48 protein-coding genes and 1 tRNA gene (1 of these 49 cut by a window edge) are annotated in these 57,671 nt (G+C 70.7%); 32 read left to right on the forward strand and 17 right to left on the reverse strand.

Annotated elements, in window-relative coordinates:
* Positions 1–302, forward strand: partial view of an ROK family protein gene (locus tag ACFKCF_RS03815; RefSeq protein ID WP_394490612.1) — the final stretch only. 709 nt of this gene lie to the left of the window's left edge; 302 of the gene's 1,011 nt are visible here — the last part of the coding sequence; its start codon lies off the left edge, out of view; the stop codon is at positions 300–302.
* Between the two features lie 17 nt (positions 303–319).
* Positions 320–391, forward strand: a tRNA-Val gene (locus ACFKCF_RS03820).
* Between the two features lie 47 nt (positions 392–438).
* Here ACFKCF_RS03820 and xerC read toward each other — a convergent pair.
* Complete coding sequence (gene xerC / locus ACFKCF_RS03825; RefSeq protein ID WP_394490614.1) at positions 439–1,635, reverse strand: tyrosine recombinase XerC; 1,197 nt, start codon at positions 1,633–1,635, stop codon at positions 439–441.
* Positions 1,636–1,683: 48 nt separating this feature from the next.
* Here xerC and ACFKCF_RS03830 point away from each other — a divergent pair, with 48 nt between their 5' ends.
* From ACFKCF_RS03830 to ACFKCF_RS03850, 5 genes are all read left to right on the forward strand, one after another.
* Positions 1,684–1,839, forward strand: a complete 156-nt coding sequence (locus tag ACFKCF_RS03830) for a hypothetical protein (RefSeq protein WP_394490616.1) — start codon at positions 1,684–1,686, stop codon at positions 1,837–1,839.
* 179 nt (positions 1,840–2,018) lie between these two features.
* Positions 2,019–2,369 carry a hypothetical protein gene (locus tag ACFKCF_RS03835; protein WP_394490618.1) on the forward strand — a complete coding sequence of 117 codons (351 nt, stop codon included), beginning with the start codon at positions 2,019–2,021 and terminating at the stop codon, positions 2,367–2,369.
* A 1,387-nt stretch (positions 2,370–3,756) separates the two neighbouring features.
* On the forward strand, positions 3,757–4,533 hold the full coding sequence (locus ACFKCF_RS03840) for a hypothetical protein (RefSeq protein WP_394490620.1): 777 nt from the start codon (positions 3,757–3,759) through the stop codon (positions 4,531–4,533).
* Between the two features lie 528 nt (positions 4,534–5,061).
* Positions 5,062–5,724 carry a tol-pal system YbgF family protein gene (locus ACFKCF_RS03845; RefSeq protein WP_394490622.1) on the forward strand — a complete coding sequence of 221 codons (663 nt, stop codon included), beginning with the start codon at positions 5,062–5,064 and terminating at the stop codon, positions 5,722–5,724.
* An 18-nt stretch (positions 5,725–5,742) separates the two neighbouring features.
* A complete protein-coding gene (locus ACFKCF_RS03850; protein WP_394490624.1) occupies positions 5,743–5,991 on the forward strand; it encodes a hypothetical protein in 249 nt (82 codons plus the stop codon).
* A gap of 146 nt (positions 5,992–6,137) precedes the next feature.
* On the opposite strand, the gene ACFKCF_RS03855 is transcribed toward ACFKCF_RS03850, so the two are convergent.
* The gene (locus ACFKCF_RS03855; RefSeq protein ID WP_394490626.1) at positions 6,138–6,851 is read right to left on the reverse strand and encodes a LysR family substrate-binding domain-containing protein; all 714 of its coding nucleotides are present in this window, start codon (positions 6,849–6,851) and stop codon (positions 6,138–6,140) included.
* A 55-nt stretch (positions 6,852–6,906) separates the two neighbouring features.
* Here ACFKCF_RS03855 and ACFKCF_RS03860 point away from each other — a divergent pair, with 55 nt between their 5' ends.
* Together ACFKCF_RS03860 and ACFKCF_RS03865 are read left to right on the forward strand one after the other, a co-directional pair.
* Positions 6,907–7,287, forward strand: coding sequence for a DUF5997 family protein (locus ACFKCF_RS03860; RefSeq protein WP_394490628.1), 381 nt, complete (start codon positions 6,907–6,909; stop codon positions 7,285–7,287).
* A gap of 329 nt (positions 7,288–7,616) precedes the next feature.
* On the forward strand, positions 7,617–7,925 hold the full coding sequence (locus ACFKCF_RS03865) for a hypothetical protein (protein WP_394490630.1): 309 nt from the start codon (positions 7,617–7,619) through the stop codon (positions 7,923–7,925).
* On the opposite strand, the gene ACFKCF_RS03870 is transcribed toward ACFKCF_RS03865, so the two are convergent.
* From ACFKCF_RS03870 to ACFKCF_RS03885, 4 genes are all read right to left on the reverse strand, one after another.
* Positions 7,897–10,950 (reverse strand): hypothetical protein, encoded by a 3,054-nt coding sequence (locus ACFKCF_RS03870; RefSeq protein ID WP_394490632.1) that lies wholly within the window; start codon positions 10,948–10,950, stop codon positions 7,897–7,899. The genes ACFKCF_RS03865 and ACFKCF_RS03870 overlap by 29 nt on opposite strands.
* Positions 10,951–11,040: 90 nt before the next feature.
* Positions 11,041–12,129 carry a LacI family DNA-binding transcriptional regulator gene (locus ACFKCF_RS03875; protein WP_394490634.1) on the reverse strand — a complete coding sequence of 363 codons (1,089 nt, stop codon included), beginning with the start codon at positions 12,127–12,129 and terminating at the stop codon, positions 11,041–11,043.
* Positions 12,130–12,159: 30 nt separating this feature from the next.
* Positions 12,160–13,020, reverse strand: coding sequence for a PfkB family carbohydrate kinase (locus ACFKCF_RS03880; RefSeq protein WP_394490636.1), 861 nt, complete (start codon positions 13,018–13,020; stop codon positions 12,160–12,162).
* Positions 13,021–13,027: 7 nt separating this feature from the next.
* On the reverse strand, positions 13,028–14,029 hold the full coding sequence (locus ACFKCF_RS03885) for an SIS domain-containing protein (protein WP_394490638.1): 1,002 nt from the start codon (positions 14,027–14,029) through the stop codon (positions 13,028–13,030).
* A 211-nt stretch (positions 14,030–14,240) separates the two neighbouring features.
* On the opposite strand from ACFKCF_RS03885, the gene ACFKCF_RS03890 reads away from it, so the two are divergent.
* Genes ACFKCF_RS03890 through ACFKCF_RS03900 form a run of 3 tightly spaced genes read left to right on the forward strand, consistent with a single transcriptional unit; the run spans position 14,241 to position 17,280 of the window.
* A complete protein-coding gene (locus tag ACFKCF_RS03890; RefSeq protein WP_394490640.1) occupies positions 14,241–15,563 on the forward strand; it encodes an ABC transporter substrate-binding protein in 1,323 nt (440 codons plus the stop codon).
* 11 nt (positions 15,564–15,574) lie between these two features.
* Positions 15,575–16,450 carry a carbohydrate ABC transporter permease gene (locus ACFKCF_RS03895; RefSeq protein ID WP_394490642.1) on the forward strand — a complete coding sequence of 292 codons (876 nt, stop codon included), beginning with the start codon at positions 15,575–15,577 and terminating at the stop codon, positions 16,448–16,450.
* Positions 16,444–17,280, forward strand: coding sequence for a carbohydrate ABC transporter permease (locus ACFKCF_RS03900; protein ID WP_394490644.1), 837 nt, complete (start codon positions 16,444–16,446; stop codon positions 17,278–17,280). The genes ACFKCF_RS03895 and ACFKCF_RS03900 overlap by 7 nt, the downstream gene beginning before the upstream one ends.
* Before the next feature lie 11 nt (positions 17,281–17,291).
* Here the strand turns inward: ACFKCF_RS03900 and ACFKCF_RS03905 are convergent, their stop codons facing one another.
* A complete protein-coding gene (locus tag ACFKCF_RS03905) occupies positions 17,292–18,314 on the reverse strand; it encodes a PHP domain-containing protein (protein WP_394490646.1) in 1,023 nt (340 codons plus the stop codon).
* A 91-nt stretch (positions 18,315–18,405) separates the two neighbouring features.
* Here ACFKCF_RS03905 and ACFKCF_RS03910 point away from each other — a divergent pair, with 91 nt between their 5' ends.
* The 9 genes from ACFKCF_RS03910 (at position 18,406) to ACFKCF_RS03950 (ending at position 26,637) form a co-directional block, all read left to right on the forward strand.
* Positions 18,406–18,807 carry a hypothetical protein gene (locus ACFKCF_RS03910; protein ID WP_394490648.1) on the forward strand — a complete coding sequence of 134 codons (402 nt, stop codon included), beginning with the start codon at positions 18,406–18,408 and terminating at the stop codon, positions 18,805–18,807.
* A gap of 3 nt (positions 18,808–18,810) precedes the next feature.
* The gene (locus tag ACFKCF_RS03915) at positions 18,811–19,953 is read left to right on the forward strand and encodes a glutathionylspermidine synthase family protein (RefSeq protein ID WP_394490650.1); all 1,143 of its coding nucleotides are present in this window, start codon (positions 18,811–18,813) and stop codon (positions 19,951–19,953) included.
* Positions 19,954–19,984: 31 nt separating this feature from the next.
* Positions 19,985–20,416, forward strand: coding sequence for a DUF350 domain-containing protein (locus ACFKCF_RS03920; protein ID WP_394490652.1), 432 nt, complete (start codon positions 19,985–19,987; stop codon positions 20,414–20,416).
* A gap of 125 nt (positions 20,417–20,541) precedes the next feature.
* Positions 20,542–21,666, forward strand: a complete 1,125-nt coding sequence (locus ACFKCF_RS03925) for a PucR family transcriptional regulator (RefSeq protein ID WP_394490761.1) — start codon at positions 20,542–20,544, stop codon at positions 21,664–21,666.
* Positions 21,667–21,769: 103 nt separating this feature from the next.
* Positions 21,770–22,666, forward strand: coding sequence for an ACP S-malonyltransferase (locus ACFKCF_RS03930; protein WP_394490654.1), 897 nt, complete (start codon positions 21,770–21,772; stop codon positions 22,664–22,666).
* On the forward strand, positions 22,663–23,619 hold the full coding sequence (locus ACFKCF_RS03935; RefSeq protein WP_394490656.1) for a beta-ketoacyl-ACP synthase III: 957 nt from the start codon (positions 22,663–22,665) through the stop codon (positions 23,617–23,619). Before ACFKCF_RS03930 ends, ACFKCF_RS03935 begins: the two co-directional genes overlap by 4 nt.
* Positions 23,620–23,695: 76 nt before the next feature.
* On the forward strand, positions 23,696–23,935 hold the full coding sequence (locus ACFKCF_RS03940; RefSeq protein ID WP_350723184.1) for an acyl carrier protein: 240 nt from the start codon (positions 23,696–23,698) through the stop codon (positions 23,933–23,935).
* 44 nt (positions 23,936–23,979) lie between these two features.
* Positions 23,980–25,212: a beta-ketoacyl-ACP synthase II gene (fabF, locus tag ACFKCF_RS03945; RefSeq protein WP_394490658.1), complete on the forward strand. Its 1,233-nt coding sequence runs from the start codon at positions 23,980–23,982 to the stop codon at positions 25,210–25,212.
* Positions 25,213–26,637 (forward strand): acyl-CoA carboxylase subunit beta, encoded by a 1,425-nt coding sequence (locus ACFKCF_RS03950; RefSeq protein ID WP_394490660.1) that lies wholly within the window; start codon positions 25,213–25,215, stop codon positions 26,635–26,637.
* 126 nt (positions 26,638–26,763) lie between these two features.
* On the opposite strand, the gene ACFKCF_RS03955 is transcribed toward ACFKCF_RS03950, so the two are convergent.
* Positions 26,764–27,258: a DUF3145 domain-containing protein gene (locus tag ACFKCF_RS03955; protein ID WP_346111797.1), complete on the reverse strand. Its 495-nt coding sequence runs from the start codon at positions 27,256–27,258 to the stop codon at positions 26,764–26,766.
* A 175-nt stretch (positions 27,259–27,433) separates the two neighbouring features.
* Between ACFKCF_RS03955 and ACFKCF_RS03960 the strand changes: the two genes are divergently transcribed.
* From ACFKCF_RS03960 to ACFKCF_RS03975, 4 genes are all read left to right on the forward strand, one after another.
* Entirely contained in the window at positions 27,434–28,447 is a 1,014-nt protein-coding gene (locus ACFKCF_RS03960) for a S8 family peptidase (protein WP_394490662.1), read from the forward strand.
* A gap of 73 nt (positions 28,448–28,520) precedes the next feature.
* Complete coding sequence (locus tag ACFKCF_RS03965) at positions 28,521–29,048, forward strand: RNA polymerase sigma factor (RefSeq protein WP_394490664.1); 528 nt, start codon at positions 28,521–28,523, stop codon at positions 29,046–29,048.
* Positions 29,045–29,491, forward strand: coding sequence for a hypothetical protein (locus ACFKCF_RS03970; RefSeq protein WP_394490666.1), 447 nt, complete (start codon positions 29,045–29,047; stop codon positions 29,489–29,491). Before ACFKCF_RS03965 ends, ACFKCF_RS03970 begins: the two co-directional genes overlap by 4 nt.
* 115 nt (positions 29,492–29,606) lie before the next feature.
* The gene (locus ACFKCF_RS03975; protein ID WP_394490668.1) at positions 29,607–32,132 is read left to right on the forward strand and encodes a CHAT domain-containing protein; all 2,526 of its coding nucleotides are present in this window, start codon (positions 29,607–29,609) and stop codon (positions 32,130–32,132) included.
* Between the two features lie 256 nt (positions 32,133–32,388).
* Here ACFKCF_RS03975 and ACFKCF_RS03980 read toward each other — a convergent pair whose 3' ends face one another.
* The 4 genes from ACFKCF_RS03980 to ACFKCF_RS03995 form a co-directional block, all read right to left on the reverse strand.
* Positions 32,389–33,207, reverse strand: coding sequence for a sulfurtransferase (locus tag ACFKCF_RS03980; protein WP_394490670.1), 819 nt, complete (start codon positions 33,205–33,207; stop codon positions 32,389–32,391).
* 54 nt (positions 33,208–33,261) lie between these two features.
* Positions 33,262–34,410 carry an alkaline phosphatase family protein gene (locus ACFKCF_RS03985; protein WP_394490672.1) on the reverse strand — a complete coding sequence of 383 codons (1,149 nt, stop codon included), beginning with the start codon at positions 34,408–34,410 and terminating at the stop codon, positions 33,262–33,264.
* 32 nt (positions 34,411–34,442) lie between these two features.
* Positions 34,443–35,030: a DUF5998 family protein gene (locus ACFKCF_RS03990; RefSeq protein ID WP_350723202.1), complete on the reverse strand. Its 588-nt coding sequence runs from the start codon at positions 35,028–35,030 to the stop codon at positions 34,443–34,445.
* 135 nt (positions 35,031–35,165) lie between these two features.
* Positions 35,166–37,901: a GNAT family N-acetyltransferase gene (locus ACFKCF_RS03995; RefSeq protein ID WP_394490673.1), complete on the reverse strand. Its 2,736-nt coding sequence runs from the start codon at positions 37,899–37,901 to the stop codon at positions 35,166–35,168.
* A gap of 141 nt (positions 37,902–38,042) precedes the next feature.
* On the opposite strand from ACFKCF_RS03995, the gene ACFKCF_RS04000 reads away from it, so the two are divergent.
* Positions 38,043–38,936, forward strand: coding sequence for a carbohydrate kinase family protein (locus ACFKCF_RS04000; protein ID WP_394490675.1), 894 nt, complete (start codon positions 38,043–38,045; stop codon positions 38,934–38,936).
* Between the two features lie 79 nt (positions 38,937–39,015).
* Positions 39,016–41,844, forward strand: a complete 2,829-nt coding sequence (locus ACFKCF_RS04005; RefSeq protein WP_394490677.1) for an ABC transporter substrate-binding protein — start codon at positions 39,016–39,018, stop codon at positions 41,842–41,844.
* A gap of 5 nt (positions 41,845–41,849) precedes the next feature.
* On the opposite strand, the gene ACFKCF_RS04010 is transcribed toward ACFKCF_RS04005, so the two are convergent.
* Both ACFKCF_RS04010 and ACFKCF_RS04015 read right to left on the reverse strand, forming a co-directional pair.
* Complete coding sequence (locus ACFKCF_RS04010) at positions 41,850–43,955, reverse strand: RecQ family ATP-dependent DNA helicase (RefSeq protein WP_394490679.1); 2,106 nt, start codon at positions 43,953–43,955, stop codon at positions 41,850–41,852.
* A 59-nt stretch (positions 43,956–44,014) separates the two neighbouring features.
* Positions 44,015–44,836 (reverse strand): TauD/TfdA dioxygenase family protein, encoded by an 822-nt coding sequence (locus ACFKCF_RS04015; RefSeq protein WP_394490681.1) that lies wholly within the window; start codon positions 44,834–44,836, stop codon positions 44,015–44,017.
* Between the two features lie 158 nt (positions 44,837–44,994).
* Between ACFKCF_RS04015 and ACFKCF_RS04020 the strand changes: the two genes are divergently transcribed.
* Entirely contained in the window at positions 44,995–47,499 is a 2,505-nt protein-coding gene (locus ACFKCF_RS04020) for a DNA topoisomerase (ATP-hydrolyzing) subunit A (RefSeq protein ID WP_394490683.1), read from the forward strand.
* 130 nt (positions 47,500–47,629) lie between these two features.
* Complete coding sequence (locus ACFKCF_RS04025) at positions 47,630–50,650, forward strand: glycoside hydrolase family 3 N-terminal domain-containing protein (protein ID WP_394490685.1); 3,021 nt, start codon at positions 47,630–47,632, stop codon at positions 50,648–50,650.
* 45 nt (positions 50,651–50,695) lie between these two features.
* On the opposite strand, the gene ACFKCF_RS04030 is transcribed toward ACFKCF_RS04025, so the two are convergent.
* Entirely contained in the window at positions 50,696–51,067 is a 372-nt protein-coding gene (locus ACFKCF_RS04030) for a VOC family protein (RefSeq protein ID WP_394490687.1), read from the reverse strand.
* Positions 51,068–51,123: 56 nt separating this feature from the next.
* On the opposite strand from ACFKCF_RS04030, the gene ACFKCF_RS04035 reads away from it, so the two are divergent.
* Positions 51,124–51,687: a thioredoxin family protein gene (locus tag ACFKCF_RS04035; protein WP_394490689.1), complete on the forward strand. Its 564-nt coding sequence runs from the start codon at positions 51,124–51,126 to the stop codon at positions 51,685–51,687.
* A gap of 468 nt (positions 51,688–52,155) precedes the next feature.
* Here the strand turns inward: ACFKCF_RS04035 and ACFKCF_RS04040 are convergent, their stop codons facing one another.
* On the reverse strand, positions 52,156–52,473 hold the full coding sequence (locus ACFKCF_RS04040; RefSeq protein ID WP_394490691.1) for a hypothetical protein: 318 nt from the start codon (positions 52,471–52,473) through the stop codon (positions 52,156–52,158).
* A gap of 139 nt (positions 52,474–52,612) precedes the next feature.
* On the opposite strand from ACFKCF_RS04040, the gene ACFKCF_RS04045 reads away from it, so the two are divergent.
* Entirely contained in the window at positions 52,613–53,107 is a 495-nt protein-coding gene (locus ACFKCF_RS04045) for a beta-class carbonic anhydrase (RefSeq protein ID WP_394490693.1), read from the forward strand.
* A gap of 1,460 nt (positions 53,108–54,567) precedes the next feature.
* On the opposite strand, the gene ACFKCF_RS04050 is transcribed toward ACFKCF_RS04045, so the two are convergent.
* Positions 54,568–56,634 carry a type IIA DNA topoisomerase subunit B gene (locus ACFKCF_RS04050; RefSeq protein WP_394490695.1) on the reverse strand — a complete coding sequence of 689 codons (2,067 nt, stop codon included), beginning with the start codon at positions 56,632–56,634 and terminating at the stop codon, positions 54,568–54,570.
* A 247-nt stretch (positions 56,635–56,881) separates the two neighbouring features.
* On the opposite strand from ACFKCF_RS04050, the gene ACFKCF_RS04055 reads away from it, so the two are divergent.
* The gene (locus ACFKCF_RS04055; RefSeq protein WP_043614520.1) at positions 56,882–57,112 is read left to right on the forward strand and encodes a hypothetical protein; all 231 of its coding nucleotides are present in this window, start codon (positions 56,882–56,884) and stop codon (positions 57,110–57,112) included.
* Positions 57,113–57,671: the final 559 nt, after the last annotated feature.

The raw sequence follows: 57,671 nt of genomic DNA on the forward strand, positions 1-57,671 counted from the left end.
TCTGGGACGAGGCCGTGGAGGCCCTGTCGCTGGCCCTGGCCACGTACACGCTCCTGCTGGACCCCACGGTGATCGTCCTCGGCGGCGGCCTCGCCGAAGCGGGCCCCGCCCTCTTCGACCCGGTCCGCACCCGCCTCGTCAAACGCCTGGCCTTCCGCGAGGCACCCCCGCTGGTCCCGGCCGCGCTCGGTGTGGACGCCGGCATGCTCGGCGCCGCCCTCCTGGGCTGGCGCGCCGCCGGCCGCCCCGAACTGGGCCCCGGCTGGACAGTGGATGTGCGATCGGGCCCCGTGGTGTCGTAAGGTGTAGTGCCGATCAGGGGCGGTTAGCTCAGCGGTAGAGCACTCGCCTTACAAGCGAGGGGTCACTGGTTCGAACCCAGTACCGCCCACCTGCGTGAACATTTGATCTCTGATCTTGCAAACGGCGTCTGAGTGACTAAGTGAGTGACCAACTCCCGAAGATCTCGTCCATCGCCGCGGCTCCCTGCATGATCACGGGCCGGATCTGGTGCCGGTAGACCGTCTCGGTGACCACCGTGTTGGAGTGCCCGACCAGGCGTGAGATGTCTTCGACGGGGACGCCCGAGTCTGACAAATCGGACACGAAGCTGTGTCGCAGCTCGCGAGGCGACCACTCCCGCCCGGTGAGCCCTGCCGCCTCCACGACCTTCCGAAAGTCGCGTCGTACGTTGTGAGCCGTGACGGGCGTGCCGGTCCCGGTGCAGAACACGAGATCCGCGCCCTTCCACCGGTCCCCCGCCTTCTCCTGAGCGATCTCTTGGGCTTCCTTGAGCAGGCGCAGCGCATCCACGCAGCGCCGGGGCAGCTTGAGCGACCGGCGGGACTTCACCGTCTTGGTGTCGCCCTTCTGCCGGACGGACCGCCAGACGTAGATCGCGAACTCCTCGTGCTCCCAGCCCGTCTCCCCCACCGGCAGCCACGCGGCCCGAGCTTCGTCGTAGGCCACGACGTGCGACCAGAGCAGCGCCCTCAGCTCCTCCGTACGAGCGCCGATCAGCAGCGAGAGGACGATGTAGGCCCGCATGCGCTCGCCGCTCTTCTCTGCCTGCGTGAGGACGGCGAGAGCTTGAGCCAGCGTCAGGGCCTTCGACGGACGACCCGCGCGCCCCTCCGGGATGTCGCAGAGGTCCACGACGTTCCGCTTGACCTTGTCGCGGCGCATCGCGCTCTTGACCGCCCGGTTGAGGATGCCGTGGATCAGCTTGAGTGACCGGGTGCCCAGTTCACTTGTCTTGCTGGCCAGCCACTTGTCGACGTCTTCCACGGACAGATCTCGCAGCTTGCGGGCACCGAGGGCAGGGATCACGTGCGTGTCGGCGTAGGTGTTGTACATCTTGACGGTTGCGGAGGAATGCCCGCCGAGGCCGTGCTGAAGCCAGTAGCGGACGGCGTCGGCCACCGTGTAGTTGGTAGGCGCGATGGCCAGGTCGTCCCCGTGGTCGCGAACGATCTCTTTGAGCTTGGCCTTGGCTTCGGTCTTGGTCTTGCCGCTGGCCTTCTTGACGATGCGCTTGCCGGCCGGTGTGTAGCCGACCGTCACCGAGGCGATCCAGCGTTGCCGCTGCTCGTCCCAATGCAGGCCGCCGTCTCCTCGACTGCGTCGTTCGGTCATGAAGCCTCCTGTTCGAGTGCCGAAGCCGTCCTCATCATCCGCCGCACCATGGCCCACCCCAACGGTCACCCCATCGAAGTCACCGAGGTCAAAGCCCCCGCCAACCGCTACGAGATCGGCCACCACCGCGAACTGGCCGATGATCCCCAGGCCGACCTCACCTCACAGGAACTGATCGACAACGGTATTGACCTCGTTATCTAGGCACCATTTCCAACCCGGAAGTCGGCCTCTCATCTTGCGGCGGCAGTGCCGCTACCGATCCAGGCTGTCACCGAGACGTTCAAGTACCTTCTTGTCTCCCTCAGACATCGGTGCGGTTCTCGTCATGCCGGAATGAAGGCGCATGGCAAACTTGATCACGCCGCATGAAAGGGGGCTCCATGATCAATTCCTTATCCGAGGACAGCCTTCCCAGGCCAAGAGTCAAGTTGCTGACCGCATTGGCCATTGCGCACGTCCTCGCCGGGGCGCTGGTTGCTTTCGCGACATACGACCCTTACGACAGGCGTGATCTCTCATTCATCCTTCAAGAGATACGTGAAGGCAGAGTGCACGAAGCAACTCTTATCGCCGACGATCAACAAATTTCCGTGACCACGAACGATGGCCAGCAATGGTACGCGCCCTATGGGCCGCCCGGTCTCTCCGAAACGGCACTCATGGAGGAGCTGAGCAGGGCTGACCCACTCGGACAGCTCAAGGTCACCGTTGAAGGATCTTCGTGGTCATGAGGCGCGACAGTACAGTTCGCTGAGCTGGCTCAGAGTTTCTTTACTGGTTCAAGGCGACGGCGCTCCGCGCCGTGCGCACGGCCCCGCGCCCGCCTGCCGTCCCGGGCATGCGGCCTGGGGGCCGGTCCCGGGCAGCAGCGGCTCGGGCCGTACCACCGCACGGCCGCCGCGCCGCCGTACACCCTCCGTGGCCGACCTCCGCACCGTCGCCGCCGTTCCGCCGCCGGCCCCCACCGCTTCGCGGCCCTTCGGGTGCTTCGCATGGGCGCCGGCCGCTCCACTCACATAGGACGGGCAACTCTTCAAGCCTTGTGCCTCCGGCGGGAGCGCTCCGGCACCGAGGTGGTCACCTCGCACACCATCGACTCAGGCAAGCCCAGCAACCCGACTCCTCCGCATCAAGCCCGGCCATGACCGTAGGACAACGCATGACCGAGGAACGGCGACCGGCGAACGTACACGCGAAGCCGGGCTTGACACTCCGTCCCCGGCCTGCTGCCGCTACGCGGTGAGTCGACGGCGTACGAGGTGAGTACGAAACTGCCCCGGCAGGAACACGGTTGAGCGGCTATCGCGACGAGGGGAGAGGGGACGCGGAACGCACCGCCCCCTCTTCCGCGGGCTGTTCGGCCAGATGGACGCAGGCCGGGCAGGCGCGCGTAGCTGTGGGGAGGAAAGGCAAGCACCAACCGAGGGTCGGCAGCGGGCGCACTGCCTCGCCGCACAAGCTGACCTTCTGCTTGGCCCGTACGGCATGCTGTACGGCGTTCCTCTCGTGGTTGGACAGGCCGAGCCGGTAGTCGCATGCTGGCTTCTCCGGTCCTGCCGGATCTTCGTGTATAAGCAGGTCATCCCAGTGGAATGGCCAGCGCTGCACCCCTCCGGGCAGCTCGTGCGTCTGTCCGTCGAGTTTGAGCAAGCCCAAGGTGCCGTTACGCAGCACAGCTACCACGGTCCCGCGACGACCGAGCAGCACCGAGGCCCACGCCCGTGTCTGTGCTGGGCTGTGGAGCAGGTCCACGATCTCGGCATGACAGCCGATTCGGGACGAAGGGACGCTCACAGCGCCTGCTCCGCTGCTTCCTGCTCCTTCAACCGCTCAGCCAGTTGAGCGACGTCATCCGCGTCGATCGTCTGGCAGAGACCGTGGTCTACCTCGTGCTGGGATAGGCGTCGGCCGTTTCGAGTTGCCCAGAGACGCCCCACAGAACTACGCCAAATACACCAACCGGGAAAAGCCGCTTGGAGATCTCCGAGAATTACCGGGGTTGACATGGAATCAGCGTGCTTACCTTTGCGTGACGAACCCACCGCGTTATAGAGACGTCCAGGACGTTATGGCGTTACGCTCAAAACGTCCCTGACGTCCTCCGTCCCGAGGTGTACCGTGGCCAACGTCGCCCTACGCAGCGCCATGCTGAACGCCAAGGTCACGAACCAGAGCCTGGCCGACCGGTGTGGCGTGGACGTCAAGACGGTGGAGCGCTGGTTGCAGGACGAGGCTCGCGTCCCGCACCTGCGGCACCAGTGGGCCGCCGCAGAGGCACTAGGAGTTGAGACAGCCGTGCTATGGCCAGACGCAATTCGCAATACGGTGAAAACGGGGCCGGACAAGGAGGTCTTGACCGTTTATCCGTATCGCTCCGCGTGCCCGAAATCAATCTGGCGAAATCTCATCAACGCGGCGCGCAACGAGATCGTGTTCGCCGGTTACACGAACTACTTCCTGTGGCTGGAACACCCGAACCTGGCGAAGGTCCTCAAGCGGAAAGCGCAGCAGGGCTGCAAGATCCGGTTTCTCGTCGGCGACCCGGACAGCGAGGTCACCCAACGCCGCGAGGAGGTGGAGAACGTCCCGCTGACCGTGTCCACCCGCATTCGGATCACGCTGTCGGAGATCGAGCAGCTACGCGACGTCCCTGGAGTCGAGGCCCGGTACGGTGACGAGCACATCGCCATGAGCGTGTTCCGGTTCGACTCGGAGATGCTCGTCACCCCTCACCTGGCCAAGCTGGTGGGACACGACTCCCCGATGCTGCACCTGCGGCGGTACCAGGACGACTGCTTGTTCGACCGCTTCGCGTACCACGCCTCCGAACTGTGGAGCAACGGCCGTGACGTATGGCAGCAACCGCAGCCCACGGGCCAGATGCTGGGTGACTAACTGAGTGACAATCGCCCCGGACTCCAGAGGACCGTACGGGACCGCAACCCCAGGTAGGGGCGGGCATCAGCCAAGATCTCGCCCCCTTCTGATGTGCCTTACAGCGAGGGGTCACTGGTTCGAACCCAGTACCGCCCACCTGCAGAAAGAGCCCTGTCTCCGATCATGGAAACGGGGCTTCGTGCCCTTCACGTGCCATTAGCCGGAGCGAGAGAGCCCTGACGAAGATCTATTGGGCTGGTTCGCGATCTTCGCGCGTGATCCTCGTCGTAGGCCACGACGTGTGACCAGAGCAGCGCCCTCAGCTCCTCCGTACGAGCGCCGATCACAGCGAGAGGACCTTCTTGACGATGCGTTTGCCGGCCAGGGTGCACCCGACCGTCACCGGCGGCGATCCAGCGTTGCCGCTGCTCGTCCCCGTGCAGGGCGCCGTCTCCTCGACTGCGTCGTTCGGTCATGGAGCCTCCTGGGCCGGAGTAATCTACTGCTGATCCAGCACGTAGTGGCGACGTCAGGGCGGGGGCGGCTATGCGCGCCGAAGACCGGATCGAACGGGCCAAGACGCTCTATGAACGGGCAGTGTTCAGCGGCGACGCCGGCGTGCTGACCGACGCCGAACGAGGCCTGGACGCGGTGGAGGCCGATGCCGCGTTGGCTCGTGGGCGGATCCTGCATGCGCGGTTTCTCAACGAGCGCGCCAGCGCCGGCTCGTCACCCGTCGAGGACCCGGCTGAACTGCGGTTGTTCGAGCGCGCGATCGAGCTGTACCGGGCGCTGGGCGACACGCGCGGCGAGGCCGAGGCGTTGTTCTGGATCGGCTGCTTACATCAGGTCATCCGGCGTGACAACGAGACTGCGGTTCCGCAACTGGAGCAGTCCTGCCGACTGGCGGCGCAGGCCGGCGACAAGCCGACCCAGGCCGAGGCCCTGCGGCACTTGGGCATCGCGGCACACATGGCCGGTCGGCTGGATGAAGCGCGCGAGCGACTGGAGGAGTCGTCGAGGCTGTGGCGGGAGGTCGGGGCCCTGCCGGGCGTGGCCGCCAACATGGTCGGGCTGGCCTACATCGCCGCCGCCCAGGACCGCCGGGCGGACGCGCTCGCGACACTCGACGAGGCCCACACCATCGCACAGGCGCATGGCGCCCATGCCATCGTGCGGCAGATCGAGCAGGCGAGAACGGAGATCTAGACGGCAGCCGCCAACTCCTTGATCTGGAACGTGCTGGTCCTGCGGGCGCAGTGGGACGACGGCCGCTGGCAGCGGGCCACCGTCAAGTACGGCATCTTCGCTCTGGTGCTGCCCCTCGTGCTCACGATGGCGGGCGGGCTGAGCGGAGTGCCGCGGGAGGTCTACGACGACGTCGTGGCGGTCGCCGGTGTCCTGGCCGTGGTCTGGCTGGCTCTTTCCGCCCACGACCTCGACGCGCCTCCGGCCGTGTCGATCAGCTCCGCGTGACGCGGCACCTGAACAGGCCAGGCCGTGATGGGCTGAAGGGAGCCGGCATCACGTTCCCGGCATCGGGCGCATGGTCAGGGCAACCTCGCGTAGCTGTCCCGCTGCCACTTCGGGCGGCCAAGCCTCGGTAGGTTCGGGGCTCGGGGTCACCGGGGCCGGTGGCCCTTCTTTCTGCGGCCGGCCGGTACGGCCCGGCGGCCGGAGCCGTTCTTTGCGGGTTTTGGTGCTGGTTTCTTCGCAGGGGCGGCGGGGGTACGGCCCCGCGAGCTGTTCGCTGTCCGGCCGCGGACGATGCCGATGAAATCTTCCACCAGGTCAGTGGTCGCCTCCGTGGGCCAGGCCAGCGCGACCTGGGACTGCGCCGCGTCCAGCACCGGCCGGTAGGTGAGATCCTTGCGGTGGTGGAGGCGTGCCAGCGACTGCGGAACCAGGAGAAGCCCGGCGCCGGCCGCTACCAGCTCGATCGCCTCCGCAGTGGTGGCCGGGCGGGTGAACGCGGGCAGCCCGGGCCGGGCCGTCCACTCGAGGGTGTCGTCCAGAGGATGGAGCACCTCGTCGTCGGCCAGGTCGGCGGTGGTCACCTCTTCGACGGCGGCCACCGCGTGGTCCTTGGGCACCACGACCACCGTGGTCTCCACGTAGAGCGGAATCACGCTGAGCCCGTCGCGGTCGACCGGCAGCCTGACGAATCCGGCGTCGGCGCCGCCGTCCCGAAGGAGATCCACCACTTCGGCGGCGGCGACCATGACCGGGGTGATCGGCACGTCCGGCAGCCTCTCGGACCAGATGTTGACCCATTTCGCGGGCGTCACCCCAGGCACGTACGCCAGCCGGAACACCTTGGTCTCCCCATCAGTCACTTCCTCAGGGTACCGATGTCATGGAAACCCGTTCCGACTGACTACTCTTGATGTCATGACCTCGCCCAAGCCCAAGACCACCCAGACGATGAAGCCCGAGACCGCGGCCAAGAAGCTGGGTGTCCTCCTCTCGGCCACTCCCGCCGAGTTCCAGGCGGGCGTCGTCTCCAGGGACGAGCTGAACGAGTTGCAGTCGAGGCCACCCGCCTGGCTGGCCGACCTGCGCCGCAACGGCCCGCACCCCAGGCAGGTCGTCGCCGCCAAGCTCGGGGTCTCCAATTCCGGCCTGATCAGAGCCGGGATCACCGAACCGCTCACCACCGCCGAGATCGATGCGCTGAAGGCGGAGAACCCGGCGTGGCTGGAGCACGAGCGGTCCATCCAGGCCGAGACCCGCAAGGAAGCACTCCGCCTGAAGCAACGCCAAGACGGCTGAAATGCCAGGTGCGGGCCCCCTGTGGAAACGGGCTCATGCCGGCAAGGGTCATGAAGCGCAGAGTCGGAACACCCCTGCCCGCCAGCACCACGCTCCTCAGGTAACGGCCGGCCTATGGATTGGCAGGGCGTTCGGTCGATGCCGTCGTCTACCGGGCGATGTACGACGCGAAGGCCCGCTCGCCTGAGCCGTTCGGCGCGACCTACAGACCTTTTGCCGTGCTTTTCGCGGAGAGGGCGCTGCCGGCCTGCTCGCGGGCGAGAAGGCCGCCCAGGGCGGCGCCGAGGACGGGCAACCCCACGGCCACAGCCGAGTGTCAGAGTATTGCTGTGGCTGAGCAACCCGATGACACGCGCAGACTCCGCCCCACGGAGCGGCTTCGCCCGACATGGCCGATCTGGGTAAATCTCCTCTTCATCGTCTTCGGCCTGTTCGTCCTCGTGACCCAGACCCTGGGGCTGCTCGCGGGCAAGCCCTGGGACATGTTCGGCTGGGGCCTGGGCTCATGGTCGTGGCTGGGGCGGGTCGTTGTGATCGTCGGCTGGGTCCTGCTCGTTCACCTGCATGTTCGAGATCTGCTGCGGAAGCGCGAGAAGAGCGAGGCGGACGTCACGGGCGGATCTTCACCTGGCCGGTGAAGGTGCGGCCGTCGGTCAGGTGACCGGTGATGGTCACGGCGACGGCACCGGTGTAGCCGGTCAGCGCCTTGGCGATGGCGGCCCCGTCCACCCGGAGTTCGCCGTGCGGGAGCGCCGTGGCGGCGAGTTCCACCAGCTTGCCGTCGGCGACCGCGCGGACCGTACTCGGGAGGATCCCGGACGAGTCGCGCCGGGGCAGATCCACGTCGAGCCGGTCCTTCCGGAGCGAAAGCCGGGCCTCGACCGGGGAGCCGGTGGTCAGGTACGGCGCCGGCGGCGGGGTCATCCCGGTGCCCAGGAAGAAACCGGTGTGCGGGGGCTGGTTGTAGCCGACGTTCTGCCAGACGATCCCGGACTCGTAGACCGGGTCGTGCATGAGCGTCCGGAAGCGCTGTTCGGTCGGGTACGGCGTGGCGTAGAGCCGCAGCGCGGTGGAGTCCTCGGTCCGGACGATCAGTTCCTCGCGCCAGTCGCCCAGGAGGTCGGCCTGGAGCGAGGGGTTGCCCTTGGTGGTGTTGTTGGAGTAGGCGCCGGTCGCGGTGAGCAGGTTGGCCGTGGTCTGCGTGGCCGGGTCCCACTTGCCGATGGTCGGCACGCCGGCCAGCTTGTCGGCGGAGTAGTCGTGGTCCAGGATCTCCCTGGACAGGTCGCCGTCCCACCAGATGGTGTTGCTGATCGCCGGGGTCTTCGTGGAGATGAGCTCGCCGGTGGCGGTGTGGAGTCCGGCCCCGGTGGAGGCCCAGGCCTCCTCGCCCGGGTGTGAGGGGTCGATGTCGCCGGTGAGGCCGCGCCCGGTGTCCTGGCCGGTCCTGACGCACCAGAGGATCTCGCCGCTGTCGGCGTCGTGCATCTCCAGGCCGCACGGCATGTCCGTGTGCTCGTGCACTCCGACGATCTCCAGGCCGGGGTGTGCCGGGTCGAGGTCGCCCAGGTGCATGGCGTCGCCGTGCTCGAGCTTGGTGGTGTAGAGCCCGGTGCCGTCGTCGTCCAGGGTCATGGCGCCGTAGGCGATCTCATCCCTGCCGTCGCCGTCCACGTCGGCCACGGACAGGTTGTGGTTGCCCTGGCCGCCGTACCCGGGGTTGTCGGAGCTGGAGAAGGTCCAGCGCCTGGCCAGCTTGCCGCCCCGCCAGTCGTAGGCCACCAGCATGGTCTTGGCGTAGTAGCCGCGGGTCATCACGATGCTGGGCAGCACGCCGTCCAGGTGGGCGGAGGCGGCCAGGAAGCGGTCGGAACGGTTGCCGCCGCTGTCGCCCCAGTCGGCCACGTTGCCGCGGGCCGGCTCGTAGTCCACGGTGGCGAGCGCCGCGCCGGTGCGCCCGTCGAAGACGGTCAGGTACTCGGGCCCGCTCAGGATCCGCCCGCCGGTGGTGCGGTAGTCGGCGGCCGCGTCCCCGATCACGGTCCCGGCGCCGTCCACGCTCCCGTCCGCGGTCTTGACCACGAACTCGGCCCGCCCGTCCCTGTCGAAGTCGTCGACCAGGAACGGGCTGTAGTGCGCCCCGGCCCGGACGTTGCGGCCCAGGTTGATCCTCCAGAGCCTGGTCCCGTCCAGCTCGTACGCGTCGAAGACGGCCTCGCCGGTGTAGCCGCCCTGGGAGTTGTCCTTGGAGTTGGACGGGTCCCACTTGAGCACGATCTCGTACTGTCCGTCCCCGTCCAGGTCGGCGGCGGCCGCGTCGTTCGCGCGGTAGTCGTAGCCGCCGCCGGCCGGGGTCACGCCTCCGGCCGGTTTGTCCAGCGGGATGTCGAGGTACGGCGCCGCCCAGGGCCGCACCGGCGCCGAGCGGCGGCCCGCCCGGCCGTCCAGCACCGCGGCGACGGAGTAGGAGCCGGTGCCGCTGTCCAGGTAGTTCGTCTTGCCGGTGGTGGTGAGGAGCTTCCCGTCCCGGTAGAGCTTGAAGCTCACCTCGGCCGGGTCGGTGCCGAGCATCCGCCAGCTCACCAGCGTCCCCTGCCCGGTCGGTACGGCGACCAGGCCACGCTCGAGCTTCGCCATCCGGCGCAGCGGATAGGCGGTCACCGGCGAGGTCACCGTGGCCGAGGAGGCCGACAACCCGCCCGTCCCGGCGGCCACCACCCGGTAGCCGTGCCGGTCGGCGGGCACGATCTCGTCGGTGTAGCCGGCCTCGGTCACGACGCCGACGCGCTGGTCGTCCCGGTAGAGGTGGTAGAGGAGGGCGCCCTCGACCGGCCGCCAGCGCAGCGTGATCTTCTTGCTGGTGGCGGTGACCAGCTCCAGGCCCTCCGGCGCGGCCGGGGCGGCCTGCGTGGCGTCCTTGACGGTCACGGTGAGCGGCGCGCCCAGCGTGCCGCCGGGCACGGCGACCGCGTAGACGTAGGTCAGGCCCAGCTCAGGGGTGCTGTCGGTGAAGCCGGGCGCGGAGCTGCCGCCCAGCTTGGTCCACGGACCGGCGGTGCTCCCGGCCCGGTAGATCTCGTAGCCGGCGGTGCCGGTGGCGTTCCAGGCCAGCGTGACGCTCGGGGTGGCGCTCGCCTTGATCGCGGTGGCGGCCAGCCCGGTGGGCGCGGTGGCCGGCTTGACCAGGACCGCGTTCACCCGGCCGTCCCGGCCGAAGCCCAGGTTGAGCTGTCCGTCGGCGACCCGGGCGGTGCCGGTGTAGTCGCCGTACGCGCCGGTGCTCGCGGTGATGGTGCCGCGATCCTCGCCTTCCACGGCGAGCGTGGTGACGTTGGGGGCGATGGCGTCCCCGGAGATCACGGTGAGCTCGTACTCGCCGTCGGGCACGTCCACGGCGAAGCCGTACGAACCGGAGACGGTGAAGTCACGCGTCACCGGGTCGGCGGTGCCGCGGTCGCGGAAGCCCACCGTCCGGTCCAGGCCGTAGCCGAGGTCGGCGGTGTAGAGGGTGGTGTGCGCGACGCGCGTGTAGCCCTCGGCCAACGGGCTGGACGTGGAACCGAAGTCGAACTTGAGTCCGGGGGCCGGGTCGAGCGGGGCGGCCACGGCGGGGGTCGCCGAGACGGTCAGCGTGACCGCCGCGGCGATGAGTGCAAGCCTCACGGGCGTACTCCTGCGGAGTGATCTTAGATTAGAACGTTTTTAGCCCCTCGGAAAGCGCTTGCCAAGGCTTGCGTTTGGAGCGCTGATCGACTAAGGCGAGGCCGGCGGAGCGACCGAGGCGCGTCGGATGAGCTCGGAGCGGAGGGTGTGCATGGTGCGGGCCGGCTCGGCGCCGCCCAGGATGTCGAGGAGGACCTCGGCCGCCTTGGCGCCGAGCTGGTGCACCGGCTGGGCGATCATCGTCAGGGGCGGGTCCATGACCGCCGCCCACGCGCTGTCGTCGAACCCGATCAGCGCCACGTCGTCCGGGTAGGACAGCCCCGCCTTGCGCAGGGCGCGCAGGGAGCCGGTCATGCCGTCCGTCTCCGTGCAGAACACGGCGGTGACCCGGTCGGGGAGGGCGAGCATGCGGGCGACCTCCCCCGCCACCCGCGCCTCCGTCTTGGGCCCGACCATCACCAGCTCGGGATCGAACGGGATGTGCGCGTCGTCGAGCGCGTCGAGGTAGCCCCGCAATCGCTCGCCGTCGGTCCACAGGTTGCGCGAGGCCGCCGCCAGCAGCTCGCGCCTGGTGGCGGGCGCCTCGGCCACCGGCGGCCCCCACACGAACCCGATGCGCCGGTGACCGGCCGCGATGAGCACCTCGACCGCCTCTCGGGCCGCGTCGCGGTTGTCGATGACGACCGCGTCGAGGTCGAGGGCGGCCACCGCGCGGTCGACGAGCACGACGGGGATGCCCCGGTCCATGGCCGCCCTGAGGTGGGCGACCTGGTCGCGGTCGAGCGCGGCCGAGGCGACGACGACGCCGTCGACCCGCTTGTCGATGAGCACGTTGGTGGCCGCGATCTCCTCCTGCAGGTTCTCGTACGTGCTCAGCACGATCACGTCGAAGCCCCGCGCCCGCGCGCTGTCGGAGATGCCCCGCAGCAACCCGGCGAAGAACGGGTTGCCGATGTCGGCCACGATCACGCCCAGGGTGTGGCTCACGCCCGTCGACATGCTTCGCGCGAGCGCGTTGGCGCGGTAGCCGAGCTTCTCGGCCGCCGCGAGCACCCGCGCGCGCAGCTCCGGGCTGACGTATCCGTAGCCGCCGAGCGTACGGGCCGCCGTGGCGCGGCCCACGCCGGCCTCGGCCGCGACCTCGGAGATCGTCGGCCCCTGGCCACGGTCAGCTGGCATGGATCCCTTCCCCCGTTCCTGATCGGCCCATCACATCGTAGTCAGCCGGCCGTGGCCGAAGGCGCCCTCGACGAAGCACTGGTCGCGGGCCGATTCCGCCCCCCGGGCCAGCGCCCGCGCGATCCGGCCGAGCCCCGGCCGGTCCCCGGAGGTCCAGCCGTCGCGCAGCATCGAGACGGCGAACCCGGCGAGGAAGGCGTCGCCGCAGCCCATCGTGTCGACGATGCCGTCGGCGCGCTGCGCGGGAGCGCTCGCCAGGGCATGGCCGTCGTGGGCGATGGCGCCGGCCACGCCGCGGGTGCCGACCGCGAGCCGGGCGCCCCGCCGTACCGCCTCGGCCAGCAGGTCGCCGGTGGCGGCCGCGTCGAGGTCGGAGCAGGACAGCAGCACGAGGTCGGCGTGCGGGCAGACGCGGTCGAGGTAGGCGGGGCTGCGGTACTCCTCCTCGCTGGACAGGTCGAAGCTGACCAGCGTGCGGAGCTCGGCCAGCTTCGGCAGCTCGGGCTCGCTGCGGGAGTAGACGCTCGAATGCACGAGGTCGAAGCCGCCCACGTAGCCGAGCAGGCCGTCGTCGAGCACGAGAGGCTCGCGTACGGTGACGCCGCCGCCGTTCCAGCCCAGGAAGACGCGGTCGCCGTCGTCGACCCGCAGGTGCGAGACGCCGCTCTCGCCCTCCCGCACGACGCAGCCGTCGATCGAGACCCCCTCCGCGGCGATCGACTCCCGCAGGAAGGCGCCGAGCGGGTCGTCGCCGAAGACGCCCAGGTAGGCCGACTCGAGGCCGAGGCGGCGGGCGTAGACGGCGACGTTGACGCTGTTGCCGCCGGGGTAGTCGACGCCGCGGTCGATGAACCGGTCGACGATGTTGTCGCCGAAGCCGAGCACTCGCATGCGGGCCTCAGTAGTCCATGACCCGGTAGTAGCGGCGCAGGTCGAGGGAGTGGTCCCGGACCCGCTCCAGGTGCTTGCTGACGCGGCTCAGCACGGTGTCGAGCACGAGCGGCGCGAGCAGGCCGCGGAACTCGGGGCTGATCCCGGTGAGCGGGTAGTCGCGGGTGTCGAAGACGGTGACGTCCTTGGAGACGCGCCGGGCGAACGCCTCGGCGCGGTCGGTGAGCGGCCGCGTCTCGTCCTCGCCCTGGAAGATGATCACGCTGGTGTCCTCTTCGAGCAGCTCGAGCGAGCCGTGGAAGAACTCCGCGCTGTGCACCCTCGTCGTGCGCAGCCACTGCATCTCCTCGAGGATGCACATGGAGTAGAGGTAGGTGAACCCCCAGAGGTTCCCGCCGCCGACGAGGAAGTGGTAGTCGCTGTCCTTGTGGGCCTCGGCGAACGCGGCGGCCACCGGCTCGGCCTGCTTGGCGACCTCGACGAGGATCCCCGGGATGCCCTCGAACTCGGCGGCGAACTTCTCGTACCCGTCGAACTCGCCCCGGCGCGACAGCAGCCGGGTCATGAACAGCAGCAGCTGCATGTCGAAGGGCCAGGTCTTGGGCTGCGAGACGAGCGCCGCGTCCACCTTCGTGGCCACGGGCGAGTCGGCGTGGCCGGTGAAGGAGACCGTGAAGGCGCCCTTGGACTTGCAGTACTCGATCGCGCGGACGGTGTCGTCGGTGGTGCCGGAGACCGAGGTGAAGATCGCCACGGTGTCCTCGCCCAGGCGGGCGTCGCCGGAGACGATCAGCTCGGCGGCGATCGCGGCGCGCACGTCGAGCGTCGAGCTGCGCCGGGCCAGGTGCTCGTACGGCCACATCTGGGCGTAGGTGCCGCCGGCGCCGACGAGGAGCACGTGCTTGAACCCCTCGTCCACGAGCCGGTCGACCAGCTCCTCGATCCGTGGGCGCAGGCCCACCGCGCTCGTCACCTGGGAGAGAAATTCCGGCTCGTTGAACCCGAGCATCTTCGCATCCTTTCCGGGGGAATGTCGCGTGATCGATCTGATACCGGTATCACGCGGCAGTCACGTTGACACAGATGCTCTGGATTCGTCAAACAACCAGCCACTTCATGAGAGATAGAAAAGATCTTGGCATTTGGGGCTGGTACCGGTATCAGATGCACTGTAAGGTCGGCCAACACCAAAAGGCGTTCCTGAAAGAGAAAGGAAGCCCATGCGCCCTCGCGCACTGCCGACGTTCGCGGCACTCCTCGGGACACTCACGCTGACCGCCTGCTCGGGCGCGGGCTCCGGCGGGCCCGCCCAGGCCCCGGCGGCCGACGCCGCCGCCACGCCGGAGTTCTCCGGCACGCTGAGCATCCTCACCAAGTTCGCCGGCGACCCGACGGGTCCCTACTTCGAGAACCTCGCGGCCGAGTACCGGAAGAAGCATCCGCAGGTGAAGGTCGAGCTGATCCAGGAGACCGACCAGAGCGTCAAGGACAAGCTCAAGACGCTCACGGCCTCGGACGCGCTGCCCGACGTCTACTTCACCTGGACCGGCAACTGGGCGGACAACTACATCCGCGGCGGCCGCGCCGCCGACCTCACCAAGGTGATCGGCCCGGACACGGAGTGGGGCAAGACGTTCAGCCCCGGCTCGCTGGCCGCCTTCGCCCGCGACGGCAAGAACTACGGGATCCCGCTGTACGGCAACGGCAAGTTCATGGGCTACAGCAAGAGCGCCTTCGCCAAGGCCGGGGTCGAGGTGCCGAAGACGTTCGAGGACCTCGTCGCCGCCTGCGGCCCGCTGCGCAAGGCCGGGTACGAGCCCGTCGCCTTCGGCAACAAGGACGGCTGGCCCGCCCTGCACTACCTGCAGCAGCTGTTCGCCTACAACGTGCCGGACGCCGTGCTGCAGGCCGACTTCGTCCCGGCCACGGCCAAGCTGGACAATCCCGGCTACGTCACCGCGCTCAACCAGTTCAAGACGCTGGTCGACCAGTGCACCGACACGAAGAGCGGCACGAACGGCGTGCTCTACTCCTCGGCGCAGGAGGCCTTCGCCAACGGCAAGGCCGCCATGTACTACCAGGAGATCCTGGAGTTCGACAACGCGACGTCGGGCAAGCTCAAGCCCGCGGACTTCGGCATCTTCCAGCTCCCGGTCCCGCGGAACGCCCCCGGGGACCCGGCGGTGCTGGAGGGCTCGCCCGAGGGATACCTGGTCAACGCCAAGTCCCCCAGGGTCGCGCTGGCCGTCGACTTCATGAAGTTCGCCACGAGCGCGCAGAGCGCCAAGACGCTGTCCGCGCCGCCGTACGGGCAGCCCAGCACGGTCGTCGGCGCGGTCACGCCGCAGACCTCCAGCAAGGCCGTCTACGAGGGCGTCCAGCTGGTCAACAAGGCGCCGAAGCTGGCCATCTGGCTCGACATGGTCACCGTGCCCGAGGTGGCGGACGCGTGGCTGGCCGGCGGCGAGGCCATCGTCAGCGGCGGCAAGACCGCCGAGCAGGTGCTCGAAAGCGTGCGCCAGGCCTCGGCCGAAGCCAAGTAGGGAGGCCGCACGTGCGCGCCACGCTCAGGCTCGTATGGGTCCTGCCCGCCCTCGTGCTGGTCGGAGTGTTCGTCTACCTGCCGCTCGTGCAGAACCTGCAGTTCAGCACGCTCAAGTGGGACATCTACAGCGGCAGCCAGGAGTACGTCGGGCTCGACAACTACGCCAAGCTCGTCGACGACCCGGTGTTCTGGTCGTCGCTGGGCAACAACGCGCTGTACGCGGTGGTCTCCGTCGTGTTCCAGGTGTTCGGCGCGCTCCTGCTCGCCGCGCTCATCGAGAGCATCGGCAGCGAGCGCTGGCGGCGCGGCCTGCGCGCGGTCTACTTCATCCCCTCGGCGATCTCGCTGACCGTCGCGGGGCTGCTGTTCTACTTCGTGTACGAGCCGAACCTGGGCCCGCTCAACCACGCGCTCAAGGCCGTGGGCCTGGGCCAGTTCGCCCAGGCGTGGCTGGGCCAGGAGAGCACGGCCATGTCGGCGATCATCGCGATGAGCCAGTGGCAGGGCTTCGGCTACTCCACGCTGCTGTTCGCGGTCGCGATCCAGCGCATCCCCTCGGAGATCTACGGCGCCGCCGCCATCGACGGCGTCGGCGCGATCCGCCGGTTCGTCCACGTGACGGTGCCGCTCGTGCGCGAGATGACCGGGCTCATGGCGATCGTCACCATCTCGGGCGCGTTCCAGGTGTTCAACGAGGTCATGGTGATGACCGCCGGCGGTCCGAACAACTCGACCCAGGTGCTGGGCACCTGGCTGTACCGCAGCGGCTTCGTCCGCAACAACTTCGGCTACGCCGCCGCGGTCGCGACCGTCCTGTTCGTGATCACGCTCGGCATCGCGGTGGCGCAGCTGTGGGTCACCCGCAGGAGAAGGGTGGAATGGTGACGCGGCTGAGCTTTCTCGCGGTGATCGCCCGCGTCTTCATGTGGGCCTTCCTGCTGGCCCTCGCGGTGGTCGTGGTCTATCCGCTGCTGTGGATGACGCTCAACGGGTTCAAGACCAACGCCGAGCTGTTCGGCGACCCGTTCGCGCTGCCCCTGCACTGGAGCTTCGACAACTACCAGAAGGCGTGGAACCGCGGCGTCAGCGACTACCTCACCACCAGCGTGCTGGTCACGCTGACCTCGACGGTCGCCACGGTCTTCGTCAGCGCGTGGGCCGCCTACGGCCTCACCCGCGTCAACGTCCCGCTCAACAGGACGCTCACGGCGGCGATACTCGGCGGGCTCATGCTCGCCCCCACCGTGGCGCTCGTGCCGCTGGTGAAGATGTTCCAGGCGATGGGGCTGTACAACACGTTCTGGGCGCTGCTCATCCTCTACACCGCCTTCCGCGTCCCGTTCACGACCTTCCTCATCCGCGCGTACATGATCGACCTGCCCCGCGAGGTGGACGAGGCGGCCGAGATGGACGGCGCGGGCCGGTGGACGGCGTTCTGGCGGATCATCCTGCCGATGTGCAAGCCGATCCTGACCTCGACGGTCCTGCTGCACATCCTCTTCACCTGGAACGAGTACCTCTTCGCGATGATCTTCACCAGCGGCACCGGCGTGCAGACCCTCCCCGTGGGCCTGACCAGCCTGATGAGCAAGCACGGCACCGACTATCCGGTCGTCTTCGCCGGGATGGTGATCGCTGCGCTCCCCGTGGTCCTGCTGTTCTTCCTGGGCCAGCGCTACATCGTCAAGGGTCTCGCCGACGGGGTCGGCAAATAGGCACGTGACGCTCAGGCGGCCGTCCAGTCGAGCAGCCGCTTCAGCGGCCAGGTGTTGACGACGCGGTCGGCCTCGATGCCGCACCGCACAGCCCGTTCGCAGCCGTAGTGCTGCCAGTCGAGCTGCCCGGGCGCGTGGGCGTCGGAGTCGATCGCGAACACGCACCCCATCTCGTACGCCAGCCGCATCAACCTCTTGGGCGGATCGAGCCGGTCCGGCCGGGAGTTGATCTCCACCGCCACCCCGAACCGGCGGCAGGCCTCGAAGACCAGCTCGGCGTCGAACGACGACTCCGGGCGGCGCTCGCCGCGCCTGCCGCCGGCCTTGACCACCCGCCCCGTGCAGTGGCCGAGCACGTCCACCAGCGGGTTGGCGATGGCGGTGACCATGCGGCGGGTCATCTCGTCGCCGTCCATGCGCAGCTTGGAGTGCACGCTGGCCACCACCACGTCCAGCCGCTCCAGCAGCTCGGGTGACTGGTCGAGGGAGCCGTCCGTGTTGATGTCCACCTCGATGCCGGTCAGGATCCGGAACGGGGCCAGCCGCCCGTTGAGCTCGGCCACCACGTCGAGCTGGCGTTCGAGGCGCTCGGCCGACAGGCCCTTGGCGACGGTCAGGCGGGGCGAGTGGTCGGTCAGCGCCACGTAGTCGTGGCCGAGCCCGCGGGCCGCCTCGGCCATCTCCTCGATCGGCGAGCCGCCGTCCGACCAGTCGGAGTGGCTGTGCAGGTCGCCCTTCAGCGCGCTGCGCAGCGCCTCCGTCTCCTCGTCGAGCTGCACGCCGTCGGTCGCCCGCAACCGCCGCAAATACGTAGGAACCTGCCCATCGAGGCCTTCGTTGACCACAAGGGCGGTGACCTTCCCGATGCCGGGCAGGTCGCCGAGACCGCCGGTGCGGGCCAGCCGCACGAGCTCGTCCCTGGGCAGGTCGGCGACGACCTGGGCGGCGCGACGGAAGGCACGCACGCGGTACGTGGGCTCTCCGGCGCGCTCCAGCAGGAAGGCGATCTCGCGCAGGGCCTCAACCGGTTCCATGTGAGCGAACATACCTCGGGGCCACGACTACAGGATTGAACGGGGACGAGGGCCGCCGATAGGCTGAGCGGCCCATGAAAGCAGGATCTTGATGGCACAACCTCCGAAAACCCATCCCACGCCCCCGCCGCCCGCGCGCAAGGCGTCCAAGGCCATCCCGCTGACCATTCTCGGCGTTCTGTCCGTCATGCTGGTCGGATACTGCGCGGCCACCCAGGATGACGACGACGTCACCGCGGACTGCGTCATCCAGCTGGAGGACGGCACGTACGAGATCGTCGACGACGACTACTGCGACGACGACGACAACGGTTCGTACCACTACTACGGCGGTTCGCGCGGGGCGTACATGTGGTACTACGGAGGCACCAGGTCGGGCAACAAGGTGCACGGCGGCACCACGTACCGGCCCTCCGACGTGAGCATCAGCTCCCGCAACGGGAAAGAGATCCAGCGGGGCGGTTTCGGCAACCACTGGGGCGGCGGGAGCTGACAGGTGCGCCGTGAGCATGGCACTCCCAGGGACGGCTGGGAGAAGACGATCGAGGGCCAGGGCCTGGCCTACCACCGGGCGGCGCACCCGTCGGGGCTGAGCAGACCGTACTGGGACGAGTCCATCCATTACGTCTTCTCCATGGACGAGGTCGAGGCGCTGGAGGAGCAGGTCGAGGAGCTCCACGAGATGTGCCTGCGCGCCGTCGAGCACGTGGTCTCGGCCCGGCGCTTCGCCGACTTCGCGATCCCCGAGTGGGCGTGGGACGACGTGGCGCGCTCATGGGAGCGCCGCGACGCCCACCTGTACGCCCGCTTCGACCTGCGCTACGACGGCACGGGCCCGGCGAGGCTGCTGGAGTACAACGCGGACACGCCGACCTCGCTCGTGGAGTCGTCGGTCGTGCAGTGGTTCTGGCTGCAGGACGTCCATCCGGGCGCCGACCAGTGGAACTCCGTGCACGAGCGGCTCATCGACCGCTGGCGCGAGCTGCGACTGCCGCCCGGGCCCACCCACTTCGCGTTCACGAACATGGACGAGACGGGCGAGGAGGCCATGACCGTGGCCTACCTGCAGGAGACCGCCGAGCAGGCGGGCCTGCAGACCGTCGCCGTCGCCATGGAGGACATCGGCTGGGACTCGCTCAACCGCCGCTTCGTGGACGTCGAGAACCGCATGATCCGCTCGGCGTTCAAGCTCTACCCGTGGGAGTGGATGCTGGCCGACGACTTCGGCCGGCACGCCGTACGGCACTCCACCTGGATCGAGCCGCTGTGGAAGACGCTGCTGTCCAACAAGGCGCTGCTGGCGATCCTGTGGGAGCTCAACCCCGGCCACCCCAACCTGCTGCCCGCCTACCTCGACGGCCCGCGCGACCTGACCTCCTACATCGCCAAGCCGCTGCTGGGCAGGGAGGGCGCCTCCATGCGCATCGTCACCCCCGAGGGCACCCAGGAGACACCGGGCGTCTACGGCCAGGAGGGGTACGTCTTCCAGGGCTTCGAGGCGCTGCCCCAGTTCGAGGGGCAGCGGCCGGTGCTCGGCGCCTGGGTGGTCGCGGATGAGGCCGCCGGGCTGGGTATCAGGGAGACGACCGGCCTGATCACCGATGACACCTCCTCGTTCGTCCCCCACCGCATCGCCTGACTCCCCACCGCATCCCCCGATAGGAATCAACGTGACTCTTCTCGAGACCCTCGCCCGCGGCGCGGGCGCCATCGCCGCGTACGCCGCCGTCGGCGTGATCCTGATGATCGTCGGCTTCTACGTGATCGACTGGGCCACCCCCGGCAAGCTGAGCGAGATCATCCGCACCCAGCGCAACCCGAACGCCACCCTGCTCGCCACCTCCGCGCTGGCCGCCGTCGGCCTCATCGTGGCCGCCTCCATCTGGTCCTCCGGCGGCCGGCTGGCCGAGGGGCTGGCGGGCACCGCGGTGTTCGGCCTGGTCGGCATCGTGGTGCAGACCGTGGCGATGCTGCTGTTCGACCGCGTCGTCGGCATCTCCGTACGCGACCTCGTGAAGGAGCCCGAGCTGCAGCCGGGCGCGCGGCTGCTCGCGGTCACGCACGTCGCTATCGGCCTCATCACGGCCGTCGCGGTCATCTGACGCGGCGGGAGCCGCTCGCCCGGCCCCGGCAGAACGACCGTCGCGGTCATCCGAACAGAGCTGGCACTCTAGGAGGCGTGACAGACCGGACCCGGGAGGACACCACACGCAGGCTCGAGCGGGCCATGGGCTCGCTCGGCACGGCGGCGATGGCTCGCATGGAGGAGCAACTTCCGTGGTTCCGCGCGCTCAGCGCGGAGGACCGGTCGTGGGTGGGGCTCGTGGCCCAGGCCGGCATCGCGGCGTTCGTCGAGTGGTTCTCGATCGCCGGCGAGGATCGCCCCACCCCCAGCATCGAGTTCTTCGGCACGGCTCCGCGTGAGCTCAAGCGGTCGATCTCGCTGCAGCAGACCGTCGACATCGTCAGGATCGTGGTCGAGGTGGTCGAGGCGCAGGCCCACGAGCTGGCCGCGCCCGGCGGCGAGGACCAGCTCCAGCAGGCCATGCTCCGCTACACCCGCGACGTCGCCTTCGCCGCCGCCCACGTCTACGCCCGCGAGGCCGAGGCCAGGGGCTCGTGGGACGCCCGGCTGGAGGCCCTCATCGTGGACGCCCTGGTCCGCGGCGAGGTCGACGACGGCCTGCACTCCTGGGCGGCCGCGCTCGGCTGGACCTCCTCCCCCGTGGTCGTCATCGCCGGCCACGCCCCGGCCGACGACCCGCGCGCGGTCATCGACGGGCTGCGCGAGAAGGGCCGCCGCATCGGCATGGACCTGCTGGCCGGCGTGCAGGCCGACCGGCTGATCGTCATCGTGGGCGGCGCCGAGAGCGTCAACGACGCGGCCAAGCAGGTCGTGCACCGCTTCGGCATGGGCCCCATCGTCATCGGCCCCGAGGTCCCCGACCTGCACGCCGCGGCCAGGTCCGCCAGGGCGGCGCTGGCCGGGCTGAAGGCGTCGTCCGGGTGGCCCGACGCGCCCCGGCCGGTGCACGCCGAGGACCTGCTGGCCGAGCGGGCGCTCGACGGCGACGACGACGCCAGGCAGCAGCTCATCGAGAACGTCTACCTGCCGCTCGCGGGCACTCCCCTGCTCGACACCCTCGCCACGTACCTGGAGCAGGGCACCTCGCTGGAGGCGACGGCGCGGCTGCTGTTCGTCCACCCCAACACCGTCCGCTACCGCCTGAAGAAGATCACGGAGCTGACCGGCTACCAGCCCACGGAGGGCAGGTCCGCCTTCACGCTCCAGGTCGGGCTGATCCTCGGCCGGTTGTCGGAGAGTGCCGAAATGTGGCGTGCCCTAACGTAATGCCGCCGAAATCCCCACTGTAGGCTTCCTACAAAACCCCCCGGACGAAGTTCGTGCGGATCATTATCCGCGTGTCGGAGTTCTACAGGGCAAGGTGGGTTTTGTGCTTGTACTCGTCGCTCCGGGCCAAGGTGCCCAAACGCCAGGCTTCCTTTCTCCCTGGCTCGAGCTCCCCGGTGTGGCCGACAGACTCGGCGCCTGGTCGGAGGTCGTCGGGCTCGATCTGATCGCCTACGGGACCACCGCCGACGCCGACGAGATCCGTGACACCGCCGTCGCCCAGCCGCTTCTCGTGGCCGCCGCGCTGGCCTCCGCCGAGGTGCTCGGCGCGACGCCGGACGTGCTCGCGGGCCACAGCGTGGGCGAGTTCGCAGCGGCCGCGCTGGCCGGGGTGCTCACCCCCGAGCAGGCGCTCACCCTGATCCGCGAGCGCGCCCAGGCCATGGCCAAGGCCGCCGCGATCACCGAGACCGGCATGACCGCCGTGCTCGGCGGCGCCGAGGACGACGTGCTGGCCACCCTCGACAAGCACGGCCTGACCCCCGCCAACATCAACGGCGCCGGCCAGATCGTCGCGGGCGGCACGCTGGAGCAGCTGGCCGCGCTCAAGGACGACCCGCCGACCCGCGCCCGGCTCATCCCGCTCAAGGTGGCGGGCGCCTTCCACACCCGCCACATGGCCCCCGCCGTGGAGAGCCTGCGCGAGGCCGCCGCCAACGTGGCCCCCGCCGACCCCGCCGTCACGCTCCTGTCCAACTCCGACGGTCAGGCGGTCGCCTCCGGCGCCGAGTTCGTGGACCGGCTGGTCAAGCAGATCAGCAACCCCGTCAGGTGGGGCGCCTGCATGGAGACCATGGCCGGGCTCGGCGTCACGAAGATGATCGAGCTGCTGCCCGGCGGCACGCTCACCGGCCTGGCCAAGCGCGGCCTGTCCGGTGTGCGGACCGTGGCGCTGAAGACCCCCGACGACCTCGATGCGGCCAGGGAGCTGATCAAGTGAAGATCCCCGACGTCGCCCCTGGCGGCAGGATCCTGGCCCTCGGCCACTACCAGCCGGCCAACGTCGTCACCAACGACGACCTGGCCAAGACCATCGACACCAACGACGAGTGGATCCAGTCCAGGGTCGGCATCAAGGAGCGCCGCGTCGCGCCCGAGAGCGAGTCCCTTGAGGACATGGCCACCATCGCCGGCGGCAAGGCGCTGGCCGCGAGCGGCCTGTCGCCCGAAGAGATCGACCTGGTCATCGTGGCCACCTGCACGCTCGAGACCCAGATCCCCAACGCCTCCGCGGTCGTGGCCCACCGCCTCGGCATCAAGGCGCCGGGCGCGTTCGACGTGAACGCAGCCTGCGCCGGCTTCTGCTACGCCCTCGGCACCGCGAGCGCCGCCGTGCGCGCGGGCTCGGCCCGCCACGTGCTGGTCATCGGCGCGGAGAAGCTGTCGCAGTGGGTCGACTGGACCGACAGGTCCACCGCCGTGATCTTCGCCGACGGCGCGGGCGCCGCGGTGGTGGGTCCCTCCGAGACCCCCGGCATCGGCCCCGTGGTGTGGGGCAGCGCCGGCGACAAGTCCGAGGCGATCGCCATCAAGGACCGCGACAACTTCCTCCGCCAGGAGGGCCAGACGGTGTTCCGCTGGGCGACCACCGCGCTCCACCCGGTGGCGCTGGAGGCCTGCGAGCGCGCGGGCGTGGACCCGGCGGAGCTGACGGCGTTCGTGCCCCACCAGGCCAACCTGCGCATCATCGAGGCCATCGCCCGCAAGCTGGGCGCCGACAAGGCCGTGATCGCCCGCGACATCGTCAACGCCGGCAACACCTCGGCCGCCTCGATCCCGCTGGCGCTCTCGCGCATGCTGGAGCGCGGCGAGGTCCGCTCCGGCGGTCTCGCGCTGCTGCTCGGCTTCGGCGCGGGGCTGACCTACGCCGGGCAAGTGATCGAGATCCCTTAGCCTCCCCCCGCACTTCATCCAGAGCTTGTACGGCACTGCCGTACAGAACCCAGAAATCAAAAGGAGAACCAGCGACATGGCTGCCACCGAGCAGGACATTCTTGACGGCCTCGGCAAGATCATCAACGAGATCACCGGCATCCCGGCCTCGGACGTGACCCCCGAGAAGAGCTTCGTGGACGACCTCGACATCGACTCCCTGTCCATGGTGGAGATCGCCGTGGCCGCCCAGGACGAGTTCGGCGTCGAGATCCCCGACGACCAGCTCAAGAACCTGAAGACGGTCAAGGACGTCCTCAACTTCATCCAGGGCTGAACACGGATCCGATACCACATTCTGACTAGCAAGGAGCGCGAAACGTGAGTGCGAACCGGGTACGTGTCGTCGTCACCGGGCTTGGCGCGACGACGCCCGTCGGTGGAGACGTCACCTCGACCTGGACGGCGCTCCTCGCCGGTCAGTCCGGTGTCGAGACCCTCACCACGGACTGGATCGACACCGTCCCCGTGAAGTTCGCGGGGACGGCCGCGGTGGACCCCACCGAGGTGCTGCCGCGGCCGGAGGCCCGCCGTCTCGACCGCAGCGAGCAGTTCGCGATGGTCGCCGCCCGGGAGGCCTGGCAGGACGCCGGCGCCCCCGAGGTCGCGCCGGAGCGGCTGGGCGTCGTGGTCTCCAGTGGCATCGGCGGCATCAACACCACGCTGAGCGCCTACGACACCTACCGCGAGCGCGGCTGGAACCGGCTCTCGCCGTTCACCGTGCCGATGCTCATGCCCAACGGCCCGGCCGCCTGGATCGGTCTCGACCTGGGTGCCCAGGCCGGGGTGCACGCCACCGTGTCGGCGTGCGCGTCCGGCGCGGAGGCGATCGGCCACGCGATGGACATGATCAGGGTGGGCCGCGCCGACGTGGTCGTGGCCGGCGGCACCGAGGCCGCCATCCACGGGCTCAACATGGCGGCCTTCGCCGCCGCGCGGGCCATGTCCACCCGCAACGACGACCCGCAGGGCGCCTCCCGGCCGTGGGACCGCGACCGCGACGGGTTCGTGCTCGGCGAGGGCGCCGGCATCGTGGTGCTGGAGTCCGAGGAGCACGCCAAGGCGCGCGGCGCGCGCATCTACGCCTACTGCGCCGGGGTCGGCTACTCCGCCGACGCCCACCACATCACACAGCCTGAGCCCGAGGGCCGGGGCATCATCATGGCGATGACCCAGGCGCTCAACGACGCCGGCCTGACCGGGCTCGACATCAAGCACGTCAACGCACATGCCACCTCCACCCCTGCCGGCGACGTCGGCGAGGTGCAGGCCGTGGCCAAGGCCATCGGCACCCACCCGCTCGTGACCTCGACCAAGTCGATGACCGGTCACCTGCTCGGCGGGGCCGGCGGCATCGAGTCCGTCTTCACCATCAAGGCGCTGCAGGAGCGGATCGTCCCCGCGACCATCAACCTCGACAACCTCGACGACGGCATCGAGGTCGACCTGGTCTACGGGAAGAACCGTCAGCTGCCCGAAGGAGACGTCGCCGCGGTCAACAACTCGTTCGGATTCGGGGGCCACAACGTGGCCGTCGTGTTTAAGGGGGCATAAATGACCGTGCTGGACAACGGGGTGGCGGCCGACGGCACCGATCAGGAGCCTGCCGATCCCCGCGATCCAGTCGTCCGCCTGACCGCGCTGCTCGACGAGGGCTCGCTGCGGCCGATCACCTCCGAGGACAAGAGCGGCGTGCTGGCCGCCATGGGCCGCGTCGAGGGTGTTCCCGTCGTCGCCTTCTGCAGTGACGCCCGCTTCCAGGGCGGCGCGATGGGCAGCGAGGGCTGCGAGCACATCGTGCACGCCTACGACGTGGCCGTCCGTGAACGGGTGCCGATCATCGGGATCTGGCACTCCGGCGGTGCGCGACTCGCCGAAGGCGTCGAGTCGCTGCACGCCGTCGGGCGGGTCTTCGCCGCCATGACCAAGGCGTCCGGCGTGGTGCCGCAGATCTCCGTGGTCGTCGGCCCCGCCGCCGGCGGCGCCGCGTACGGTCCCGCGCTGACCGACCTCGTCATCCTGGCCGAGTCCGGCCGCATCTTCGTCACGGGCCCCGACGTGGTCCGCAGCGTCACCGGCGAAAACGTCGACGCCGCGGCGCTGGGCGGCCCGGAGCCGCACAGCAAGCGCAGCGGCGTCGTGCACGTCGTCACCAAGACCGAGACCGACGCGTACGTCAAGGCGCGCCAGCTCGCCACGCTCCTCGGCCACCAGGGCCGGGTGCGCACGGGAGAAATCGAGGAAGTGGACTTCTCCACGCTGCTGCCCGACTCGGCCAGGCGCGCCTACGACGTCAAGCCGCTGGTCAACGGCCTGCTCGACGAGCCTGGCATCGAGCTGCACCCCAAGTGGGCGCCGAACATCGTCACATCGCTCGGCCGCCTCGGTGGCCGGACGGTCGGTGTGATCGCCAACAACCCGATGCGGCTCGGCGGCTGCCTCGACGCCACGTCCGCCGAGAAAGCCGCCCGGTTCGTACGTATGTGTGACGCTTTCGGAGTGCCGTTGGTTGTCCTCGTGGACGTCCCCGGCTACCTGCCCGGCGTCGGGCAGGAGCACGACGGGGTCGTACGGCGGGGGGCCAAGCTGCTGCACGCCTTCGCCGAGGCCTCGGTGCCGAGGGTCACACTGGTGACGCGGAAGGCGTACGGGGGCGCGTACATCGCGATGAACTCCCGCGCGCTCGGGGCCACCAAGGTGTTCGGCTGGCCGACCACCCAGGTGGCGGTCATGGGGCCGGTGGCGGCCGTGCGCATCCTCAAGCGGCGCGAGCTGGCCGCCGCGCCGGAGGAGGAGCGGGCCGAGCTGGAGCAGCGGCTGGCCGCCGAGCACGAGAAGCTGGCCGGTGGGCTCGACCGGGCGAAGGAGCTGGGGGTCATCGACGAGGTGATCAAGCCTGAGGAGACGCGCGGCGCCATCGCCAAGCTCCTCGCCCAGGCCACGCCCGCCCGCGGCGCCCACGGCAACATCCCGCTGTAGTCCTTCTGACGATCGGCCCCGCACCGAGCATCGGTGCGGGGCCTCTTTCATGCTTCCCGAGAGGCCCCGCACCGACGTGGGTGCGGGGCCTCTCGGGCGCAGCGCTCGCCCGTGGCGTGGGCAGGGTCAGACGGCGGCGTGCAGCCAGCGGACGGGCGCACCGTCGCCCGCGTACCGGAACGGCTCGAGCTCCTCGTCCCACGGCCGCCCGAGCATCTTGTCCAGCTCGTCCTCCAGCACGCACCGTCCCTGCGCGGCCATCATCATCGCCGCCCGGAGCCGGTCTTCGGGGATCATGATGTCGCCCGCCACGCCGATGACCGCGGTGAAGGCGCCGAGCGTCGGCGTGTAGGCGTGGCGGGACCCGTCCACTCCCGGCGACGCGTCCTCGGTGATCTCGAACCTGAGGCGCTGCCAGCCCATGAGCGAGGAGGCGATGGCCGCGGCGATGCCGGCGCGGCCCTCCCACTCCGCCTGGGCCCGCACGACGTTGGGCGCGGCGGGTTGCGGAGTCCACGTCAGATCAACGGGCACGCCAAGGACACCCGCGACTGCCCATTCGATATGAGGGCACAGCGCGGGCTGAGCCGAGTGGACGTAAAGGACGCCACGAGCAGACACCGGACCTCCCGTTTCGGTACGAGGTGCGCCTTCCCCAACGGCCTCGCCCCGGGATGATCACAAGTGACTAGGGAGAGACTACCGTCGGTCGCTATCCGGCACCAGAGGGGGGCCATACCAACTTGATGCGGGAGTGGCATGTGACAGTTGGACCAGCGGGGAAACATACCGCCTCATGGAAATGCAATCTGTCGGCGCGTCGCTCATCCGGCCTGGTCAGGTGCTGGCCGACCGCTCGGCGCTGTCGGCCGTCTCACGCTGGACCCAGGCGGTCTCGGAGGCGGACGGCGTCTGCGTGATCCACCTGTCGCCCGGCGCCGACCCCTGCGAGATCACCGCCGAACTCCGCGAGCGGGGCCTGCGCGCATCGCCGAACCACGTGTTCCGCGGCCAGCCCCTGTTCTTCGGTGGTCCCGCGTCCAGACCCTTCCCCACCCCGCCCATCGCCCACAAGCCCGGCCGGGCCCGCTCGGGCGTGGTCGTGGGGCTGCTCGACACCGGCATCGCCAAGCACCCGTGGTGGTCCGGCAGCGACTGGTACGGCGAGAGCGCCCCCGAGAGCGCCGACGCGACGGAGGGCTCGCAGGCGGGCCACGGCACGTTCATCGCCGGCCTGCTGACCCGGCGGGCCCCGGGCGCGCAACTGAGCGTGCACCGGGTGCTCGACGGCGACGGCATCGGCGACGAGGCGACCGTCGTACGCGCCCTCCACCGCATGCGCGAGCGCCCTCCGCAGGTGCTCAACCTCTCCTTCGGCGGCCACACCTACGACGACCGCCCGCCGCCGCTGCTGAGCGACGCCCTCGCCGCGCTGCCCGACACGGTGACCGTGGCCTGCGCCGGCAACACGGGGTCCGACCGGCCGTTCTGGCCGGCGGCGCTGCCCTTTGTGGTGGGCGTGGCCGCCCTGGACGCCGCGGAGCAGCGGCGCGCCCCCTACTCCGGCTACGGCATCTGGGTGGACGCCTGCGCCCGCGGCGACTGGCTGACCAGCAGTTTCCTGGACGGCGGCGACTTCGCGGGATACGCGGCGTGGAGCGGCACGTCGTTCGCCACCGCCCTGGTGGCGGGGGCCGTCGCGGACGGGGCCAAGAGCGAGCCTGCCAAGGAGGTCGCCAGGCGGCTCTTCGAGTCCGAGCAGGCCCGGCAAATTCCCGATCTGGGAGTTCTGGTCCCGGCGAGTCTGTAGAGTTTACGCTCAGTCCTCAGCCAATCACGGGGAGGCATGATCGCTTGCCCGTGCCGGACGGAAGGAGGCCGCGATGCGCGATTCAGCGGAGCTGCTCGCAGCGGCGGCCGAGGGAGACCGGACGGCCTGGGACGAGCTGGAGTCCAGGTTCGGGCCGCGCATGTGGGCGGTGGCCCGCGCATGCGGCCTGAGCCCCTCCGACGCGGCGGACGCGGTCCAGGGCTCCTGGTTGCGCCTGCTGCAGCACCTGCCGAACATCAGGGATCCGGCCGGAGTGGGGGCCTGGCTGGTGACGACCGTGCGCCGTGAAGCCCTCCTGCTGCTGCGCAAGGATCGTCCCGGGGTCTCCTCCTTCGAGGTCGTCGAAGACCCTGACCCGGAGTCCGCCGTCCTGGAGGCCGACGGCCGCCGCCTGCTCTGGAAGACGGTCTCCGACCTGCACGAGCCCTGCCGCTCACTCCTCCAGCTGGTCGCCGTCGACTTCGGCAACCAGCAGATGGCGTCACGGCTCGGACTGCCCGTGGGCAGCATCGGCCCGACCAAGGCCCGGTGCCTGGAAAAACTGCGCACTCTGATCTCAATACAGGAGACAGCGCAATGATCAACGACGAATACTTCCTGGCGGCCCTCCGGCTGGCCTCCGGGAACGACCCGATCCCCGGCAACGTGTCCGCCGCCGCGCGCGACGCCTACCGGCTCCGGGTCCCCGGGGCGGTGACGGCCGCCCCCGCCGACCTCGGCGCGACCGGCGGCGTCCGCGATGACGAAAACTCCCATCTGGTGCGCTTCGTCGTCGCGGGCCTCACCTTCGACCTGGAGGTGACGATCGGCGACGGGCTCATCGACGTGGCGGGACACGTCTTCCCGTACCCGGGAGAGGGCGCGCTCATCGACGTGCGCACTCCCCATCTGACGCTCACCCGGCGGATCGCCGGCTCCGGCGACTTCGCCGCCACCGGCCTGCCGCCCGGCTGGCTGAGCGTGGTCTGCCATCGCCCCGGGCACAAGCCCGTTCAGACGCGATGGGTGCGCATCCGGCCCTGACGCGCCCCCTGCTGGCCGGCCCTGTCGGTCAGCCCTGTCGACCAGCCGAGAGAGCCGCGTCGCCTCTCTCGGCCGTTTCCGTTCCAGGCACCGAGTTTCCATCCAAGGCATCCATATGAGCGCAACACCAGAGCGACCCGACGACCGAGATCCGCTCGTCGTGGCGGCCGAGGCCGCTGTCATGCGCTCCCTGGTCGATCCCGACCACGCCCTTCACGCTGGCCGTACCGTGCTCTCGTCCGCCCGTCGCGCCGGCAACCCCGAGGGCGAGGCCGTCGCGCACAGGGCCATCGCGCTGGCCTCCCGCGAGCTCGGCGATCTGCGGAGCGCCGAGCACCACCTCCGCGAGGCCATCGCCACCCCGGGCGCCCCGCCGGAGCGCATCGCCCAGGCCCGGCTCTCCCTCGTCACCGTACGCACCGAACGCGGCCACCCGCTCCAGGCCCTGCGCGTGGCCGCCCTGGCCTGGGCCCACCTCTCGCCGCTGGACCGCGCCAAGCTCGACACCCAGCGCGCGGTCGCCCTGGCCCGCCTGGGCCGCCACCAGGAGGCCATCGCCGCCTGCGACCGCGCGCTGCGGGCCCTCGTGACCGCTCCCGGCACCATCGACGACCGCAGGTTCCTGGCGGGCGGCCTGCTCAACCGCGGCCTCGTCCACTCCTACCGCGGCGACTGGGATGCCGCCATGCGCGACCTCACCGCCTGCCTGGAGATCTCCCGGCACTCGGGGCTGCGGCACCTGGCCCGCCTGTCCGCCGCGAACCTGCCCTTCCTCGCGGTACGGCGGGGCGACATCGCGGGGGCGTTCAAGCTCTACCGGGAGGCCGAGGACACCCTGTTCGGCTTCCCCGAGCGGCTGGCCACGATGCGAGCCGACTTCGCCGGTGCCCTGCTGGCCGCCCACCTGCCGGGCGAGGCCAGGGCCATGCTGAGCCTGGCCGTACCCGATCTCGAGGCGTCGGGGGCGCACGTGGCGCTGGCCGAGGCGCGGCTGAAGCTGGCCCAGGTGGAGCTGCTGACCGGTGATCCGCGCCGGGCGCTGGAGGTGGCCGAGCAGGCGGCCGGCGAGCTGGCCGAGCAGGACCGGATGTCGTGGCTGCCGCTGGCCAGGGAGGTCGTCCTGCGGGCCCGGCTGACGCTCGAACCGGTCACGCCCGACCTGGTCGCCGATCTGGTCGAGTGCGCGGACGAGCTGGAGGACTGCCTGGCGCACCTGGCGGGCGCGGCCACGCTGCGGCTGGTGGCGGCCGAGGCGGCGCTGGCCGTGGACGACCATCCGACGGCCTCGGCGCAGCTGGCCCTCCTCACCGAACACGCCGAACGTGAGGAGCCGTTCCCCCAGATCGGCACCCGGCTCACCCCGCTGGACTCCGAGCCCGCGCGGGAGGCGGAGATCCCGGTGCCGGTGCGGCAGCACGCGCTCGCCCTGGAGGCGTCGCTGCAGGAGGACGCCACGGGGGCCTTCCGGGCGGTCCGCGTCGGGCTGTCGGAGGTGGGCGAGCGGGTGGAGACGTTCGACGATCCCTCGCTGCGCGCCCACGCGGCCCGGGCCGGGGAGCGGCTGGCGGGATTCGGGCTGGGGCTGGCGGTGCGGGGCGGGTCCGCGGGGGAGGTGTTCGAGTTCGCGGAGCGGTGGCGGGCGGTGGCCGCGCCCGCGCACGCGTGCTCGCTGGTGGACCCCGAACGGGTGCGGGCCGAGCTGGGGTTCGGGGCGCTGGTGGAGTTCGTGGCCGACGAGGACTCGCTGCTGGCCGTACTCGTCACCGGGGAACGGGTGGCGCTGCGGCGGGTGGGCGACGTGCGGCAGGTGAAGGAGGCGATCGTCCGGCTCCGTCACGCGCTGCGCCGCCAGTGCTCCGGGACGCCGCATCCTCGCTGCGACTTGGAGAGCGTCGAGGTGGCGGCCCTGGAGGTCGAGGGGCTGCTGCTGCGCCCGCTCCTCGCCGAGCTGGGAGACGGACCGCTGGTGGTGGTGCCGGTGGACGCCCTGCACACGCTGCCGTGGGGCGCGCTGCCGTGCCTGCGCGAACGCCCGGTCAACGTGGTCGCCAGCGCGGCCGGTTGGGTGCGGGCCCGGGAGCTCGCCCGTGCCCGCCGGAGCGGTCCGCCGGTGGTGGTGGCGGCCGCCGGGCCCGCCCTGGCGCACGCGCACGCCGAGGTGGGGAACGTGCTCGCCTGCCACCCGGACGGGCGCGAGGCGCCGGGGCGCACCGGGCCGGTGCTGGAGGCCCTGGTGGCGGCCGACGTCCTGCACCTGGCCGCGCACGGGGTCTTCCACGCGCGCAGCCCGCTGGTGTCCGGGATCACGTTGGAGGACGGCTCGCTGATGGCCTACGACCTGCTGGACGTCCCGCGGTCGCCGGGGCTGGTGGTGCTGTCGGCCTGCAACTCCGGGATGTCGCGCACGCCCGTGGAGGGGGCGCCGCTGGGCCTGCCCGGAACGTTCCTGTCCAAGGGGTCCGCGTGCGTGGTGGCCGGGCTGGTGCCGGTACGGGACGAGGGGGCGCGGGTGCTCATGAGCATGTTCCACGAACTGCTGGTGGCGGGCCAGCCCCCGGACGCGGCCCTGGCCTCCGCCGCCGCCAAGACCGGCGAAACCGGCTTCGTCTGCTTCGGCGCCGGTGACCATCCGCTGTATTAGGGGCCAGTGGTACGGGGGCCGCCCCGCCGCCAGAGCAGGCGTCTCTTCGAGCGCACCCCGCCTGTCATGCCGCAGCCGACGCCCGGCCGAGCCGCCACCCGGCCGGAAACGCCTGGCCGTCCTGGGAGAGCGGGCCGCCGAGCCGCTTGCCCGACGATCACCTGGGTGAGCGGCCGGCCGTTGGCGGCCGGGGTCCCGAGGCCAGCCGGTGACGGTCGGGGTTCTGGGACCGGCCGGTGGTGGCCGGGGGCCGGGGTCAGCCGGTGGCGATCGGGCGGGAGGGGTCGGCCACCCAGTTGGACCAGGAGCCCACGTACAGGGCGGCGGGCAGGCCGGCCACCTCCAGGGCCAGCACCTCGTGCGCGGCCGTCACCCCAGAACCGCAGTAGGCCCCCGCCTGAACCCCCTCCCGGACCCCCAGCCCGGCGAAGCGGTCACGGAGGGCGGCGGGCGGGAGGAAGCGGCCGTCGGGCCCGACGTTCTCCGTGGTGGGTGCGTTGACGGCCCCGGGAACGTGACCGGCCACCGGATCGACCGGCTCCACCTCGCCCCGGTAGCGTTCGGCGGCTCTGGCGTCGAGCAGCACGCCCTGGGTGGCCAGGGCCGCCGCCTCGTCGGCCGTCACGGCCGGCATCCCGCCGGGCCGCGCGGTGAAGTCACCGGACGCCGGGAGGTCGGGTGCGTCCTTCGTGATGGGCAGCCCGGCCTCGGTCCACGCGGGCAGCCCGCCGTCGAGGACGCGGACGTCCTGGTGGCCGAAGTAGCGCAGCGCCCACCAGGCCCTGGCCGCCACCGTGGAGCCGGCGTCGTCGTAGACCACCACGGGGCGCCCGTCCGACACCCCGAGCCGCCGCATAGCGCTCTGGAACGCGGCCGCCTCGGGCAGCGGATGCCGCCCGCCCGCACCGGGCGGGGCCGCGAGATCCTGGTCCAGGTCGCAGTAGACGGCGCCCGGGATGTGACCCTCACGGTAGAACTCCACCCCGGGCGGCCCGCCGAGCCGCCAGCGGACGTCGAGCACCGTCACGTCATCGAGCGCGGCGAGCTCGGCCGGTGTGATCAGCGGGCTGGTCAAGGCGTACCCCCAGAGAATTCGTCGCCGGAACTCGTCACAGTATCTCCGGCCGGCTCACGTGCGGGCCTCAAGCAGCGGCACGTGCTGCTCGGCCGCCGTCATCGAGCCGTGGTAGCCGGTGAACAGGGCCTCGATCCTGTGGTGGGTGGGCGCGATGATCGCCAGGTCGGCGTGGGGCACGGCCACGACGTCGCCGATGCGCCCCAGCCACGCCTCCAGCACCCGAGGGCCGAACCAGCCCGACTCCACCGCCTCCCGCCTGGACACCACCCAGGCCTTCCCGCGAAGGGTCTCGCGCCACGCCTCCAGCACGTCGCGCCCGGCTCCCGGCTCGGCATAGACGTGCCTGGCCCTGGCCTCCCCGCCGAGCAGCGCCACGCCCTCCGTCAGCTCGGGCACGCTCTCGGCGTCGATCTTCTCGGTGGCGTTGACCATGCCGTGGTCGGCGGTCACGTAGAGGGCGGACCCCGGGGGCAGGCCGGCCGCCAGCCGCTGGGCCATGTCGTCGACGATGGCGAGCTGCCGCAGCCACTCCGCGCTGCCCCACCCCGTCATGTGCCCGGCGGCGTCCAGATCGCCGTAATAGACGGTGACATGCGCCGCCCCTTGGCGCATCGACTCGTGCACGCGGGCCACGCGGTCGTCCACGGTGTCGGCGGCCACGTAGCGTACGCCCCGGTAGACGGCCTTCGTCAGGCCGGTGCCCTCGAACTCGGCGGGGGCGACGTAGACCGCGTCGAGCCCGGCCAGGGTGGCGCGCTGGTAGACGGTCGGGGCGGGCTGCCACTGCTCGGGATCCATGGTCAGGCCGTCGGGAAGGGTCCACCGCAGGCAGTTGAACAGGTGGCCGGTGCCGGGCACGGCCAGCGTCAGGCCGAGCATGCCGTGCTCGCCCGGGGTCAGCCCGGTGCCGAGGGAGCACAGGCTGGTGACGGTCGTGGCCGGGAATCCGGCGGTGAGCGTCCGGCCCGCCAGGCCGGACAGGAACGGGGCGGCCTCGGCGTGGGCCTTCAGCAGCTCGGCGCCCAGGCCGTCGACCAGGAACAGGCACACGCGATCGGCCGGCTCCAGGACGAGCGGCTCTCCGCCCGGCGCGCCGGGCGAGCTCGCCGTGTCCGGGCCGGGTGCGCGTACGCCCAGCGCCGCCAGCAACGCGTCGGGCAGGTCCGCGAGTGACCCGCCGCCGTACCCCGGCACCAGCATGTCGTTCATCCTAAGCCTCGGCGGATCGCTCCTCAGGAAGCGCGGGCGGTGGCTTCGGAGAGGGCCTTGGCGAAGGCGAGGACGTGGGTGACCGCTTCCGGGCCGTCGGCCGCCTCGCTGACCCGGAGGGACAGGTCGTCGGCCGTGATCGCGCCCGTGTAGCCGTGGTCGGCCTCGCAGTTTTCGTCACCGCAGGTGGCCGGCTCCAGGTCCACGTGCGAGATGGCGCCCCACCCGATCGTGAGCGTCACCTCCGTGGGGGGCACGCCTGGGACGTAGGAGGCGGGGTCGGGCACCACGCGCGTGACGGCGACCGACTGGACGCGGGTCAGGCGTACGGCCTCCGTGGTCGTGGAGGCATGAGACGTCGAGACGCCCTCCACCGCGGGGTGCTCGTCGGTGTGGCAGACCAGCAGCCGCGTCGCCGACAGCACCAGCACCGTGACGTGCCTGCGCACCTCCATGGCGGGATCGAAAGTGGCCTCGTGATGGACCACGAAGGCGGTCACTGCCTCCTTGCCCAGCGCGGATTCGACCGCATCCGTGACGAGGTCGGGATAGTAGCCGCTGCGCTCGATCGCTTCACGCAGGCCCGCGGCTGAGACTCGGGTTTCCCTCATGGGTCCATCCTGCCAGGGCGAGGCTGTGTGCTCACCCGCCGGATATAACGCTCTATAACGTCTTTTATCCAGGCATCAAAGGGCGCTTTGGTTCACCCCATTCGCCGCCGTCGGCCGCCCTTCGCTGAGAGCTGATCACGACAGCCTCCGGGGGCCGCCGTCGAGGCGTGGGCCCGCCGGGGTGCGGAGGGTGGCGCGGGCGCCGAGGACGATGACCCCCGACTCGCCGACCAGCACCTGGTCCAGGTCCAGCCTGGCCACCTCCGGCAGGTCGTGGGCCAGGCGGCCGACGCGTACCAGGAGGTCTTCCAGGGCGTCCACGGCCACGGGCGGGTAGCCGTACTCGCCGAAGAGCAGCGGGGCCGCGCGGACGGAACGCACGAGTGCGGCGGCGTCCTCGCGGGTCAGGGGGGCCAGGCGGAAGCCCTGGTCGAGGAGGAGGCGCGCGGTCACCTCGCCGAGCCCGAACGAGACGAAGGGGCCGAACGCGGGGTCCTCGACGACGCCCACGACGGTCGGGACGGCCGGCTGCGGCGCCATGCGCTGGACCGCCAGCTCCACGCGTTCGCCCAGCTGGTCGGCGAACTCGGCGTAGGCGTGGCGGACCATCTCGGGCCCGGTCAGGCCGAGACGTACGGTGCCGGCGCGCCGCGAGGCGCCGGGGTCGGCCACCTTGAGCACCACCGGCCAGCCGAGCCGCTCGGCCGCCTTCACCGCCTCGTCCGGCGACCGCACCACTTCGGCGGGCCAGACGGTGAGGCCGTAGCAGGACAGGAGCTCGGCGGCGTCCACCTCGACCGGCGGGCCCGGCTGCGCGAACGCCCCCGACGGCGCGGCGGGGCCCTCCCCCTCTTCTGACGCGCCGGTCCGCGGCGGGGACGCCGTGCTGAGGGCCGTCTGGACGAGAGTCTTGGCGCGGGCCGTGTCGATGCCATCGAGCTCCGGCGGCGGCACCGCCGGGTGGGCGCGCCACTTCGCGTAGCGGACCACATGGGCCAGCGCCCGTACGGCCTCCTCGGGCGCCGCGTACGAGGGGATGGAGCCGCGCGAGGGCGTCGTCCCGCACCCCGGCGGGCCGGTCTCGACGCGGAGGGCCGGGTGCATGCCCAGATGCCCCTGGAACGTGGCCAGCACCGGCTTGCCGGAGTCCTTCGAGACCCGCAGCAGCTCGGCCGCCACCGCGTCCGTGTCGCCGGGGATGGGCGGCATGTAGATCACGACGGCCGCGTCCACGTCGGGAGAGGCCAGCTCGCCGGCGAGGGCCGCGCCGAACTCCGAGGCCCCGGCGGCGGCGCCCAGGTTGACCGGCGGGCGGGGTTCGAGGCCGGCGGCGAGGCAGGCGTCGGCGGCCAGGAGGCCGAGCGCGTCGGAGTTGGTCACGAGCGCGACCCGGGGCCCGGCGGGCAGCGGCTGGTAGGCCAGCAGCTGACCCACGTCGAACAGCTGGATGAGGTCGTCGACCCTGATCAGCCCCGCCTGCTCGAACAGCGAGCTGATCGCCGAGTCGGGCAGTCGCAGCTCCTCCGCCGAGTGCCCGGCGGGGGTGCCGCCGCTCTTGACCACCACGACCGGCTTGCTGCGGGCGATGCGCCTGGCCAGCCGGGTGAACTTGCGCGGATTGCCGAGCGACTCCAGGTAGAGCAGGATCACCTCGGTCGAGTCGTCTTCCTCCCAGTACTGCAGCAGGTCGTTGCCGGAGACGTCGGCCCGGTTGCCCGCGGAGACGAACGTCGAGATGCCCATGCCGCGCTGGGCCACCCGCTGGAGCAGCGCCGTGCCGAGCGCGCCCGACTGGCTGAAGAACCCCACCTCGCCCCGGCACGGCAGGGTGGCGGCGAGGGTCGCGTTGAGCTGGACGGCGGGGTCGGTGTTGGCGATGCCGAGGCAGTTGGGGCCCACGACGCGCAGCCCGTACGAACGCGCGAGGCGGGCCAGCTCGTCCTGCCTGGCCTTGCCCTCCTGGCCCGTCTCCCCGAACCCGGAGGAGACCACCACCAGCCCGTGCACACCCTTCTCCGCGCACTCCTTGACCACGTCGATCACGCCGGAGGCGGGCACGGCCACCACGGCCAGGTCGACGTCGCCGTCGATGGCCCCCACGCTCGGATAGGCCCGCACGCCCGCCACGGCCCGCACCTCCCGGTGCACCGGGTAGACGGGGCCGGTGAAGTCGGCGCCCAGCAGGTTGCGCAGGACGGTCTGGCCGACCCCGCCGGGCTCGCGCGAGGCGCCGATGACGGCGACCGAGCCGGGGGTGAGCAGCCTGGCGATGGACCGGGACTCGGCGCGGTGCTCGCGGGAGAGCGTGACCTCCGTCGAGGTCTCGGTGGGGGTGAGGTCGAGCGTCATGCGTACGACGCCGTCCTCGAACTGGCTCTGGGCCGTGTAACCGGCCTGGCGCAGCAGGCCCATCATGCGCATGTTGGCGGGCAGGACGTCGGCGACGAAGCGTTCGATGCCGTTCTCGCGGGCCGTGGCCGCCAGGTGCTCCAGGAGCACGGAGGCCACTCCCCTGCCCTGATGCGCGTCCTCGACGAGGAAGGCGATCTCGGCCTCGCCGGGGGCGGTGCGGTCGTAGCGGATGACGGCGACCATCTCGGCGCCGATGGTGGCGATCAGCGCGACCCGGTTGACGTAGTCGACGTTGGTGAACCGCTCGACTTCCCGGTCGGACAGCCGGGGCCGCGGCCCGAAGAACCGGAAATAGATGGACTCGTCTGACAGCCGCGAGTAGAAAGAGCGGAGGCGGTCGGCGTCGGCGGGCTTGATCGGCCGTACGTGCGCGGTGCCTCCGTCGGCCAAAACGACGTCGGCCTCCCAGTGGGCCGGATAGCGTGCCTCCACAGTGTCGAGCGTAAACCCGCATTTCATATGCCAAGACCGGAGCCCCTGTTGGGCAACGCTTGTGCATCGACTGCAGCCCGGTGTCCTGGGACCGCCCCACGGGCAGCCCGGAAGCTGTTAGTTTTGCCGTGGCCAGGCTCGTTCTGAAGGCAGCAAGGTGGTGACATCATGACGCGGGTCGTCGTGGTGGGCGATCTCATGACCGACGCGGTCGCGCGCGCCCGTTATGCGCTTGCCAGGGCGAGTGACACCCCGGCGATCGTGACCATGCACGGCGGCGGCTCGGGGGCGAACATCGCCTCGTGGCTGGCCGTCGAGGGCGCCGAGGTGGCCTTCATCGGCCGCAGGGGCGCCGACATCACGGGGCGCAACCGTGACATGGAGCTGATGGGCTACGGCGTCGACGCCCGGCTCGTCATGGACCCCGAGCGGCCCACCGGCACCTGCGTGGTGCTCGTCACGCACAAGGGCGAGCGCACCATGCTCTCCGACCCCGGCGCCAACGCCGCGCTGTCGCCGGAGGACCTGCCGCGCGACCTGTTCACCGGCGGGGCGCACCTCCACCTGTCCGGTTACACGCTGATCAACGAGGGCTCGCGCGACGCGGGCCTCTCCGCGCTCGACATGGCCAGGCGCAGCGGCATGTCGATCTCGGTCGACTGCGCCTCGTCCGCGCCTCTGGAGCGCACGGGCGCCGAGTCGTTCCTGGAGTGGACCAGCGGGGCCAAGCTGCTGTTCGCCAACATCGAGCAGGCCAAGGTGCTGACCGGCCGCGACGACGCCGAGGCCGCCGCCAAGGTGCTGACCGCGTGGTTCCCGCAGGTCGTCATCAAGATGACCGCCGAAGGCGCGCTGTGGTACGCCAACGGCCGCCCCGACCCGGTCCACGTGGCCGCCGAGCCGGTCGACAAGATCGTGGACGGGACGGGCGCCGGAGACGCGTTCTGCGCCGGGTTCCTGCCCGTCTGGCTGGCGGGCAAGCCGCCGACCGAGTCGCTGGCCGCGGGCTGCCGCCTGGCCGCGAAGGCCATCATGCACCTGGGCGCCCGGCCGCCGTTCTAGTCCCGCAGGTCTCCTTTGTGAGCGGTCCCGCACCGCTATGGTGGAGAAAATCGGGATAAGTGCGAAATAAGGGAGCCGGATGCGCGGCGTGCGTCCGTCAAGGCCGGGTGACCCCACGTCGGTGGGTTCGTACAAGGTCACCGGCTTTCTCGGCGAAGGCGGTCAGGGCAGCGTCTACCTCGGCGTCTCCCCCTCCGGCGAGCAGGTCGCGATCAAGCTGCTGCACGCCAGGTTCGCCGACGACGAGCAGGCGGTACGCCGCTTCCGCCGCGAGGCCGAGGCGGCGCGGCGGGTGGCCGAGTTCTGCACGGCACGCGTGCTCGAGGTCGGAGCCGTCAACGACCAGCCCTTCATCGTCGGCGAGTACGTCGACGGGCCCTCCCTGCAGCACCAGGTCACCAAGGAGGGCCCCGTCCAGGGCGCGGCGCTCGTGCGGCTGGCGATCACCACCGCCACGGCCCTGGTGGCCATCCACGGGTCCGGAGTCGTCCACCGGGACTTCAAGCCCAGCAACGTGCTGCTCGGGCCGGACGGGCCCCGTGTGATCGACTTCGGCATCGCCCGGGCGCTCGACATCAGCCAGAGCCTGACCACCAGCATCGTGGGCACGCCCGCGTTCATGGCGCCCGAGCAGTTCCTCGGAGAGGCCTCTCCGGCGAGCGACGTGTTCGCCTGGGCGGGCACCATGATCTTCGCCGCCACCGGGCGCGGGGCCTTCGGCTTCGGGCCGCTGCCCGTGGTCATGCACCGCATCCTCAACCTCGACGCCGACCTGAACGGCGTGCCGCCGGAGATGGCACCGCTGCTGTGGGCCTGCCTGGCCAAGGACCCCCGCCGCCGCCCCACCGCCGAGCAGCTGATGCGGGACCTCATCCGCGCCGGCACCGCCCCGCCACCCGCCCCGCCCGTGGAGCGGCCGCCGCAACCGGTGAGCAACCCTCCCATGGGGCGGCCGCCGCAGCCGGCGAGCAACCCTGCTGTGGGGCAGCCACCGCAGCCGGCGAGCAACCCTCCCGTGGGGCAGCCGCCGCAGCCGGTGGGCGGCCCCCAGGCGGGAAACGGCGGGTGGCAGCTCCAGCCGGGGGCAGGCGGCCCCGGCCCCGGGCCGTATCCGGTCAGCGGCCCCGTACGGCCGCCCGCGCCGGGGGCCGCGACCGAGCCTTCGCGACGGGACGGCAGGCGCCGGGCCCTGGTCTCGATCGGGGCGGCGGCCACCGCTCTCGTGACCGGGATCGCGGTGTGGCTCGTGGCCCGGACCCATCCCGAGGGCATCCGGCCGGACCTCACGCCCACGGCCGCGCAGGTGGCGGCCTTCGGGACGGCCGTGACCTCCGTGGCGGACCCTTCGGCCAAGAAGGGCGGGACGCTGCGCGTCGTCTCGCCGTACGAGCTGGAGTCGGTCGATCCGGGGAACATGTACATGCCGGATTCCCTGAACCTGGTGCGGCTCTACGGGCGTTCGCTGACGATGTTCAAGCCGGCGCCGGGAGCCGCCGGGACACGGATCGTGCCGGACCTGGCCGAATCGCTCGGCGTGCCGAGCGACGGCGGCAGAACCTGGACGTACAAACTCCGGCAAGGCGTGAAATATCAGGACGGCACGCCGGTCACCTCCGAGGACGTCAAGTACGCGATCCTGCGGAGCTTGGATCCCTCCCGCAACTTGGGATCCCCCTACTTCGACCTCATGCTCGACCTCCCCTCCGGCTACCAGGGCCCCGGCAAGTCACCGAGCGCGAACACCGACTCGGCCATCCAGACCCCCGACGACCGGACGATCGTCTTCCGCCTCAAGCAGCCGTACGCGACGTTCGACGACGTCGTGCAGCTCCCCGAGACCGTCCCCGTGCCGAAGGTCAAGGACACGCAGGACACCGTCCTCGCCTCGGGCCCGTACAAGATCGAGAGTGTGTCCGCCGACAAGAAGAAGGTCGTCCTCACCCGCAACGACCAGTGGGCCGCCGCCACGGACCCCAACCGCAACGCGCTCCCCGACCGGTACGAGATCGACTACCAGGTCACCGACGCCGAGCAGCGGCTGCGGGCCGGCACCGCCGATTTCGGCTTCACGACCACCTCGGTGAGCAACCAGGCCGCGGTGCTCGCCGACCCGGCGCTCAGGAAGCGGGCCGACGTCCCGGTGACCACGTCCGTGCGCATGCTGGCGATCAACCCGCAGGTGGCTCCGTTCGACAAGCTCGACTGCCGCAAGGCGGTGGTCCGCGCGCTCAACCTCAAGAACCTCGCCCTCGCCTACGGCGGGCCGGCGCAGTCCCGGCTGCCCACGTCGCTCGTCCCGCCCATGGTCGCCGGAACTCGCTGGCCCGATCCGAACCTGAAGGCCGAGGGCGATCAGCAGGCCGCCAAGCAGTCGCTGGCCGCGTGCGGGAAGCCGTCGGGGTTCACCGCCAACTACGTCTATCGGGATCTGTCCGCCGAGCAGCAGATCGCCGAGGTCGTACGGCAAGGCCTCGGCGAGATCGGCGTCGACGTCAAGCTGCGGCAGGTCTCCACCGCGGAGTTCCACAAGACCTACGGCGGCAACCCCGGCAACCTCAAGCGGCAGGGCATCGGCCTGATCCCCAAGTCCTGGGCGCCTGACTGGCCCGACCCCGACTCGTTCCTGTCGTCGACGGCGGACAGCAGGCAGATCACCGACACGTATTCGTTCAACGTGAGCGTCCGCGTCAAGGCGATCGACGACCTCATGGACCGGGCCAGGGCCGAGCTCGACGCGGGCAGGCGGGCCGGCCTGTGGACCGAGGTGGAGCAGAGGCTCGCCGGCGAAGCCGTGCTCGTGCCGCTGGTCTGGGTGAGCCCGGTGCTGCTACGCGGCCAGAACGCCGCCAACGTCCACGTCAGCCCCGTCTACGGCAACTACGACCTGCTCACCATGGGCCTCAAGTAGGCGCCTCACGAGGTGACGGCCAGGGCGAGCGGGAGGACCGCCGGGGCGCCCGCGTGCCGGATCAGGGCCGCCGCCAGCGTCATCGTCCACCCCGTGTCGACGCGGTCGTCCACCAGCAGCACCGGCCCGCCGCACTCGGCGATCGCGGCGCTCAGCTCCTTGGGCATGGCGAGCGTGCCCCGGACCGCCTGCACCCGCTTCGCGCTGTTGAACTGCCGGCCGGGCGCTCCCGCCCGATAGCCCAGCTCGCCGAGGTAGGACAGCCGCCCCACGGACGCCAGCCGCTCGGCGAAGCTCCGCACCAGCGTGGGGCGGGTCGCGGAGGGAACGCTGACCACAGCCACGGGCCGCTCGCGCCACTCCCAGGCCGCCAGCACCTGCACCACGGCCTTGAACACCTCGTCGGGCACCGGCCCGTCGCCCTCGTGGAACAGCTCCCGCAGCCGGTTGCCCCAGCCGATGTCGGTCAGCCGCCCGAGCGCGCGGCCGGGCTCGGCGCCCAGCTCCGGCTTGATCCGCCCGGACAGGTCGGACAGCCCGGTGGGCCATTGCCTGCGGGCCTCGATCTCGACGCCGGGCCTGCTCAGCCGCTGCCGGGCGCCCTCGACGGCCTGCGCGCCGATCTCCGGCGAGCGGTGGCGCCCGGTGCAGTTGTCGCAGCGGCCGCACGGCGTGGCGGTCTCGTCGTCGAGGTGCCTGCGCAGGAACTGCTCCCGGCACTCGGACGTCGTCAGATAGGCCAGCATGGCCTCCTGCTCGGCCCCGCGCTCGGCGGCGATGCGGGTGTAGCGCTCGACGTCGTAGGCCCACGGCTCGCCGGTGGCCTCCCAGCCGCCCTTGACCCGCCGGACCGCGCCGTCCACGTCGAGCACCTTGAGCATCATCTCCAGGCGGCTGCGGCTCAGGTCGACCGCCGTCTCCAGCGCCGGGGTGGACATGACGCCGCGCTCTTCGAGGGTCTGGAGCGTGGTCCGTACGACGGGCTCGGGCGGGAACGCCAGCGAGGCGAAATATGACCAGATGTCCCGATCCTCGATGCCCGGGAGCAGGATCACCTCGGCCCGCTCCACCCCGCGCCCGGCCCGGCCGACCTGCTGGTAGTAGGCGACGGGCGACTGCGGCGCCCCCACGTGCACCACGAACCCCAGATCCGGCTTGTCGAACCCCATCCCCAGCGCGCTCGTCGCCACCAGCGCCTTGAGCTTGTTGGTCAGCAGCGCCTCCTCGGCCGCCAGCCGCTCGGCCGGATCGGTCTGCCCGGAGTAGGCGGCCACCTCGAACCCCTGGTCGCGCAGGTATCCGGCGATCTCGTGAGCGGCGGCGACGGTGAGGGTGTAGACGATGCCGGAGCCGGGCAGCTCGCGCAGCGTCTGCGCCAGCCAGGCCAGCCGCTGCTCGGCGGTGGGCAGGCGCACGACGCTCAGATGCAGGCTCTCCCGCTCCAGCGGCCCGCGCAGCACGAGCGTGCCGTCGCCGTCGTCGCCGGGCAGGCGCATCTGCTCGGCCACGTCACGGGTGACGCGGGCGTTGGCGGTGGCGGTGGTGGCCAGGACGGGGATGCCCGGCGGCAGCTCCTCGAACAGCGTGGCCAGCCTGCGGTAGTCGGGCCGGAAGTCGTGGCCCCAGTCGGAGATGCAGTGGGCCTCGTCCACCACCACCAGCCCGGCGCTCTCGGCCAGCTCGGGCAGCACGTTGTCGCGGAAGTCGGGGTTGTTGAGCCGCTCGGGGCTGACCAGCAGCACGTCGACCATGCCCTCGGCGACCTCGCCGTAGATCTCCTCCCACGCCTCGGGGTTGGCGGAGTTGATCGTGACGGCCCGGATGCCGGCCCGCTCGGCGGCGGCGATCTGGTTGCGCATGAGGGCTAGCAGCGGCGAGACGATGACCGTGGGGCCCTCGCCGAGCTCGCGCAGGAGCGCCGTGGCCACGAAGTAGACGGCCGACTTGCCCCAACCGGTGCGCTGCACGACGAGCACCCGCCGCCGATCCAGGACCAGCGCCTCGATCGCGGCCCACTGATCGTCGCGCAGCACGGCGTGCTCGCCGGCCAGGGCCCGCAACCGCTCCTCGGCCTCTTCACGCAGCATCGCGACATCGGGGGCTTCACTCATGCCCCCCTTGTTACCAGCTTTCTCCGACGGAATGGGCCGGCGGGCCCCAAGCCGTGCCGCTACTTGTCGGCGTGCTCGGGGAAGGCGTTGATGGTGACGCGGTGCATGCGGCGGCGTTCGGTGTAGTCGGCCACCGCGTAGTGCTGGGTCGGGCGGTTGTCCCAGAACGCCAGCGTGCCGGGCCGCCACCGCAGCCTGAGCTGGTACTCCGGCGACCGGATGTGGTCGATCAGGAGCGGCAGCAGCGCCTCGTTCTCCCGGTCCGTCAGCCCCACCAGGCGGGTCGTGGAGGCGCGGTTGACGAAGAGGGCCTTGCGGCCGGTCTCCGGGTGCACGCGCACCACCGGCCGCTCCACCGGCGGCCACTGGGCCTGGATCTCGGCCAGGTCGAACGGATGCCCCTTCGCGATCGCCTTCTTCATCGACATCGTGATGTCGTGCACGGCGGTCAGCTCGTCGCACAGCCGCTGCAGCGACGGCGAGAGCGTCTCGTAGGCCAGGTACGTGTTCGCCCAGCACGTGTCCCCGCCCACGCTGGGCAGCTGGACGCAGCGGAGCAGGGAGCCCATCGGCGGGGTGGGCTCGAAGGTGTTGTCGCTGTGCCACTCGTCCCCGCCCTCGCCCTTCGGTGAGGTCTGGTCGAGGACGTGGATGGGGCTGGTGGAGTCCTTCTTGAAGGCGGGGTGGTTGAGCGAGCCGAAGTTCAGGGCGAACTGCAGGTGCTGTTCGTCGTCGATGTGCTGGTCGCGGAAGAACAGCACGAGGTGCCTGAGCCAGCCGGCCCGCAGGGTGGCGACCTCTTCCTGCGACAGCGGTTTGCGCAGATCGACCCCGGTGACCTCGGCGCCGATGTGCATGGTCACGGGATGGAACTCGATCATGACGCCTCCGGATACAGGTGGGAACCCTCGGCCCGAACGTACGACCCAAGCAATTGCTTGGTCAAGGGTCGTCCGGGAGAGCCTTCCGTACAGGCCGGTCGCGACTTGTGACGCCAACGAGTCGCGGGCACCCGAATACCTTCGGCACAATGTTCGACATGGCCCGACGCACGACTGCACCCCCGCCCGAGGACTTCGAGGAGCGGATCGTCGACATCGACGTCACCTCCGAGATGCGCACCAGCTATCTCGAGTACGCCTACTCGGTGATCTACCAGCGCGCCCTGCCCGACGCGCGCGACGGTCTCAAGCCCGTGCAGCGTCGCATCCTCTACTCGATGAGCGAGATGGGCCTGCGCCCGGATCGCGGCCACGTCAAGTCGTCGCGCGTCGTCGGCGACGTCATGGGCAAGCTGCACCCCCACGGTGACAGCGCCATCTACGACGCCCTCGTGCGCCTGGCGCAGCCGTTCTCCATGCGCCTGCCGCTCGTCGACGGCCACGGCAACTTCGGCTCCCCCGACGACCTGCCCGCCGCCATGCGTTACACCGAGGCCAGGCTGGCCCCGGCGGCGATGCTCATGGTCGACGCCCTCGACGAGGACACCGTCGACTTCAAGCCCAACTACGACGGCCAGGAGACCGAGCCGGTCGTCATGCCGTCGGCGTTCCCCAACCTGCTGGTCAACGGCACCAGCGGCATCGCGGTCGGCATGGCCACCAACATGGCGCCGCACAACCTCAACGAGGTCGTGGCCGCCGCCCGCCACCTGATCAAGAAGCCGGACGCGACGCTGGACGAGCTGATGACGTTCGTCCCGGGTCCCGACCTGCCGACGGGCGGCTCGATCATCGGGCTGCAGGGCGTGCGCGACGCGTACGAGACGGGGCGTGGCACGTTCCGCATGCGGGCCAAGTGCGCGGTCGAGCAGATCACGCCCCGGCGCAAGGGCATCGTCGTCACCGAGCTCCCCTACAACGTCGGCCCCGAGCGCGTCGTCACCAAGATCAAGGAGCTGGTGACGTCCAAGAAGCTCCAGGGCATCGCCGACCTCAAGGACCTCACCGACCGCCACAAGGGCCTCCGGCTGGTCATCGAGATCAAGAACGGCTTCATCCCCGAGGCCGTCCTCGAGGAGCTCTACCGGCTGACGCCGATGGAGGAGACGTTCGGCATCAACAACGTCGCCCTCGTCGACGGCGAGCCGCGCACGCTCGGCCTGCGCGAGATGCTCCAGGTCTACGTCGGCCACCGGCTCGAGGTGGTGCGCCGCAGGTCGGAGTTCAGGCGGCGCAAGCGCGAGGAGCGCCTCCACCTGGTCGACGGCCTCATCATCGCCCTGCTCAACATCGACGAGGTCATCCAGGTCATCCGCTCCTCCGACGACTCGGCGCAGGCGCGCGAGCGCCTGATGGATGTGTTCGACCTGACCGAGATCCAGGCCGCCTACATCCTCGACACGCCGCTGCGCCGGCTCACCCGGTTCGACAAGCTGGAGCTGGAGCGGGAGAAGGAGACGCTGAGCGACGAGATCGCCAAGCTGACCGAGATCCTCTCCTCCGACACCAAGCTGCGCCAGGTGGTCTCGGGCGAGCTCGCCGACGTGGCCAAGAAGTACGGCATGCCGCGCCGCACCGTCCTGCTGGAGGCACCCGGCGTCACCCGCACCCCGGTCGTGGACCTGCAGGTGGCCGACGACCCGTGCCTGGCGCTGCTGTCCTCGACCGGCCTGCTGGCCCGCACCAACGACGCCACGCCCCTGCCGGGCGAGGGCGACCGGTCGGCGCACGACGTGCTGGTGTCGGTCGTGCGGACGTCGGTACGCGGTGAGGTGGGCGTGGTGACGTCGCTGGGCCGGCTGATCCGGATCCAGGTCGTCGACCTGCCGACGCTGCCGACCACGGCCAACCCGCCGTCCCTGTCGGGCGGGCACCCGGTGTCCGAATACGTCTCGCTGGAGCCCGACGAGAAGGTCGTCGGCCTGGGCTCCCTCGACCCCGACGGCCCCGGCCTGGCCCTGGGCACGGCACAGGGCGTGGTCAAGCGGGTGGTGCCCGACTACCCGGCCAACCGCGACGACTTCGAAGTGATCACGTTGAAGGACGGCGACACCGTGGTGGGCGCGGTCGAGCTGGTTTCGGAGTCGCACGACCTGGTGTTCATCTCCTCCGACGCCCAGCTCCTGCGCTACCCGGCCTCGCAGGTGCGCCCGCAGGGCCGCCCGGCGGGTGGCATGGCGGGCATCCGGCTCGACGGCGGGGCGCGGGTGATCTGGTTCGGGGTGGTGGATCCCGAGCGTCCCGCGCACGTGGTCACGATCGCGGGCTCCTCGACGGCATTGCCCGGCACCCAGGTGGGCGGCGGCAAGGTGTCCGACTACGCCGAGTTCCCGCCCAAGGGCCGGGCGACGGGCGGCGTCCGGGCGCAGCGGTTCCTGAAGGGCGAGGACGAGTTGCTGCTGGCGTGGGCCGGCCCGGCTCCGGCCAAGGCGGTCTCGGCGGTGGGCAAGCCGGTGCCGCTGCCGGAGGAGATCGGCCGCCGCGACGGCTCGGGCGTGCGGCTGACCAACACCATCGGCGCGATCGGCGGCGCCCTCGCCTCCGGGCCCGGGGCCGTGCCGTCCGGGCAGGTCCCGGCCGCCGACGAGCAGACGTCCCTCTGACGCTGACAGGCGCCCGCACCGGCGGGCGCCTGCCCGTTGTTATGAATCGCGGATCGGCACCGATCTCCTCTGAGAGAGCGCTCTCTCTCCGACTGGAGGTACCGTGTTCCGATCCAGGCCCCCGTTATGGGTGGCTCTTTCCCTCGCCGCCGCCCTGATCGTCGCACCACGGCCGGCTGCCGCCGCCGACCCGCTCACGATCACCGATTTCGAGTCGGACAGCGTCCCCTCAGGCGTGTACGCCTGGGGCAACGACGCCGCCTCGACCCCCGCGCTCACGATCGAGCCGAGCCCCGGCAGGCCGGGAGCCCCGGCGACCAACCGGGTGCTCAAGTCGGTCTACAACGTGAGCCAGTGGGGCGGCTGGTCGCACGATCTGGCCGCCACCCAGGACTGGTCCCCGTACGAGGGCTTCTCCTTCTGGGTGAACGGCGCCGCCTCGGGCCAGAAGATCTTCTTCGAGGTCAAGGACGGCGGCGGCGGGGCGGGCGCCGCCGAGCTGTTCGAGTCGTCGTTCACCGACGACACGGCGGGCTGGCGGCAGGTGAAGGTGCCGTTCGGCAGCTTCACCAGGCGCACCGACTACCAGCCCGGCGGCGCGCCGTCCGACGGCGAGCTGGACCTGGTCGCCATGTGGGGCTACTCGATGCGGCTCCCGGCCGCCTCGCAGGGCACGCTGGAGTGGGACCAGGTCGAGCTCTACGGGACCGCTCCCCCGCGCCCGGTCAGGCTGTCCACCGACCGGCCCGTCTACCCGGTGAACGAGAAGGGCGAGGCCAAGGTCAGCGTCACCGTCGCCACCGCCGACGGCCGGCCCCTGCCCGCCGACCTGGCCGTGACCTACAGGACCGGTACGGGCACCGCGACCCCCGGCGGCGACTACACGCCCGTCGAAGGCACGCTGACGTTCCCCGCGGGAACGGCGTCCGGGGCCGCCAGGGCGTTCACGGTCAGGACGCTGAAGGACGGCCAGGACGAGGTCGCCGAGACCGTCCCGATCGAGCTGTCCGGCACGGGCACCAGGCCCCCGGCCGAGGCGCCGGCAATCGTGATCAACGCGCACGGCCTCCCCTACCTGAACCCCCGCAAACCGATCAAGGAACGCGTCGCCGACCTGCTCAAGCGGATGACGCTGGACGAGAAGATCGGGCAGATGACGCAGGCCGAGCGCGGCGCGCTGGGCAAGCAGAGCGACATCGCCACGTACGTGCTCGGCTCCCTGCTGTCGGGCGGCGGCTCCACGCCCTCGTCCAACACGCCGCGGGCGTGGGCCGACATGATCGACGCGTTCCAGCTCCAGGCGCAGCGGACCCGGCTCCAGGTGCCGCTGATCTACGGCGTGGACGCCGTGCACGGCCACAACAACGTGGTCGGGGCGACGATCTTCCCCCACAACGTGGGCATGGGGGCCACCCGCGACCCCGACCTCGTCGAGCGGGCGGGCGAGATCACCGCCCGCGAGGTCAAGGCCACCGGCGTCCCGTGGGACTTCGCGCCGTGCCTGTGCGTGTCGCGCGACGACCGGTGGGGGCGGGCGTACGAGTCGTTCGGGGAGGACCCGGCGCTGGTGTCGCGGATGGCCACGGTCATCGACGGCCTGCAGGACAACGGGGTGCTGGCCACGGCCAAGCACTACGTCGGCGACGGCGGCACCGCGTACGGCTCCTCGACGAGCGGCGACTACACGATCGACCAGGGCGTCACCAAGGTCGGCCGCCAGGAGCTGGAGGCGGTCCATCTGGCGCCGTTCGTGGAGGCGGTCAGGCGCGGCGTGGCCACCGTCATGCCGTCGTTCTCCAGCGTCGACTTCGGCGACGGCCCGCTCAAGATGCACGCCCACAAGGAGCTGATCACCGACGTGCTCAAGGGCCGGCTGGGCTTCAAGGGGTTCGTGATCAGCGACTGGCAGGCCATCGACCAGATCCCCGGCGACTACCCGAGCGACGTGCGGACCTCCGTCAACGCCGGGCTCGACATGATCATGGTGCCGTACGCCTATCCGGCCTTCGAGAGCACGCTGAAGGCCGAGGTCGAGGCCGGGCGCGTGCCGCTCGGCCGGGTGGACGACGCGGTGGCCAGGATCCTGACCCAGAAGTTCCGGCTGGGGCTGTTCGAGCACCCCTACGCCGACCGGTCGGGGATCGGCGACGTCGGCTCGGCGGCGCACCGGGCGGTCGCGCGCACGGCGGCGGCCAGGTCGCAGGTGCTGCTGAAGAACGACGGCGCCCTGCTCCCCCTGCGCCGTGACGCCAGGATCTACGTGGCCGGCTCGAACGCCGACGACATCGGCAACCAGGCCGGCGGCTGGACGATCACCTGGCAGGGCTCGTCCGGGCCGATCACCCCCGGCACCACGATCCTGTCGGCCATCCGCTCCCGCGCGTCCGCGGTGACGTACTCGCGCGACGCCTCGGCCGACCTGGCCGGGCACGACGTGGGCGTCGTGGTGGTGGGCGAGACCCCGTACGCCGAGGGGCAGGGCGACGTGGGCCGCGCCGGGCGCACCCTCGACCTGTCGGCCGCCGACCGGGCCGCGATCGACAAGGTGTGCGGGGCGATGAAGTGCGCGGTCCTGGTCGTCTCCGGGCGTCCGCTGCAGCTCGGCGACCTGTCGGGCGTCGAGGCCGTGGTGGCCTCCTGGCTGCCGGGCACCGAGGGCGCGGGGGTGGCCGAACCGCTGTTCGGGGCGGTCCCGTACACGGGGCGGCTGCCGTTCACGTGGTTCCGCTCGGTGGCGCAGCTGCCGATCAACGTGGGCGACGCGGCTTATGACCCGCTCTGGCCCTACGGGTGGGGGCTACGTACCGACCGGGCCCGCGACCGGCTCAAGGCGGCGCGCGACCGGCTCGCCTCCGGTGACGGCTTCTCCAAGGCCGCCTCGCTGGTCCTCGCGCTGCCCGCGCGCGCCTGGAACGCCGACGGGTCCGTACGTGACGCGCGGGCCGTCCTGGGCGCCCTGGCCACGGCCGCGACGCTGCTCGAACGGTCGAAGACGGACGCGTACACCGTGGACGACGCCGTCGTGTCGGTGGCCAGGGACGTCGCGCAGAGCGCGGGCAGGCGGCCCGACCTGCAGGCGGCGGCCGACCACGAGCTGGCCTCGGGCAACCTGAGGAAGGCGGTGGACCTGCTGGCCCAGGCCGCCCGCTGAGGCAGTGAGGGGCTGCTCCCGCCGGGGCGGGGGCAGCCCCTCGTGTCAGTCGCGGCAGAGGCAGAACGGGTGTCCGGCCGGATCCAGGAACACCCGGAAGCTGTCGTCCTCGGCCGGCTGGTGCTCGTGCTTGGTCGCGCCGATCTCGAGCACCTGCTTCTCCGCCTCCTCCATGTCGACAACCGTCACGTCGAGGTGGAACTGCTGGGGCCGTTCCGGATCCGGCCAGGTGGGCGGCCGGAAGTCAGGCGCGAGCTGGAACGCCACCCGCTTGGGAGGCCCACCGTCGCTCACCACCACCCAGTCGTCGTCCGCGTGGGTGATGGGCCATCCCAGCAGCCGGGAGTAGAACTCGGCCAGCCCCTTGGGGTCGGGACAGTCGAGCACGACCGTGCGGAACTCCGCGATGCCACTCACTCGATTCACCTCTCAGATTCGTTTTGCGGGCACGTCCGCAGACAAGAATGGATGCCATGGCTGCCAACTCGTACATGGTGCCGCTCGGCACCCCAGCACCCGCGTTCGACCTGACCGCCATCGACGGCGGCAGCGTCTCACTCGGGGATCTCAAGGGCTCACCCGCCACTCTGGTGGTCTTCCTCTCCAACCACTGCCCTTACGTGCGGCACATCGAGCAGGGCCTCGGCGCCCTGGCCGCCGACTACGGCGCCAGGCTCTCGATCGTCGCGATCTGCAGCAACGACAGCGTGAATTACCCGGACGACGATCCGGTACACCTGGCCGAGCAGGCCGCCCGGGCGGGGTTCGCGTTCCCGTACCTGCTGGACGACACCCAGGAGGTCGCCAAGGCCTACCGGGCGGCGTGCACGCCGGACTTCTTCCTGTACGACGGGCACCTGCAGCTCGTCTACCGGGGTGAGTTCGACGGGGCCAGGCCGGGCAACTCGGTGCCGGTGACCGGCGAGTCGCTGCGCGCGGCCATCGACGCGGTGCTCGAGGGCGAGCCGGTGCCCGAGGAGCAGAACCCGTCGCTCGGCTGCGGCATCAAGTGGAAGCCGGGCAACGCTCCCGCGTGATTCTCCGGCTTCGCATCCCGGCCGCCGTTCGACAGGGTCGAGGGTGGGGGGTTCTACGAGGAGACGGCGCCACGAGCTCGACCGGCACGTACGCCGAAGTCTAGGGCGAAGGTTTCACGAGGAGACCTCGCCACGAGCTCGACCGCCGCGTTCGGCGGGGTGGAGGAGCACGTGGAAGGCCGTGGCGCGGGACCGGCTCCCGACGGCCATCGGCCCGTCGGGGGCACAGCGCCCTATTCCTCACGCCCGCGCATTGTGCCTCGACCCCGCGCCCTGTGCCTCGACCCCGTGCAGGTCGGCGACACCCGGCCTAACCCATGTGGCCGAGTGGCGGCCGTGCGGACAGCGAGTGGTGGTACGTGGGCGTCCTGACCGCTCAGGCGCCGACGGCGCTGACGGGTGGGCGTTCAGGCGCCGGCGGCACTGACGGGTGGGCGCTCAGGCGCCGGCGGCACTGACGGCGGGCACTCAGGTGCCGGCGGCGCTTACGGCGGGCGGGAGGGCCAGCAGCAGTTCGTGCGGCTCGCCGCCGTCCCAGTGGCGGATCAGCCGGTTGCCCGCCTCACCGGGGTCGAAGCTCTCGCACCCCAGAGGCCCGTAACAGCCCGCCTGGTCCAGCATAAGGATCAGCGGGTCGTCGTCGGGCAGGCTGGCCGCGTAGACGGCAGTGTCGAGGAGAGCCAGGGCCAGCCTGGCGTTGCGACCCCCGTCCTTGGACTCCACGCGGTCGAGGCGGCGCCGGGCTTGGGCACGGAGATACGCAGCGAGCGATTCGGACCTACTCACGACTAACCTTCTTCGATCACGTACATACGGCTACGACATCATCACCCAAGGTGACGGTTTTTCGTGGGACGTTTGCCAACTCCAGCCAGTCGCCACCCCGTCCATCACTGGCTTTGGGGCGCAGTGCATCATTTGTTGCATGAGTGCGTTCGACGACCTGTATGCCGCCAACGCGAAGTTCGCCAAGAAGTTCGGGAACTCCGGCCTCACCGGCCGCGCCGGCCGCGGGTTGGCCGTCGTGACCTGCATGGACTCCCGCATCGACCCGCTCGGCCTGCTGGGCCTGAAGCCCGGCGACGCCAAGATCTTGCGTAACGCGGGCGCCCGCGTCACGGACGACGTCCTGCGCACCCTGGTACTGGCCGTCTACCTGCTCGGGGTGGAACGCGTCCTCGTCATGCCCCACACGGACTGCGGCATGGCCAAGGTCACCGACTCGGACGTCCACAACCTCACCCAGGAACGCGGGGTGGACACCCGGAGTCTCGAATTCCACACGGTCCCGGATCAGAACGAGGCACTCCGCCACGACCTCACCCGCATCAGGACCAGCCCGTTCCTGCCGGAGGGCATGCCGATCGCGGGAGCCATCTACGACGTCCGCACGGGGCGCCTGACGCCTGTGGAGTTCTGAGAGAGTTCAGCCGAGGTGAGCGACCGCCCGGCCGCACACGACCGGGCCCGCCCTCCCACGTCCATGTCCATGTCCGGACACGCGCGCAGAGGTAAACGGCCACACGCACCCGGACCCACCCTCCCACGCGCACGTCCGGACACGCGCGCAGAGATGAACGGCCACACGCACCCGGACCCACCCTCCCGGGCGCGTCGGGTGATCGGAGCCCTCCCCCAGTGCTGCGGCGACTTGGGGGCGCTGTGGCTACTGCGGTTGTGGGCAAGCTCACCGTCGATGTGAGGCTGCCTGAGCCGCTGCGACCGAAGCCCGTGGACGCACACCCCTCGCGCCGCTCACCCGTCCCTCTGTGATTCGCCGCGCTGATAAGTCCCTCTGGACTAGCGGCGCTCACCAGTCCCGCCTGACTCGCCGCGCTGATGAGTCCCTCTCCGACGCTTACCCGTCCCGCCCTGGAGCGTCCGAGCCATCCCGACCGAGCAGCCCGCACACCAGAAACTTCGAGCTCGCTGCACCCACCCGCACACCAGGATCTTTGAGCGCGCTGCCCCCAACCGCACGCCAGTAACCCAGCCGACCAGGCAACCCGCGCCCTGAAGCCCTCAACCCACCACAACCGGCCAGCCCCGCACACCAGCGGCCAGCACCCCCATGCCAGAAGCCCCGAGCCCGCCCTCACCCAAGCAAGCCCCCAGATCGTGAGCACGCCCAAGGCGGCAGTATCCGGAACAGGCGGACCGGACAGACGGACAGGCGGACAGCCGGACAGACGGGCAGGCGGGCAGGCGGGCAGGCGGGCAGGCGGGCAGGCGGGCAGGCGGGCAGGCTCCAGCATCGCGAGCCTCAGGATCGTGCGAGGCGGCGTAGCCTGCACACAGGGGACCAGCAAGCCCCCGCTCCGCGTGTCCGAGCCCCGAGAGGCCCGAGAGGCCGCGCTGAGCCGCATCCCTGCCCAGGACCCCGGGTGATCGTCAAACGGCCCTACAGGCGCCTCAGAGGCGCGCCTGCATGCCTCAGGACGCCCCGAGCGACCTGCACGCCCTCCAGGAATGCCCCAAGCCCGCCCAGCTTGCTCTCGGACCGCCTCCCGGGCGCGGTTTCCCAGCCGGCCTGCCGCGATCCCAAGCGGGTTCTTAGCCGCCCACCACACCCCGGATGGCGCCTCGGCTGCCCAACCGTGGCCCGGACGGCATCCCAGCCGGCCGACCTCGACCCCGGACGGCCTCCCAGCCGCCCTACCGCGGCCCCGGACGGCGCCCTAGCCGGCCAACCACGACCCTGGACGGCCTCCCAGCCGCCCTACCGCGACTCCGAACGGTCTCCCAGCCGGCCAACCACGATCCCGGACGGCATTCCAGCCGCCAGCCGCCTTCTGGGCAACAGTCGCCCAGCCGCGAGCTGCGGACCGCCGGGGCTCCCGGGCGTCAGCCGCGTGCCGGGCCTCACCGACCAGAACGCGGCTAGGCGTCGATGTGGTCGCGGTCGACCTCCGCGGCGCTGTTGACGATGAACTCCCGCCGAGGCGCCACCTCGCTGCCCATGAGCAGGTTGAAGATGGCCTCGGCCTCCTCGACGTCCTCGATGCGGACCCGGCGCAGGATGCGGTGGCGCGGGTCCATGGTCGTCTCGGCCAGCTGGTCGGCGTCCATCTCGCCCAGACCCTTGTAGCGCTGCACGGGGTCCTTCCACCGCTTGCCCCGGCGTTCGAGATCTCGCAGCACCTTCTGCAGCTCGGCGTCCGAGTAGCAGTAGATGTACTTCTCCTTGCCGCGCCCGGGGTTGGTCAGCTCGATGCGGTGCAGCGGCGGAACTGCGGCGAACACGCGCCCCGCCTCGACCATCGGCCGCATGTAGCGGTGGAAGAGGGTCAGCAGGAGGCAGCGGATGTGGGCGCCGTCCACGTCGGCGTCGGCCATGAGGATGACCTTGCCGTAGCGGGCGGCCTCGATGTCGAACGAGCGCCCGGACCCGGCCCCGACGACCTGGATGATGGCGGCGCACTCGGCGTTCTTGAGCATGTCGCTCACGGACGCCTTCTGGACGTTGAGGATCTTGCCCCGGATCGGCAGCAGCGCCTGGAACTCCGAGTCGCGGGCCAGCTTGGCCGTGCCGAGCGCCGAGTCGCCCTCGACGATGAACAGCTCGCTGCGGTCGATGCCGTCGCTGCGGCAGTCGACCAGCTTCGCCGGGAGCGCCGAGTTTTCCAGCGCGCTCTTGCGCCGCTGGTTGTCGCGGTGCTCGCGGGCCGCGATGCGGGCCTTGGCCGCGGCGACGATCTTCTCGAGAACGGCGCGCAGCGGCTGCTTGAAGCCGCGCGGCGGGTTGGTGAACAGCTCCCGCAGCTCGCGGGAGACCACGTGGGAGACGATGCGGGTGGCCGCCGAGGTGCCGAGCACCTCCTTGGTCTGGCCCTCGAACTGCGGCTCCGGCACCCGGACCGTGACCACGCCGGTCAGGCCCTCGGAGATGTCGTCCTTGGTGACGGGGTCGTCGCCGTTCTTCAGCAGCCGCGTCTCGCGCAGCAACTCGTTGATCGTGCGCACCAGGCCGCGCTCGAACCCGGTCAGGTGGGTGCCGCCCTTGGGGGTGGCGATCACGTTGACGAACGAGCGGACGGTCGACTCGTAGCCCTTGCCCCAGCGGATCGCCACGTCGACGGTGAGCTCGCGCTGCACCTCGGTGGGCGTCATGTGGCCCTGGTCGTCGAGGACCGGCACGGTCTCGTGGAAGTGGCCCATGCCCTGCAGCCGCAGCACCTCGCACACGGCTTCGTCGCGGGCCAGGAACTCGGTGAACTCGGAGATGCCGCCGTCGAAGCGGAACTCCTCCTCGGTGCGCTCCTCGTGCCTGCTGTCATAGACGGCCAGGGTCAGGCCGGGCACCAGGAACGCGGTCTGCCGCAGGCGCACGTGGATCTCGTCGAGCGAGACCTCGGCGTCGGGCAGGAAGATCTGCTTGTCGGCCCAGAAGCGCACGCGGGTGCCGGTGACGTTCTTGGGGAGCTTGTCGCCGATGCGCAGGCCGGACTTCTTCTTGAACTTCGCGGTGGGCCCAGGGCCGTCGAAGATGCCGGGGACGCCGCGGCGGAAACTGATCTCGTGTATCTGGCCGTCGCGGTCGACCTCGACGTCGACCCGCGAGGACAGGGCGTTGACCACGGAGGCGCCGACACCGTGCAGGCCGCCGGACGCGCCGTAGGAGCCGCCGCCGAACTTGCCGCCCGCGTGCAGCTTGGTATAAACGAGCTCGACCCCGGCCAGACCGGTCTTGGGCTCGATGTCGACAGGGATGCCCCGGCCGTTGTCGCGCACCTCGATGGAGCCGTCGGCGTAGAGCTCGACCTCGATGCGGTCACAATGACCCGCCAGCGCCTCGTCGACGCCGTTGTCCACGATCTCCCAGAGGCAGTGCATCAGCCCGCGGCTGTCGGTGGACCCGATGTACATGCCAGGGCGCTTGCGAACTGCTTCCAGGCCCTCAAGCACCGACAGGTGACGAGCCGTGTAACCCGCCTCCACTAGCGTCACTCCAGCTCCCCTGGTCTAGGCATCGAACACGTGTGCGTAGCCTACCGTTCTTCCCACACGCGCGCGTACAAGCTTGCCATGCCGACACGTTTGCCGTTACCAACCGGCTGATCGTCATTACTTTGGGACACATTCCGCTCTGGGCGTAGAGAGCGGGCGGTTGGGAACGTCCACGTCCGGTTAGATGTTGTTCCAAGTGACTGACGCCAGATCCTCGCTTCGGCGGGGGTGACCCGAAAGGCGATACGTGACTGGAGCTCTCGCCCCCGTTAAGCCGCTGACGGCCCTCGACCGCTGCGACCGCTGCGGCGCCCAGGCCTACATTCGCGCGACCCTGCCTGTGGGTGGGGAGTTGCTGTTCTGCGCCCACCACGGGCGTCAGCACATCGCAGCGCTGCGCGAAAAGGGTGCCGACATCCTGGACGAGTCGGCTCGACTCAGCGAAACCCCTTCAATTGCCCCCAACGACGAGCGCTGACCCAGCGCCTGTCGTGCTGAGATAACCACATATAGCGACACGCAGCACGGCGACCCCGGCACCGCCCGGGGCCGCCGTTCTGCATTCCGCCGCTCGGATTTGCCCGTGGACACGCAGATATGCCCGGATGGCGGCGGTATGCACGCAGTCCGACTGCTCCGCCCGCACACACGCGGCTTCACTACAGACGCGCAGCTTTCATGGGCAAGCACGCGAGTGTGCGGGCAAACACCCGGGTGTGCGGCAAGCACGCCGGTGTGCGCGCAAACACGCGGGTGTACGGCAGACACGCGGGTGTACGGCAGACACCCCGGTGTGCGGGCGAACACGCGGGTGTGCGGGCAACCACGCGTCTTTGCGACAGCCGTGCCCGCTTTGCAGGCAGACACCCAGGTATGCGCATAGACATACGGGTGCGCACATACACGGACACGCAGCTTGGGCGCACTGTCAATCCCGCGAGCGTGCCGCCATCCCTCGTGCGCAGGCGTCTCGGTGGGCGTGTCACCAGCACTCCGCGCAGGCGTCTCGGTGAGTGTGTCACCAGCACTCCGCGCGC

Source organism: Nonomuraea sp. JJY05 (assembly GCF_043496855.1).
Taxonomy (GTDB): domain Bacteria; phylum Actinomycetota; class Actinomycetes; order Streptosporangiales; family Streptosporangiaceae; genus Nonomuraea.

What these genes read in the sequence shown, in the direction of transcription:
- ACFKCF_RS03990 (WP_350723202.1), bottom strand. Translation starts at nt 35,030, where the DNA reads ATGAGGGAAACCCGAGTCTCAGCCGCGGGCCTGCGTGAAGCGATCGAG.
- ACFKCF_RS03970 (WP_394490666.1), top strand. Translation starts at nt 29,045, where the DNA reads ATGATCAACGACGAATACTTCCTGGCGGCCCTCCGGCTGGCCTCCGGG.
- ACFKCF_RS03835 (WP_394490618.1), top strand. Translation starts at nt 2,019, where the DNA reads ATGATCAATTCCTTATCCGAGGACAGCCTTCCCAGGCCAAGAGTCAAG.
- ACFKCF_RS03900 (WP_394490644.1), top strand. Translation starts at nt 16,444, where the DNA reads ATGGTGACGCGGCTGAGCTTTCTCGCGGTGATCGCCCGCGTCTTCATG.
- ACFKCF_RS03830 (WP_394490616.1), top strand. Translation starts at nt 1,684, where the DNA reads ATGGCCCACCCCAACGGTCACCCCATCGAAGTCACCGAGGTCAAAGCC.
- ACFKCF_RS03905 (WP_394490646.1), bottom strand. Translation starts at nt 18,314, where the DNA reads ATGGAACCGGTTGAGGCCCTGCGCGAGATCGCCTTCCTGCTGGAGCGC.
- ACFKCF_RS03940 (WP_350723184.1), top strand. Translation starts at nt 23,696, where the DNA reads ATGGCTGCCACCGAGCAGGACATTCTTGACGGCCTCGGCAAGATCATC.
- xerC (WP_394490614.1), bottom strand. Translation starts at nt 1,635, where the DNA reads ATGACCGAACGACGCAGTCGAGGAGACGGCGGCCTGCATTGGGACGAG.
- ACFKCF_RS04010 (WP_394490679.1), bottom strand. Translation starts at nt 43,955, where the DNA reads ATGAGTGAAGCCCCCGATGTCGCGATGCTGCGTGAAGAGGCCGAGGAG.
- ACFKCF_RS04005 (WP_394490677.1), top strand. Translation starts at nt 39,016, where the DNA reads ATGCGCGGCGTGCGTCCGTCAAGGCCGGGTGACCCCACGTCGGTGGGT.
- ACFKCF_RS03960 (WP_394490662.1), top strand. Translation starts at nt 27,434, where the DNA reads ATGGAAATGCAATCTGTCGGCGCGTCGCTCATCCGGCCTGGTCAGGTG.
- ACFKCF_RS04045 (WP_394490693.1), top strand. Translation starts at nt 52,613, where the DNA reads ATGAGTGCGTTCGACGACCTGTATGCCGCCAACGCGAAGTTCGCCAAG.
- ACFKCF_RS04000 (WP_394490675.1), top strand. Translation starts at nt 38,043, where the DNA reads ATGACGCGGGTCGTCGTGGTGGGCGATCTCATGACCGACGCGGTCGCG.
- ACFKCF_RS03925 (WP_394490761.1), top strand. Translation starts at nt 20,542, where the DNA reads ATGGGCTCGCTCGGCACGGCGGCGATGGCTCGCATGGAGGAGCAACTT.
- ACFKCF_RS03910 (WP_394490648.1), top strand. Translation starts at nt 18,406, where the DNA reads ATGGCACAACCTCCGAAAACCCATCCCACGCCCCCGCCGCCCGCGCGC.
- ACFKCF_RS03975 (WP_394490668.1), top strand. Translation starts at nt 29,607, where the DNA reads ATGAGCGCAACACCAGAGCGACCCGACGACCGAGATCCGCTCGTCGTG.
- ACFKCF_RS03880 (WP_394490636.1), bottom strand. Translation starts at nt 13,020, where the DNA reads ATGCGAGTGCTCGGCTTCGGCGACAACATCGTCGACCGGTTCATCGAC.
- ACFKCF_RS04035 (WP_394490689.1), top strand. Translation starts at nt 51,124, where the DNA reads ATGGCTGCCAACTCGTACATGGTGCCGCTCGGCACCCCAGCACCCGCG.
- ACFKCF_RS03995 (WP_394490673.1), bottom strand. Translation starts at nt 37,901, where the DNA reads ATGAAATGCGGGTTTACGCTCGACACTGTGGAGGCACGCTATCCGGCC.
- ACFKCF_RS03985 (WP_394490672.1), bottom strand. Translation starts at nt 34,410, where the DNA reads ATGCTGGTGCCGGGGTACGGCGGCGGGTCACTCGCGGACCTGCCCGAC.
- ACFKCF_RS03885 (WP_394490638.1), bottom strand. Translation starts at nt 14,029, where the DNA reads ATGCTCGGGTTCAACGAGCCGGAATTTCTCTCCCAGGTGACGAGCGCG.
- ACFKCF_RS03845 (WP_394490622.1), top strand. Translation starts at nt 5,062, where the DNA reads ATGCGCGCCGAAGACCGGATCGAACGGGCCAAGACGCTCTATGAACGG.
- ACFKCF_RS03890 (WP_394490640.1), top strand. Translation starts at nt 14,241, where the DNA reads ATGCGCCCTCGCGCACTGCCGACGTTCGCGGCACTCCTCGGGACACTC.
- ACFKCF_RS03875 (WP_394490634.1), bottom strand. Translation starts at nt 12,129, where the DNA reads ATGCCAGCTGACCGTGGCCAGGGGCCGACGATCTCCGAGGTCGCGGCC.
- ACFKCF_RS03860 (WP_394490628.1), top strand. Translation starts at nt 6,907, where the DNA reads ATGACCTCGCCCAAGCCCAAGACCACCCAGACGATGAAGCCCGAGACC.
- ACFKCF_RS03965 (WP_394490664.1), top strand. Translation starts at nt 28,521, where the DNA reads ATGCGCGATTCAGCGGAGCTGCTCGCAGCGGCGGCCGAGGGAGACCGG.
- ACFKCF_RS04020 (WP_394490683.1), top strand. Translation starts at nt 44,995, where the DNA reads ATGGCCCGACGCACGACTGCACCCCCGCCCGAGGACTTCGAGGAGCGG.
- ACFKCF_RS04015 (WP_394490681.1), bottom strand. Translation starts at nt 44,836, where the DNA reads ATGATCGAGTTCCATCCCGTGACCATGCACATCGGCGCCGAGGTCACC.
- ACFKCF_RS03950 (WP_394490660.1), top strand. Translation starts at nt 25,213, where the DNA reads ATGACCGTGCTGGACAACGGGGTGGCGGCCGACGGCACCGATCAGGAG.